A 53,070-nucleotide genomic window follows, 5' to 3' on the forward strand; every position below is an offset into this window, starting at 1 on the left:
AGACGCCGTTCATGACCGGCCTCAACTCGCCGTCGGGCATGGTGCTGTTCGAGGGTCAGCTCTACGTCGCGAACACCGACTCGCTGGTGCGCGTGCCCTACACCAACGGTGCGACGAAGATCGACGCCAAGCCCGAGCTGGTGGTGCGCTACCCCGGTGGCGGCAACCACTGGGCGCGCAACGTCATCGCGTCGGAGGACGGACGGACGCTCTATCTGTCGGTCGGGTCGTCGTCGAACATCGCCGAGAACGGCCTGGACAAGGAGCGTAACCGCGCGGCGATCCTGCAGGTCTACCCGAAGGAGAAGACGTTCCGCGTCTACGCCGCGGGCCTGCGCAACGCGAACGGCATGGTGCTCCATCCCGACACGCGCGCGTTGTGGACCGTCGTCAACGAGCGCGACATGCTCGGCTCCGACCTCGCGCCCGATTACCTGACCGCGGTCGAGTTCGGCGACCATTTCGGGTGGCCGTGGTATTACTGGGGCGGCTACCCCGACCCGCGCGTCGAGCCGAAGAACCCGGAATTGCAGCAATATTCCAAGCGTCCCGACTACGCGCTCGGGCCGCACGTCGCCGCGCTCGGCCTGTCGTTCGCGAACGAGACGCGGTTGGGCGACCGCTTCGCGCGTGGCGCGTTCGTCGGCGAGCACGGGTCGTGGAACCGCAAGCCGCTGTCGGGCTACAAGGTCGTGTTCGTGCCGTTCACGCCGCAGGGCTGGCCGGTAAAGGGTGCCAAGCCGATCGACGTGGTGACCGGCTTCGTCAACGCCGACGGCGAGGCGCACGGCCGTCCGGTCGACGTCAAGCCCGACGGCCGCGGCGCGCTGCTGGTGGCGGACGATGTCGGCAACACGATCTGGCGGGTGAGCGCGGCACAGCCGGCCGCGCCGGTGCGCTGACGCGCGCGGGGTGCCGGCCCGCTCGGCTGGCCTGGCACGTCGCGCGCTCGGTGCACTCTCCTTCAACGTAGCGACTGTCGCGCTGGCCAAGGCTACTCAGTATGCAGCGATGGGCTGGCTCGGATCGGGCATCGGGTACGATGCCGCGTCCCTCATCGGAGTGGCGCCGGTGGTGATCGGCACGGCGTTACTGCAACGACGGCGACGATCCCGCCGCGTCCCGTACGATCAGGCGATCAGGTAGCGATCGAGCGCCGCGGCGAGTTCGTGGCAGCAGGCGCAGCTGGGATGCGCACTGCTCGCGATCGTCAGCCGCATCGTCTCGAGCACCTCGCGATGCAGCGCCAGCGTAGACGCCGCGCCAGCTCGCTCCGCCGGATCAGCGAGGGTCGGCGCCGGGGTATCCAGCACCGGAATTATCATGTCACGCATACAACAAAGGTCCTTTGCATCGTCGAGCGAACGGACCTCGGCATGGTTGCGGGTACCTCCGAAGTGGAGGTAATTCGCTACTCGAGCAGCTTGGGGCCTTCCTTCTGCAGCTTGGCGCGGAGCTGGTCGCCGAACATCGCGAGGAAGCCGGGCAGTTCGAACGACGCGTGGACGTTGCTCTCCGCAACGTCGAGCCGCACCGCGACGCGCTGCCCCATGCCCTCGGCGACGAAGTTGAGCGTGTCGCCGCTCCAGTGATGCTCTGCGACGTGCCCGCCGGGGATGAAGCCCGCGAGCTTGCCGAAGCCGCCCTCGATCCGCTGCTTGGCGGCTGCCTTGCCGAGGCGGTGCGGCAGATCGACTTCGATCGGCTGGCTCATGCCGGTGTCTCCTGTGTGGCGAACAACATCGCGTCGTCGGCGAACGCCTTGAACTCGAGCGCGTTGCCTGAAGGATCGCGGAAGAACATCGTCGCCTGCTCGCCGACCTGACCCTTGAAGCGGACGTGCGGCTCGATGCCGAAGGGCACGCCCGCGCTTCGGACGCGCTCGGCCAGCGTCTGCCAGTCGGCCATCGTCAGCACGACGCCGAAATGCGGCACCGGCACGTGATGGCCGTCGACCTCGTTCGCGACCGCGACCGGCTTCGCCGCGGGGTCGAGGTGCGCGACGATCTGATGACCCATCAGGTCGAAGTCGAGCCACTCGTCGCTCGATCGCCCTTCCGGGCAGCCCAGCACGCCGGCGTAGAAGGCGCGCGCGGCGGCGAGATCGTGGACCGGGAAGGCGAGGTGAAAGGGGCGCAGCATGGCCGCATCCTAGTAGCTCCCCAGCGCGGCGTCACCCTCGCGTTCGCGGGTGATCGGCGGCGCTCGGGCCCGCCCGTGGGTCGCAGCGCTTGTACCCTGCCCTCGCCTCGCGCAAACAGCGCGGCGAGACCCGCCGCGCGCTGCGGCATCGAAGGAAGATCGTGCTGCAGACGTTTGCCCGCCGCTATCCCGCGTTCGCCGCGCTGCTGCTCGGCGCGGCGGCGGCGTGCGGTTTCGCCCCCTTGCAGTTGTTTGTGCTGACGCTCGCGTGTTTCGCCGCGTGGATGTGGCTGGTGCACGACGCGCCGACGTGGAAGACGGCTTTGTGGCGCGGGTGGGTGTTCGGCGTCGGGCACTTCACGATCAACGACAATTGGTTTCAGCACGCGTTCGATTTCCAGGACAAGATGCCGCCGGTGCTCGGCTACGTCGCGCCGCTGGCGCTGGCGCTCTACCTGGCGGTGTACCCGGCGCTGACCGCCGCGATCGCGTGGCGCCTCCGCGCGCGGCGCGTCGATCTCGCCTGGGTGATGCTGTTCGCGGCGGCGTGGATCGCGACCGAGTGGGTACGCAGCTGGATGTTCACCGGCTACGCCTGGGACCCGCTCGGCGTCATCTGGGTGCCGGTGCAGCCGGTGGCGCTGCTGGCGCGATGGGTGGGCACGTACGGGCTGTCGGGGCTGACGGTTGTGCTGGCGGGCGCGGTGCTGGTGATGCCGCGCCGATCAACGATGTTGGCTTGCGGTGGTGCGATCGCTGCCCTGCTGATTTCACAGGCGCTCAGCTACCGCGCCACGGCACCAGCACTCACCCAAACCACACCGCGCCTGGTCGTCGTCCAGCCCAACGTCGCGCAGGACGAGCGCGGCGAGAGCGACGGCGAGATGATGCTGCAACGCCTATCCGCGCTCTCCGGTCGCCCCGGCGCAGCGCCCCGGCTGCTGCTGTGGCCCGAAGGTGTAGTGCGAGACTTCATCGAGGACGGCTACCCGACCTGGGTCTACGGCGATCGTAGCCCGTCGCTGATCCGCGAGCGCATGGCCGCGCTGCTCGGCCCGCGCGACCTGCTGCTGACCGGCGGAACGGGGCTGACCTTCGATCGCACCGGTGACATCACGGCGGGCTACAATTCGGTGTTCGCGATCACGCCCGAGGCGCGCATCGCCGCGCGCTACGACAAGGCGCATCTCGTGCCCTACGGCGAGTATCTGCCGATGCCGTGGCTGTTGAAGCCGCTCGGCCTCGCGCGGCTGGTGCCGGGCGATTTCGACTTCATCGCCGGACCGGGGCCGCGCACGCTCGACACGCCCGGCTTCGGCGCGATCGGCGTGCAGCTCTGCTACGAGATCATCTTCTCCGGACGGGTGGTCGACCCAACGCATCGACCGCGGTTGCTGTTCAACCCGTCGAACGACGCGTGGTTCGGCCGCTGGGGCCCGCCGCAGCACCTCGCGCAGGCGCGGATGCGCGCGATCGAGGAAGGGCTGCCGGTGGTGCGCGCGACACCCACCGGCATCTCGGCGGTGATCGCGGCGGACGGCACGCTGCTCGCCACCGTACCGCACATGGAAGCGGGTGCGATCGAGGCGGCGCTGCCCCCGCCTGCCCCGCCGACCCTGTTCGCGCGGGCCGGCAATCTGATGGCCGCGATCGTCGCGGCGGCGCTGGTCGCCGCCGCTCTTGTCCTGCGTCGCCGCACGCGATAGGAGGTCACATAAAGCTATCTTTATATCGTTATCTGTTGCGGAGCCCTCATGCGCCAGTCGTTCCTGTTCACCTCTGAGTCCGTTTCCGAGGGCCATCCCGACAAGGTCGCCGACCAGATTTCCGACGCGATCGTCGACCTGTTCCTGTCCAAGGACCCGCAGGCGCGCGTCGCGTGCGAGACGCTGACCACCACCAACAAGGTCGTGCTGGCGGGCGAAATCCGCGGCAAGGGCGTGTACGAGAACGGCGGCTGGGCGCCGGGCATTGAGGAAGAGATTGAGCAGGCCGTGCGCGAGACGGTCAAGCGTATCGGCTACGAGCAGGACGGCTTCCACTGGGAGACGTTCGACTTCTCGAACAACCTGCACGGCCAGTCGGCCGAGATCGCGATGGGCGTCGACGAGGCCGGCAACAAGGACGAGGGCGCGGGCGACCAGGGCATCATGTTCGGTTACGCGACCGACGAGACCCCGGGGCTGATGCCGGCGACGCTATATTACAGTCATCAGATCCTCGAGCGCATGGCCGCCGACCGCCACTCCGGCGCGGCGCCGTTTCTGGAACCCGACGCCAAGAGCCAGGTGACGCTGCACTACGAGAACGGCACGCCGACCAAGGCGACTGCGCTGGTTGTCTCGACCCAGCACAAGAAAGGCTTCTGTGAGAAGGGCGACAACGCCGACGCCGCCAAATACGCGCAGTTGAAGGATTACGTCACCGGGGTGCTGCGCGACGTGCTGCCCGACGGTTTCGTGGGTGACGATACCGCGATCTACATCAATCCGACCGGCGCGTTCGAGATCGGCGGGCCGGACGGTGACGCGGGGCTGACCGGGCGCAAGATCATCGTCGACACCTACGGCGGCGCCGCCCCGCACGGCGGCGGCGCGTTCAGCGGCAAGGACCCGACCAAGGTCGACCGCTCGGCCGCCTACGTCGCGCGCTACCTCGCCAAGAACGTCGTCGCGGCGGGGCTCGCCAAGCGCTGCACGATCCAGCTGTCCTACGCGATCGGCATCGCCGAGCCGCTGAGCGTCTACGTCGACCTGCACGGCACCGGCACGGTGGACGAGGCGGCGCTGGAGCAGGCGCTGCCCAAGCTCGTCCGGCTGACGCCCAAGGGCATCCGCGAGCATCTGAAGCTCAACGCGCCGATCTACTCCAAGACCGCCGCCTACGGCCACTTCGGCCGCGAGCCGCAGGGTGATACCTTCACCTGGGAGCGGACCGACCTGGTCGACCAACTCAAGGCGGCGGTCGCCTGACCTGAGCGTCCACGCCGACGAGCCCGCCCTTTGGTTCGTTTAGCGATCGGAGGGCGCGCTCGCGGCGACCATCCGATCGCGTATGACGCGCTCGGTCAGGGCGAGCGCGTGACCGGCGATCCGTTCCGCCAGCCAGCCGATCGCCGCGCCGCTCACCACGTCGCTCAGGTAATGCGCGCCGCGCGGGACCTGCGTCGCCCCCGCGAGTGTCGCGACCACGCGCGCGGCCGTCGCGTTGTGCGGACACTCGTGCGCGACCGCCTGCGCCACCGCGAGCGCGCCGGCGGTGTGGCCGGATGGAAAGGCATTCGCGGCCTTGTCGTCGGTGCCGCTACCGGGCCTGATCTCGGGCGCGTCCTCGACCGCGTTGGGGCGCAGGCGATCGACGCTTCCTTTCAGCACCGTCTTGGCCGCGTTGGCGATCAGGTGCGCCGCGAGCATGCGCACGCCCAGACGTGCCACGCGGGGCCGGTGCAGCATCACGCCCGTCAGCAGCGTCGCACCGCTCGCCAGCATCAGCGGCGTCTCGTCGGCCAGCTTGCACAAGGGCGTGAGCGCTCGAACCAGCGCGCTGTCCTGCAACGCCAGCACGGGTTCGAGCAGGTGATGCTCGGTCGCGGCGGCCTGCTCGACCGCTCGGCTGAGGCTCACTGGTCCGACCCGCCGTCGGGCATCTCTGGCCGCACCTGCCCGTGTGCCAAGACAGCAAACAGCCCCGCCCCGCCGATCAGATTGCCGATCACCGCCGGCGCGATCAGCGAGAACAGCGCGCCCGCCACGTCGACGTGCCCGGTCCACATGAGCGTGAACGCCTCGGCCGAGCCGACCACCGAGTGGCTGAGCCCGGTGACGCCCACCGCGTAGGTGATCGCGAAGATGACGAGGAACGATTGCTCACGCGCGTTGGGCAGCATCCAGGCGATCGAGGCGATCATGAAGCCCGCGGGAATTGCGGTCCAGAAGGTGGCCGCCGCGTCGTGGCGCAGGATCGCCTCCGACACGCTGACCATGCCGTCGCGCAGCGACGCGTCGATCATCGGAAGCTGCGTCAGCGCCAAGGTGGTCAGCGCGGTACCCGCGAGGTTCGCCAGAATGACCAGCAGCCACAGCCGCAATGTCCGCTTGAGCGTCCACCACGACGGACTCGTCACCAGCGGCAGCATCGCGGTGATGGTCGACTCGGTAAAGAATTGCATTCGCCCCAGGATGACGATCACGAATCCCAGCGGATAGCCGAGCGACACCACCAGGGTCCGCCAGCTGCTCTCTTCGATGTGCGCCTCGAGCGCGCCCTCGGCGAGCAGCGACGCGTTGATCGCGAAGCCGGCGGCCAGACCCGACCACAGGAGCGACGCGGCGGGTCGGTTAACCTCCTCCTCGCCCTCCTCGCGAACGGCGCGGTGGACCTCCTTGGCGTCGGCCGCCTTCAAGTCATCGACTTCTTTCCGATCGCTGTTGAGCGCGGATTTGCTAGGGTCTGGCATTGTTCCTGAACAAGCGAGCGGGATCAGGGTTGCAGGACCGCCGAACGGGTGTGCGATCGCCTTCCGCCAGCGCTGCCGCATGTTCTGTCCGTTCCGTTTTGCCGCAACACCGGTTAGGCGCGCGCAGATGAACGATCCCACCACGATCCGCCGGCTCTACGGACGCCGGCAAGGCCATGTGCTGCGCGCCGGACAGGCGGCTCTGGTCGACGACATGCTGCCGCGCGTCGCGGTGCCGAGCGAGGGTCCGTTGACTGCCGAACGCCTGTTCGGCGATGCGCGCGCGCTGCAGGTCGAGATCGGCTTCGGCGCGGGCGAGCATCTCGCCGAGCAGGCTAAGGCCGCGCCGGATACCGGCTTCATCGGCTGCGAGCCGTTCCTGAACGGCGTCGTCGGTGCGCTGGGCCACGTACGCGACGCGGGTCTCGACAACGTCCGCGTCCACATGGGCGACGCGCTGGAGGTGATCGAGCGCCTGCCCGACGCCAGCCTGGAGCGCGTCTACCTGCTCCATCCCGATCCCTGGCCCAAGGCGCGGCATGCCAAGCGCCGCTTGGTCAACCACGGGCCGATGAACCTGATCGCGGCCAAGCTGAAGCCGGGGGGCGAGTTCCGACTCGGCACCGACGACGAGATCTACTGCCGCTGGGCGATGATGATCATGAACCAGCGCCGCGATTTCGCGTGGCAGGCGCAGGGCCCGCACGACTTCCTCGATCGCCCCGACGATTGGCCGGAAACGCGCTACGAGCGCAAGGCGCGCCGCTACGGGCACGAAGTCTGGTATTTCCGCTACATAAGGCAGTGATTGCGGCTGCCGGCGCGTCTCGCCGGGGTACTCCGGGTGAGCGGCCGGTACGCCGCTCACCCCCCCTCGCAACGCCGGTCCGACCGGCGACATCCTCCTGCGCGCATTATTATGGGTTGCGGCTACGTTGATCGCGTAAACCAGCGCGAAACCAAAAAAAAGGCCGGGAAGACCCGGCCTGTAAAAGTTTTTAGGAGAGGATGCCTGAAAGGCACGCCCTTTGTGCATCGCAGCAGCAACCGACGCAAGTGCAATGTGATCGTTATCAGCATGCAAAATATGCAACTGCAATTGTCTTGTTGCTACCGCTTCGCAGCCGCATTGCGTCGGCAGCGGTCGGAGCAGTAGATCACGTTGTCCCAGTCGCGCTCCCACTTCTTGCGCCACGCAAACGGGCGCTCGCACACCGGGCAGGTCTTGGTCGGCAGATTGAGCTTCTTGTGCACCATCGTGGACCGCCAACGCGCGAGCGTCAGTCGAGGTTCGGGCGCAGCAGCCGTGTCGCGCGCTCGCGATCGACGCCGAGACGCTGCGCGTAATCCTCCAGCTGGTCCTCTCCGATCCGCGCGACGCCGAAATACTCCGCCTGCGCGTGCCCGAAGTAGAAGCCGCTGACCGCCGCGGTGGGCAGCATCGCAAAACTCTCGGTCAACTCCAGCCCTACATTCGCCTCGGCCTCCAGCAGGTCGAACAAGGTGCGCTTGAGCGAGTGTTCCGGGCACGCCGGATAGCCGGGCGCCGGACGGATGCCGCGATATTGCTCGCGGATCAGCGCCTCGTTGGTCATCTGCTCGCCGCTGGCATAGCCCCACAGGTCGGTGCGGACGTGCTGGTGCAGTCGTTCGGCGAACGCCTCCGCCAGACGGTCCGCCAATGCCTTGAGCAAAATGTCGTTATAGTCGTCGTGCGCCGCCTTGTACGCCGCCAGATGCGGCTCGATGCCGTGGATGCCGACCGCGAAGCCGCCGATCCAGTCGCCCGCGGGGTCGATGAAATCGGCGAGGCACATGTTGGCGCGGCCCTCGCGCTTGGCAATCTGCTGGCGCAGGAAGGGCAGTCGGGTCGAATGCTCGTTGCGGCGATCCAGGTCGGGGACGCTGAACCCTTCGGGAATGGTCGCGCCGTCGGGGCTGCGGCGATCGTTGCTGTGGCGGTCGTGCACCCACACGTCGTCGTCGTGGCGATGGCACGGCCATAGTCCCGCGACGCCGCGCGCGGTGAGCCACTTCTCCGCGACGATCCGGTCGAGCATCGTGCGCGCGTCCTCGTAGAGGCCGGTCGCACTCTCCCCGACGACCGCGTCCGACAGGATCGCGGGATAGGTGCCGGCGAGTTCCCACGCGCGGAAGAACGGCGTCCAGTCGATGTACCCGACCAGATCGGCCAGGTCCCAGTTGTCGAACACGTGGACGCCCGGCTGCCGCACCGCGGGTGCCTTCAGCGCCGGGTCAGTCCTGAACCCGCGCCGGCGCGCTTCGGCGAGCGGCAGCAGCGCGTTCTGCCCTTTCCCCTCGCGCGCGTCGCGCACCGCCTGATAATCAGCCGCGACCTGCGCGACGTACGGGTCGCGTTGCGTGTCGGAGACGAGCGTCGTCGCCACGCCGACCGCGCGGCTGGCGTCGAGCACGTGGACGACCGGCCCCTTGTACGCGGGCGAGATGCGCAGCGCGGTGTGTACCTTCGACGTGGTCGCGCCGCCGATCAGCAGCGGCATGGTCATCGCCGCTCGCTGCATTTCCTCGGCCACCGTTACCATCTCGTCGAGCGAGGGGGTTATGAGGCCCGACAGCCCGATCATGTCGGCGTCATTCTCGTTTGCGGCTTCCAGGATCTTCGACCACGGCACCATCACGCCAAGGTCAACGACCTCGAAACCGTTGCACTGGAGCACGACGCCGACGATGTTCTTGCCGATGTCGTGGACGTCTCCCTTGACGGTCGCCATGACGACGCGGCCCTTACCCTTGGCGCCGGGCTCCTTCGCCGCCTCGATGAACGGCAGCAGGTGCGCGACCGCCTTCTTCATCACGCGCGCCGACTTGACGACCTGCGGCAGGAACATCTTGCCCGACCCGAACAGGTCGCCGACGACGTTCATGCCATCCATCAGCGGACCCTCGATCACCTCAATCGGGCGCGCGAACGCTTGCCGGCATTCCTCGGTGTCGTCGACGACGTGCGCGTCGATGCCCTTGACCAGCGCGTATTCCAGCCGCTTCGTCACGGGCAGCCCGCGCCACTCCGCCGCCTGCTTCTCCGCCACTGCGTCGGTGCCGCGGTAGCGTTCGGCGAGCGCGACCAGCCGGTCGCCGGCCTCAGGATCGCGATTGAGCACCACGTCCTCGCACGCGGTGCGCAGTTCCGGGTCGATCGTGTCGTAGACGTCGAGCTGCCCCGCGTTGACGATCGCCATGTCCATGCCCGCGGGGATCGCGTGGTACAGGAACACCGAGTGCATCGCACGACGCACCGGCTCGTTGCCGCGAAAGGAGAAGCTCAGATTCGACAGCCCGCCCGAGATATGGACGTGCGGGCAGCGCGCCTTGATCTCGCGAGTCGCCTCGATAAAGTCGACGCCGTAATTGTTGTGTTCTTCGATGCCCGTCGCGACCGCGAACACGTTGGGGTCGAAGATGATGTCCTCGGGCGGGAAGCCGATACCGGTCAGCAAGCGGTAGGCGCGCTCGCAAATCTCGACCTTGCGCGCCTGCGTGTCCGCCTGCCCCGTCTCGTCGAACGCCATCACGACCGCGGCAGCGCCGTAGTTCATGCACAGCCGCGCGTGGTGGAGGAACGCGTCCTCGCCCTCCTTCATGCTGATCGAATTGACGATCGGCTTGCCCGACACGCATTTCAGCCCGGCCTCGATCACTTCCCATTTCGACGAATCGATCATGATCGGCACGCGCGCGATGTCGGGCTCGGCGGCGATCAGCTTCAGGAACGTGGTCATCGCCTCGACCGCGTCGAGCAGGCCCTCGTCCATGTTGACGTCGACGACCTGCGCGCCGTTCTCGACCTGGCTGCGCGCGACCTCGACCGCGCGCGTATAGTCGCCCGCCATGATCATCTTCTTGAACGCCGCCGATCCGGTGACGTTGGTGCGCTCGCCGACGTTGACGAAATTGGCGGAGGTGTTGGTCATCTGTGGTCTTCGTATAGCCCTCTCCCCTCCGGGGAGAGGATTAGGTGAGGGAATAGTGTTTCACGGAGGGCTGCGCTTCCGGGCATCCCCTCTCCCAACCCTCTCCCCGGAGGGAAGAGGGCCAGGCGCGTCACGCGGCCATGAAGAACGGCTCCAGCCCGGCGAGCCGGGTGCGCACCGCCGGCACCGGCACCATGCGCGGCGCGAGCCCCCGCACACCATCTGCGATCGCCGCGATGTGCGCGGGCGTCGAGCCACAGCAGCCGCCCAGCACGTTGACCTGTCCGGCCTCAGCCCACTGCCCGACCAGCCCCGCGGTCGTCGCGGGCGCCTCGTCGTACGCGCCCAGTTCATTGGGCAGTCCGGCGTTGGGGTAGACCATGATCAGCGTGTCGCAGATCTCGCTCAGCGTCTTGACGTGGGGACGGAGCTGCTCGGCGCCGAACGAGCAGTTGAGCCCGATCGTCAGCGGCCGCGCATGGCGCACCGCGTGCCAGAACGCCTCCACCGTATGCCCGGACAGGTTGCGCCCCGACAGATCGGTCAGCGTCATCGACAGCATAATCGGCAAGTCGCGCCCGAGCGCCGCACCCGCCTCGATCGCCGCCATCACGCCGGCCTTGGCATTCAAGGTATCGAACACCGTCTCGATCAGCACGAAGTCGGCGCCGCCCTCGACCAGCGCGTCGATCTGCTCGCGGTACACGTCTTTCAGGTAATCGAAGTCGATCTCGCGGTAACCCGGATCGTTTACGTCCGGGCTGAGCGATAGCGTCTTATTGGTCGGCCCGACCGCGCCGGCGACGAAGCGCGGCCGGCCGTCGCGCGCCTGAAACTCGTCGGCGAGCGTGCGGGCGAGCCGCGCGCTCTGGACGTTGATCTCGCGTACCAGACCTTCCGCACCGTAATCGGCCTGGCTGATGCGATTGGCGGAGAAGGTGTTAGTCTCCGCGATGTCCGCCCCCGCCTCGAAATAGGCGCGGTGGATCGCGGCGGGGACCTCGGGCTTGGTCAGCGCGAGGATGTCGTTGTTGCCCTTCTGATCGTGGCCGAGCGTCAACGTGCCGGCGTAATCGGCCTCCGACAGCTTCCAGTTCTGAATCTCGGTCCCGAACGCGCCGTCGGTGATCAGGATGCGCTTGGCGGCCTCGGCGTTGAATGTGTCGCGAACACTCATGCCGCCGCCCTCGCCTCTCGGCCATCGCTCGCGCGGACGCCGAGCAGGTGGCAGATCGCGAAGCTCAGCTCGGCCTTGTTCATGGTGTAGAAGTGGAATTGCTTGACCCCGCCGGCGTAGAGCTTGCGGCACAGTTCCGCCGCCACGGTCGCGGCGACGAGCTGGCGCGCGGCGGGACGGTCGTCGAGCCCCTCGAACAACCGGGTCAACCACGCGGGCATGTCGGTGTTGCACAGCGCCGCCATCTTCATCACGCCCGCGACACTCGCGATCGGCATGATGCCGGGCACGATCTCCGCCGTGATCCCCGCCGCCGCCGCCGCGTCGCGGTAGCGGAAGAAGGTGTCGGGCTCGAAGAAGAACTGCGTGATCGCGCGGTTCGCGCCGGCGTCGATCTTGCGCTTCAAATTGTCGAGGTCGGCCGCGGCGTCGAGCGAGTCCGGGTGGCACTCGGGATAGGCCGCGACCGAGATCTCGAACGGGTGGAGCCGGCGCAGGCCAGCGACCAGCGCCGCCGCATTCTCGTAACCGCCCGGATGCGGCGCGTAGCCGTCCGCGCCCGCGGGGGCGTCGCCGCGCAGCGCCACGATGTGGCGCACGCCCGCGGCCCAATATTCCTGCGCGATCGCGTCCAGCTCCTCGCGCGTCGCCTCGACGCAGGTGAGGTGCGCGGCGGCGGGCACGTCGGTCTCGCGCGCGATCCGCGCCACCGTCGCGTGGGTGCGGTCGCGCGTCGACCCGCCCGCACCGTAGGTCACCGAGAGGAAACGCGGGGACAGCGGCTGGAGCGTCGCGATCGACTGCCAGAGATTTTCCTCCGCCTTGTCGGTCTTGGGCGGCGAGAACTCGAAGCTGACGTCGATATCGCCGCCGACGTCGGCGTAGAGCGGGCCGTCGTGCGCCAGCACCGCTTCGTTCACCTGCTTGGTCATGCCGCCTTCACCTCGCCTGCGCGCCCCGCCGTCTTGCGACCGAGCCACAATTTTACCGTCAGTTCGCCACCCTCGAGCGTCTCGATCCGCGCGGGCATCAGCCCGGCGGCGGCAAACCAGCCCTCGATCTGCGCGTCGGAGAAGCCGAGCCGCGTGTGCGCGTCCTGCGTGCGCAACTCCTCGCGGTCGTGCGGCGCGAAATCGGCGATCAGCAACCGTCCCCCGGGCGACAGCACCCGCGCCGCCTCCGCAATCGCCGCGCCCGGCTGCTGCGCGAAGTGGAGCACGTGGTGCAGGATCGCGACGTCCGCGCCGCCGTCGCCCAGCGGCAATGCGTAGAGATCAGCCTGGCGCAGCTCGGCATTGCCCAGCCCCTGCTCGCCCAGCTTCGCGCGCGCGAGACGCAGCATCTCGGAGCTACGATCGATGCCGAGCGCGGTGGTCGCGGCGCGCGCGAACAGCTCGATCATCCGGCCGGTACCGGTGCCGATGTCGATCAACCGCCCGATCGGCTCGCCCGCCAGCACGCGGACCATCGCGGCCTCGACCTGCTCCTCCGCGACGTGGAGCGAGCGGATCGCGTCCCACTCGCGCGCGTGGCTCTCGAACCAGCCCGCCGCCGCCGCCGCGCGGTCGGCGCGCACCGCCGCCAGCCGCGCCGCGTCCGCGCTCGCCTGCCGGTCGGACGTGCCCGCCTCCCACGCGTCGAGCGCGGCGAGCACGGGCGCGACGCGCGCCTCGTCACCCAGCGCGACGAAGACCCAGCTGCCTTCCTTGCGCCGCTCGGCAAGCCCCGCATCGGTCAGGATCTTGACGTGCCGGCTGACGCGCGGCTGGCTCTGCCCGAGCACCTGCGCCAGCTCGCCGACCGACAGCTCCATCGTGCGCAACAGGCAGACGATCCGCAGCCGCGAGCTGTCGGCAAGAGCACGAAAGATGTCCAGCGCGGCGTCCATGAGATCGAGATATAAAGATATCTTTATATGCGGTCAACGAAGTCGTGCGTCGGAGCCAAGCGCGGCGTCGCTGCGTTGGAACCCCTAATCATCGAAGGGGACATTGCATGAAACACGCCATCGCACTCGCCGCCGCGACGCTCTCGCTCGCCGCGTGCAGCCAGAACGCGCAGAACGAGAGCGCGGAGGCGGCCAACGCGGTCGCCGCCGACACCAGCGCGACGACCGCCAATGCAGTGAACGACGTGCAAGCGGCGAGCGACGCCGCGCTGGACCGCGCCGCCAACTCGATGGACCGGGCGGGCAACGCCGCCGCCAACACGGCGGATGCCGCCACCGACGCGACTGGCGAGGCACTGACCGACACCGGCAACGCGATGCGGCGCTGATGCGGCGGGTCGTCGCCGCGGCGGTGCTGGCGGCGCTCGCCGCCTGCTCGTCACCCGATCAGCCGGGGCAGCTGACCGCGGACGAGGACGCCCGCCTCAACCGCGCCGCCGAGATGCTCGACGCCAACAGCGTCGCCTTCAAGGACGCGGGCGACAACGTGACCGCGTCTGTGGAGAACGAACAATGACCGACCTGCGACGCCTCGGCGCCTCCGACCTGAAGATCGCGCCGCTGGTGCTCGGCGGCAACGTGTTCGGCTGGACCGCCGACCGCGCGGCGAGCTTCGCTGTGCTCGACGCCTTCGTCGACGGCGGTGGCACCATGATCGACACCGCCGACGTCTACTCGGCCTGGGTCGACGGGCACGAAGGCGGCGAGTCGGAGACGATGATCGGTGAGTGGCTGCGCGACGGTGGCAAGCGTGACCGCGTGCAGATCGCGACCAAGGTCGGGATGCTGCCGGGCGAGGACGGCGAGAAGCTGGCACCCGCGCGCATCGTCGCGGCGTGCGAGGCGTCGCTCCGGCGGCTCGGCACCAATTACATTGACTTGTATTTCGCCCACCAGGACGATCAGGACACTCCGCAGGACGCGGTGGCGGAGGCGTTCGCCAGATTGGTCGACGCGGGCAAGGTGCGCGTGCTCGGCGCGTCCAACTTCCACGCCGCGCGGCTGAAATCCGGGATCGAGTGTGCGCGTGAGGCTGGCCTGCCGCACTACCAGGTGCTCCAGCCCGAATATAATCTGGTCAGCCGCACCAAGTTCGAGGGCGAGCTGCAGAGCTACTGCGTCGAGTATAACATCGGCGTCGTGCCCTATTCCGGTCTCGCCTCGGGCTTTCTGACGGGCAAGTACCGCTCGGCGGACGACCTCAACAAGAGCGTGCGTGGGCGACGCATGACCGATCTGCTGGAGGGCAAGGGTCAGGCGATGCTCGCCGCGATGGACCGCGTCGCGGAGGAGACCGGCGCCACCCACGCGCAGATCGCGCTCGCCTGGTTGATCGCGCAGCCCGGTGTCACCGCACCGATCGCCAGCGCCACCAGCGCGGCGCAGGTCGGGGATCTCCTGCCCGCGATGGACCTGCGGCTAAGCGACGATCAGCTCGCGCGCCTGACCGACGCGGGCGTTTGATCGCGCGTCGCGTCGCGGCGACCGGCGGCCTGCTGCTCGCCGCGCTCGCCGCCGCGCCGGCCACCGCGCGCGGCGTACAGGGCTGGTCGCAGCTTCAGCTGTCCGGTCGCGTGGCGCCGGGGTGGACGCTCGCCAGCGACATTTCCGGACGGAGCGCCACGGACAATCGGAACCGGCAATTGCTCCTGCGCTTCCAGGCCGGACGCGCGCTGTCGGACGACGTCACTGTGTGGGTCGGCTACGTTCGCGCGGAAACCTTCAACGACGATCGCCGCAACGGCCTAGAACAGCGCGCGACCGGGCAGCTCGACTGGAGCGCCGGCTCGATCGGTCCGCTCGACCTGAAACTGCGTACCCGCGCGGAGGCGCGCTTCTTTCGCAACAGCGGCAACATGGCGTGGCGGCTGCGCCAGCAGGTGCGCCTCGTCCTGCCGGTCAGCGACTCGGTCGACCTCTCCGGCTCCGCCGAGCCGTTCGTGACGCTAAACCGCAGCAGCGACGCGCCGCGCACGCTCGACCAGCTGCGCCTGACCGCGACACTGTCCACCAAGCTGACCGACCGGGCAACGCTTGACGTGGCCTATTACAACGAGCACGTGTTCCGGCCGGGGCGCACGTATGTGAACAACATCATTCCCGTGACGCTCGCCTGGCGCTTCTGATCCTCAGGGCACCGAGTTGACCGGAGCCGGGGTGAGTTGCGCCGCCGCAGCTTCGTCGACGATCGGCAGCAGCACCGCACTCGCCTGCGCCCCGCCCCACGTCACGCGCTGCGTCGCCGCCTTGTAGTTGCCGGCACGCGCGTTGAAGATGTTGGGCACGAACGTCTGCGGATTGCGATCGTAGAGCGGGAACAGGCTCGACTGCACCTGAACCATGATGCGGTGGCCCGGCAGGAACACGTGATCGACGTTGGGCAGCACGAAACGATAGTTCTCGACCCTGCCCGGCGTCAGCTTGGCCGGCGTCGCGCGTCCGTGGACGTAGCGGCCGCGGTAGATTTCGATCCCGACCGGCAGCTGGTACCCGGTCATCGCGGGCTTCGATCCCTGACTCGCGGGTTCCGGCAGGGTGTCGGGATAGACGTCGATCACCTTGACCACCCAGTCGCTGTCGCTGCCGCTGGTGGCGGCGAACAGATTGACCAGCGGCGCGCCCATGATGTGGAGGGGCTTGTTGAGCGCGCCCGTCTGCCAGCTGACCACGTCGGGGCGCCCGGCGACGAAGCGCTGGTCGCGCACCAGCCACGTCTTCCACTGGTCGCCGTCGCCGATATCGATCGGGCGCGGCAGGAACGGCACCGGGCTGGCGGGATCGGAGACGTAGCTGGTGCTGCCCGCGCCTGACGGCTTCGCGAACGACGCGGTGCCGTTCGCGCCCAGGTACAGCGGCGTCGCCGAGCCCATCGGCCACTTGGGCGACACCTCCCACCGGTTCGCCCCTGTGGCGTAGGTCAGCACCGGTGGGATCGTCGCGGGCGTGCCGCGCAGGTAGTGGTCGAAGAACGGCTTCATGTAGCGCTGGCGGAACTGCAGCGCGGTGTCGCCGTCGAACGTCAGCGCGCCCAGTTCGTAGCCGTAGTGGTTGACGCCCGAGTGCCGCCACGGCCCGATCACCAGCGACACCATGTTGTTGGCCGTGTCCTTCGGCTCCAACGCTTCGTACACCGCGGGCGCGCCGTAGCTGTCCTCCTGGTCCCACTGCCCGACCACCAGCATCGTCGGCACGGTCAGCGGGCGAGCCGCCATCCACTTGTCGACCGCCTGGAGCGACCAGAAATCGGTATAGGCCGGGTTCTCCATCACCTTGCGCACGGTGGGGTAGTTCTCGATCCCCCATGCCCGCGCATAGTTGCCGATCGACCCCGCGTTCAGGTAGGTGGTATAATCGTCCCCTGCCCCGCGCGCGATCTTCGCGCCCGCGTCGCCGTGACCGGTGCTCATCTCCACCGCGTAATCGAGCGTGCCGACGCGGAACGCGCCGTTGTGGAAATCGTCGTCGCCGATCCAGGTGTCGACCATCGGGCTCTGCGGCATCGCCGCCTTGAGTGCTGGATGCGGGTTGATCTCCGCCATCAATGTCGTGAAACCGAGATAGCTGCTGCCGATTACGCCGACTTTGCCGTTCCCCTCCGGCACGTTCTTCACCAGCCAGTCGATTGTGTCGTAGGCGTCGGTCGACTCGTCGATCCCGGTCGCGTTGAGCGGCCCCGACAGCGGTCGCGTCATCACGAACTCGCCTTCCGAATGGTGCATGCCGCGAATGTCTTGATAGACGCGGACGTAGCCGTCGTCGACGAACTCCGCATCCATCACCGGCAGGATGTCGACCAGCCGCTGGCTCGCGGTCCGCGCGGTAGACCCCGCCGCGTCATAGGGCGTGCGCGACAGCAGGATCGGGCCGTTACGCGTGCCCTTCTTCATCAGGATTACGGTGTACAGCTTCGTGCCGTCGCGCATCGGCACCATGGCCACGCGTTTGATGTAATCCGCCTGCGCGCGCACCTGCTCGTAGGACGCGACCACGTCGGGGGTCATCGGCGTCACGCGGTCCTGCGCGTGGGCGAGCGGCCCGAGCGCGAAGGGGGCGGCGGAGAGCGCGAGTGCGGCGAGCGTGGGGCGAAGCGTCATGGCGCAGGCGTATCGCGCCGCAGCCGCGCCCGCAACGCGGGCGTTGAACGACTTGGCGACACAATTGTTTACACGCCCGAACTGATCCGGGAACCCAGACGCTGTCAGACCTCACCGCGCGCATCCGCGAGAACATCGTCCTGCTCGGCGCGCTCGCCGCCAATCTCGGCATCGCAGTGGCGAAGTTCGTCGCGGCCGGGATCACCGGCTCGTCCTCGATGCTGACTGAGGGCGTCCACTCGGTGGTCGACAGCGGAAACCAGATCCTGCTGCTCTACGGACAAAAACGCGCCAAGCGCCCCGCGGACGCGGCGCACCCGTTCGGCTACGGGCGCGAGCTGTATTTCTGGGCGTTCGTGGTTGCGATCCTGATCTTCGCGGTCGGCGCGGGCGTGTCGGTGTACGAGGGATACCTCCACATTATCGAGCCCGAGCCGCTGTCCGACCCGACGATCAACTACGTCGTGATTGCGGTGTCGTTCCTGCTCGAAGGGTCGTCGTGGTGGATCGCGCGGCGCGAGTTCAAGGCGTCGAAGGGCGACCTCGGCTGGTGGGAGGCGATCCATCAGTCGAAGGATCCGGCGGGCTTCATTGTCTTGTTCGAGGATTCGGCCGCGCTCGCCGGCTTGCTGATCGCGGGGGCCGGCGTGTGGGTCAGCCACGCGCTGGGCGACCCGCGGATTGACGGCTACGCCTCGATCGCGATCGGCGGCGTGCTCGGCATCGTCGCGGTGCTGCTCGCGCGCGAGGCGAAGGGACTGCTGATCGGCGAGCGCGCCGAGCCGCGCGTGGTCGCGCGCGTGCGCGAGGCGGTGTCGGCGCACCCGGCGATTACCGCGGTCAACCATGTCCGCACGATCCACACCGCGCCCGACAGCATCTTCGTTGCGATCAGCGCCGATTTCGACGACAATCTGACCATGGGCGAAGGCGAAACGATTATCGAGCAGATCGAGCAGGCGTTAAAGAAGGAGGAGCCGCGGCTCTCCTCCATCTACATCCGCCCGGAAAAGGCGAGCGACGCGGCGCCGGACCGGACGACCGGCCAGTGATGATGGTCCACCGGCTGTTCGGCACCCTCTCGGCGCTGCTGCTGCTCGTGTCCGCGCTGCCCGCGCAGGCGGCGGTGACGATTACCTTCTGGAATCGCGATTTCGGCAACTACTTTCCGCACGCCTTCTTCACGCTGCGCGGCACGCCCGATCGCGGCGGGCAGGCGGTCGACGCGAGCTACGGCTTCACCGCGCAGTCGGTCACGCCCGCGCTGCTGTTCGGCAACGTCAAGGGACGGGTCGAGACGCCCAAGCTCAGCTACATGAACGGTAGCCACGCGCGCTTCGCGGTGACGCTGACCGACCAGCAGTATGACGCGGTGCTCCGCCTGATCGCCGGGTGGAGCGAGAAGACCGGCGACAGCACCTACAATCTCGGCAAGCGCAACTGCGTCCACTTCGTGCAGGAGGCCGCGCGCGCGAGCGGGCTGACCGGGCTCGAACACCGCAAGCTGATGAAGAAGCCGACCAGCTTTCTGTCCGCCGTGGAGCAGGCCAACGCCGGGCACGTCACGGTGATCGACAAGGTGGGCAAGGATTACCTTGCCTCGCTGCCGCCGATCGACGGCGTGCGCCCGATCGACGCGCCCGTGTCCGACCCCGGCACGATGAAGGGCAAGCCGGACAGCACCGATTGATCCCCGCTCAGGCGGGCACGAGGTCGAGCAGGTCGAGCGTCGATTCGAACGCCGGATCGGGCAGCGCCACGCGCCACCGCGCGGGCCCGATCCGCTCGACCCAGCCCGCCATGTCGCGCGCCGCGTCGCGGCCGTAGCGTACGGCGCCGCGCTCGTCGCCCAGCGCCATCGTGCCCAGGAACACCGCGCGCGACTGGTCGTGCGGGTAAATAATGCCATTGCCGCGCTGCGATCCCGTCAATTTCTCTAGCGACACGATCCCACCCTGCACGCTGACGCGACAGCGGAAGAACGGGTAAGCGACGAAGCGCAGCCCGCCCGTCCCCTTCGCGCCGAGCTTGATCGTGCGGCAGCGATACGCGCCCGCGGGCGGTACGGGATCGGGGAGCGCCGTGTCGAAGGCGAAGAGCGCCGGATCGGCGGCTAGCATCGCCCCCGCCCCGCCCGATCGCGCCTCGGCGAGCGCGGAAGTCCACGCCGTGCGCCACTCGCGCAGACGCTTCCGGTCGGCCTCGGTCGCCAACCCGCGCCAACTGGGCATGGCCGTCGCGATCGGTGGCGCGACGGGCGCGTCGGCCACCGATCGGACGGCCTCCTTGCGTCCACCGCCGCAACCGCCCACCGCCGCCAGCGCCAAGCCTGCGCCGGCGGCGTGCCGCCACCTCACGCCGCGGTCCAGCCGCCGTCCGCCGACAGGTTCGCGCCGGTGATCGCCTTCGCCTCCTCGCGGCACAGGAACAGCGCGAAGGCGGCGACCTGCTCGGGCGTCACGAACTCCTTGGTCGGTTGCGCGGCGAGCAGCACGTCGTTCATCACCTGCTCGCGCGTCAGCCCGCGCGCCTTCATCGTGTCGGGGATCTGGCTCTCGACCAGCGGGGTCCAGACGTAGCCGGGCGAGATGCAGTTAACGGTGATGCCGTGGGTCGCATTCTCCAGCGCGACCGTCTTGGTCAGCCCGGCGACGCCGTGCTTGGCCGCGACATAGGCGGCCTTGTTGGGGCTGGCGACCAGGCTGTGCGCGCTGGCGGTGGTGATGATTCGGCCCCAACCGCGCTCGCGCATCAGCGGCACCGCGGCGCGCATCGCGTGAAACGCGCTCGACAGGTTGATCGCGATGATCGCGTCCCATTTCTCGACCGGGAAGTCGTGGACCGGTGCTACGTACTGGATGCCGGCATTGTTGACGAGGATGTCGGGCCCGCCGAACTCGTCGTGGGCCCGCGCGACCATCGCCGCGATCTCGTCGGGCCTGGTCATGTCGGCACCGTCGTGGAGCGCGCGCGCGCCGCTCGTCGCCTCGATCTCGGCGCGCGCCTGCTCGATCGCGTCCGCCTCGCCGAAGCCGTTGAGCATCACGCTCGCGCCCTCCGCCGCCAGCGCGCGCGCGATCGCCAGCCCGATGCCCGAGGTCGACCCCGTGACGATCGCGCTTCTGCCCTTCAGGAACATGCTCTCTCCTCTTCCTAACCTGCATCGGCCAGACACGTGCCCGTTGCAACCCGGAGCCGCTCCCCGGGTTTCATGTCGCAACGACAACAAGTTTCAGGGGCATCCATGCGGCTCGACGATTACGACAACGACATCGACGTCGGAGACGCGACCTCGCGCGGCGGCTTCGGTGGTGGCGGTGGCGGGCTGATCTTCGGGCTGCTGCCGCTGATCGGCAGCCGGTTCGGCTGCGGCGGTATCGTCGTCGTGCTGATCCTGCTTGCGGTGTTCGGCGGCGGACTGGGTGGTCTGGGCGGCATGCTCGGCGGCGGCGGCACGCCCTCGACACAGGTCGGGCAGCAGTCGGGCGGCGGCAGCGTGCAGCAGATCTGCGACGCCAGCCCGGAGCGGCGCGCGACCTGCAACGCGTTCAGCAACGCGGAGAACACCTGGGAGCAGATCTTCGCGGCATCGGGCCAGCGCTTCCGCGCGCCAGGCCTGCGCTTCTTCAGCGGTCAGGGGCAGTCGGGCTGCGGCGCGGCGCAGAGCGCGATGGGTCCGTTCTACTGCCCGACCGACGGCGACATCTACCTCGACACCAGCTTCTTCGACGAGCTGAGCAACCGCTTCAAGGCGCCGGGCGACTTCGCGCAATATTACGTCGTCGCGCACGAATTCGGTCACCACATCCAGAATTTGCTCGGCACGTCCGACCAGGTGCAGCAGGTCCAGCGCAGCAGCAGCGAGGCCGAGGGCAATGCCGCCTCAGTCCGGCTCGAGTTGCAGGCGGACTGCTACGCCGGTGTCTGGGCGGCGAAGAACCGCGATCGGCTGGAGCCCGGCGACGTCGAGGAAGGCATGCGCGCGGCGCAGGCGATCGGCGACGACACGCTCCAGCGCGAGGCGCAGGGTCGCGTGGTGCCCGACAGCTTCACGCACGGCACCTCGGCACAGCGCCAGTTCTGGCTGCGGCGCGGCATGGAGAGCGGCGACCCGGCGGCGTGCGACACCTTCTCGGGCGCGATCTGACATGACGACGGGCGAGACGCCGCGGCGTCTCGCCCAACCCTGATCGCTGTGAGCGATCGGCCCGGCGCGTTGTTTGCGCCGGACCAGACGTGATCAGATGCGGCGATCGCCGACGTAGGCGAACAGCAGGTCGGCGTCGTTCGACGCGTGCATCTTCTCTGCGCCGGTGACGGTGACGCACTCGCCCGCCTTCCACGCGACGCCGGCGACCACGCCCTCACCCTTGATCGGCACCAGCCAGCCGGTCTTGCCCTCCGGCAGGTCGATCTGCCGCTCGCCGCCGGTCCAGCGCTCCAGCACGAACTTCGGCCCTTCGACCAGGATCGTGCGTCCGGACTCGATCTTGCCGGGCGCGCTCGGCGGCGTCCACGGCGTCAGCTCGGCCACCGCGACCCCGTCGTCCAGGTGCAGTTCGCGCGGGCGGCCGTAATCGTACAGTCGGTAGGTGGTGTCGGAGTTCTGCTGCACCTCGATCAGCGTCAGCCCCGCGCCGATCGCGTGGATCACGCCCGAATGCGAGTAGAAGAAGTCGTCCTTCTTCACCTTCTTCCAGTCGAGCTTGTGCTCGATTGAACCGTCGAGCGCGCTCTCGCGAAGCTCGTCCGCGGTCATCGGCGCGAGCGGGCCGATCGCGATCGTCGAGTCGGGCTCGGCATCCAGGATCGTCCAGCACTCGTCCTTGCCGCGTGGCAGGCCGCGCTTCTGCGCTTCCTCATCGGACGGGTGGTCCTGCACCGACAATTTCTCGCTGGTGAACAGGTATTTGATCAGCAGCTCCGATTCTTCCGGGTGCGGCGACTGGAACCACACCTCGCCGATCGGCTCCGCGTCGGGCGCCGGGTCGGGGAAGCCGGGATAGAGCGTGTGCCGGCCCCACGGCTTCTCGACGCGCTTGGTGGCAAGCAGGGTGGCGGGCATGGCAACTCCTCGTATGGGCGGTGTCGGTGTCAACGCGCCCATATCACGCGCGTTGCGTCGCGCGAGCGCGAAGACGCGCCGTACGGGTGCTGTGCGAAAGCCGTTGTTCGCGCACGGCAGCATGCGCTAAGGCCACCGCCGATGCGTATCCTTCCCGTTCGTGGCCTCCCGGCTCGTGGTCTGCCAATCGCGCTGATCGCCGCGCTCGCGCTCCCCATCGCCGGCTGCGCGCGTAGCCGCGCCGGCACCGACCTGCCCTATGTCGCGCGCGACGTCGGCACCTTGTACACCTCGGCCAAGAACCGGCTCGACCAGGGCCGCTACAAGGAAGCCGCCGCGCTGTTCGACGAGGTCGAGCGCCAGCATCCCTATTCCGTCTGGGCACGTCGCGCGCAGTTGATGGGTGCGTTCTCCTATTATCTCGCGCGCGATTACACCGCCGCGATCCAGGGTGCGCAGCGCTTCCTGTCGGTCCACCCCGGCAACCGCGACGCGCCCTACGCTTACTACCTCGTCGCGCTCAGCTATTACGAGCAGATCAGCGACGTGACGCGCGACCAGAAGATCACGACCCAGGCGCAGGATGCGCTGGGCGAGCTGGTGCGCCGTTATCCCAACACGCGCTACGCCGCCGACGCGCGGTTGAAGCTCGACCTCGTGCGCGACCACCTCGCGGGCAAGGAGATGGAGGTCGGCCGCTTCTACGAGCGTCGCCGTCAGTGGCTGGCGGCCACGCTGCGCTTCCGCAAGGTCATCGACGAGTATCAGACGACGACGCACGCGCCCGAGGCGCTGATGCGGCTGACCGAGACGTACCTCGCGCTCGGCGTTCGCAACGAGGCGGAGAAGGCAGCGGCGGTGCTCGGCGCCAACTATCCCGGTTCGGACTGGTACGAGCGCGCGTTCAAGCTGATGCGCGACTATCCCGCGACCCCGATCGCGCCGCTGCCGCCCGGCGCGCAGGTGGTTCCGCCCGGTACGCGCACCACCGCGGTCGCGGGCGAGGCGACCGCCGCCCCGCCCAAGGCCGACGCGCCCAATGCGGTCACCCCGGCAACGACCGGCGGCGATCCGGCGGGCACGCTGCCGCCCGACACCACATCTCCCGCGAACACGCCCAATCCGACGTCGAGCACCCCGACGCCGTAAACCAGCCGGCGACGATGCCGGGCGGAACAAAAGGGGTAACGTGGCGCCCGATCTGCGCTAAAGGCATTGGCGACTTATGCTGACCGCCCTTTCCATCCGCGACGTGGTGTTGATCGAAGCGCTCGACCTGGAGTTCGGCGACGGGCTCGGCGTGCTGACCGGCGAGACGGGCGCGGGCAAGTCGATCCTGCTCGACTCGCTCGGCCTCGCACTCGGCCGGCGCGGCGACAGCGGTCTGGTACGCCACGGCGCGCAGCAGGCGAGCGTCACCGCGACCTTCGACGCGCCGGCCGGGGTCGATGCGGTGCTGGAGGAGAACGGCATCGACGCCGAGCCTGGCGAGCCGTTGATCGTGCGCCGCATCGTCAAGGCCGACGGCGGCAGCCGCGCGTTCGTCAACAACCAGCCCGCCTCCGCCGCTCTGCTGCGCGAAATCGGGCAGATGCTGGTCGAGATCCACGGCCAGCACGACGACCGCGGCATGCTCGCCCCCGCCGGTCACCGCGCGCTGCTCGACGCCTTCGCGCGCGCCGACGTGGCGAAGGTCACTGCCGCGCACGCCGCGTGGCGCACCGCCGCCGCCGCGCTCGACGACGCGCAGGCCGAGATCGCGACCGCGCAGCGCGACCGCGAGTGGCTGGAGCACGCGGTCGCCGAACTCGACAAGCTCGCGCCCGAGCCGGGCGAGGAGGAAACGCTGGCCGAGCGGCGCCGCGGCATGCAGCGCGCGGAGAAGATCGCCGACGACCTGAACGACGTCACGGGTCACGTCGACGGGCGCGACGGCGCGATGACGCAGCTGCGCCAAGCGGCGCGGGTGCTGGAACGCATTGCGGAAGATCATCCTGCACTTGCCGAGGCGCTGGCCGCGATCGACCGCGCGGTGATCGAGGGCGCGGTCGCCGAGGAGAAGCTGCGCGACGCCGCCGCCGCGCTGATGCACGATCCGCGGCAACTGGAGGAGGACGAGGCGCGGCTGTTCGAGCTGCGCGCGATGGCGCGCAAGCACCGCGTCCAGCCCGACGAGCTCGCCGCACTTGCCGATCGCCAGCGCGCGCAACTCGAACGCCTGAACGCGGGCGAGGAAGGTCTGGCGGGGCTGGAGGCGCGGGTCGAGAAGGCGCGCGCCGCCTACGTCGCCGCCGCCGACGCGCTGACGAAACAGCGCACCGCCGCGGCGAAGCGGCTCGACACCGCGGTCGCGGGCGAGCTCGCGCCCTTGAAGCTAGACGCCGCGCGGTTCCGCACGATTGTCGCCGCGCTCGGCGAGAGCGAGTGGTCGCCCGCCGGGCGCGACCGCGTCGAGTTCGAGATCTCGACCAATCCCGGCGCGCCGTTCGCGCCGCTGGCAAAGATCGCGAGCGGCGGCGAACTGTCGCGTTTTATCCTCGCATTGAAGGTCGCGCTCGCGCAACAGGGCAGTGCCGCGACGATGATCTTCGACGAGATCGACCGCGGCGTCGGCGGCGCGGTGGCGAGCGCCATCGGTGACCGGCTCGCGCGGCTGGCGACGCGCGCGCAATTGCTCGTCGTCACCCACTCGCCGCAGGTCGCGGCGCGTGGTGCTGCGCACCTGCTGATCGCCAAGAGAAACGACGGCAAGGTCACGCGCACCGGCGTCCGCCCGCTCTCCGCGTCCGAGCGCCGCGAGGAGATCGCGCGCATGCTGTCGGGCGCGACCGTCACCGACGAGGCGCGCGCGCAGGCGGAACGGTTGCTCGAACCCGCCTGAGCGACGCGCCGGCCGCGGGCTTACCGCTCGCTCAGATAGTAGCGATCGGTCGCGTTCAGGTCCGTGTCGAGTTCGTAGACGATCGGCTGACCGGTCGGGATCTCCAGCCCGGTGATCTCGTCGTCGGGAATGTCGCTCAGATGCTTGACCAGCGCGCGCAGCGAGTTGCCGTGCGCGGAGATCAGCACGCGCTGACCATTTTTGAGCGCGGGCGCGATCCGCTCGTTCCAGTAGGGCAGGACGCGCGCGATCGTGTCCTTCAGGCTCTCGGTCGCGGGCACGTCAATACCGGCGTAGCGGCGGTCGCCCGACAGGTCGTACTCGCTACCTGGCTCCATCGGGGGCGGCGGCACGTCGAAGCTGCGGCGCCAGACGTGAACCTGCTCGTCGCCGTGCTTCGCCGCGGTCTCCGCCTTGTCGAGCCCGGTCAGCCCGCCGTAGTGCCGCTCGTTCAACCGCCAGTGCTTCTCGACCGGCAGCCACAGCCGCCCCATCGCCTCCAGCGCGAGGTCGAGCGTCTTGATCGCGCGCGTCTGCAGGCTGGTGAACGTCTGGTCGAAGTCGAGCCCCTTGGCAGCCATCAACGCGCCCGCCGCGCGCGCCTCGGCAGCGCCCTTCTCGGTCACGTCGACGTCCCACCATCCGGTGAAGCGGTTCTCCAGGTTCCAGGCCGACTGGCCGTGGCGGATGAGGACGAGCGTTGGCATGGTGGGAACCTCTCTCAGTGGCCGCGGCGGCGGCGATCACCGCCTCGCTACGGGAAAGCGGGCGCGCCGGGCAAGCCGCGACGCTTACAGCGCCAGGCGGAAGAAACGATTGTGCGGACTGGGACGGAAATCGGCGAAGGCGTCGCACGGCACGAAGGCGGCGCGCGTGTAGAGCCGGACCGCCGCGTCGTAAGCGGGCGTGGTGCCGGTCTCCAGGTACAATACGCGCAGACCCTCCCCGCGCGCCTCGGCCATGATCGCGCAGAGAATCGCGTGGCCCGCGCCGCGCCCGCGCGCCTCGGGCGTGGTGCGCATCGACTTGACCTCGCCTGCCGCGTCGTCGAGCCGCTTCAACGCGCCCATCCCGGCGAGCGTCGCGCCGTCCCACGCGGTGAAGAACGTCACGTCTGGGGTCGACAGCGCCGCACCGTCGAGCGCGAAGGAGAAGCCGGCCGGCGTGCCCGCGCGCTGCTCGGCGACGTGCGCGGCGAGCAGCGGCGCCACCGCGGGGTTGGTCGGGGTGTCGCGTTGGACCTGCACTTGCGCGCTCCGCTGCCGGGGTGTTTGTACGTGTCTAGCGCGCCGCGGCGGGCGGACAAGCAGGGAGAGCGTAGATGACGGTCGAGCGCAGGACATTGATCCACGACGGTCCGGGCGGCCAGTTCGAGGGCGTGTTCGCCTGGGATAGCGCGGTGGCAGGCCCCCGGCCGGGCGTGCTCGTGATCCCCAACATCCTGGGCCAGAAGGAAGAGGACAACCTCAAGGCCGAGGCGCTCGCCGCGCTCGGCTACGCCGCCTTCGCCTGCGACGTCTACGGTCAGGGCAAGCGCACGCAGCGCGGCCCCGACGCGTCGCGCTACATGGACGAGATGAACGCCGACCGCGCGCTGCTGCGCGACCGGCTCGACGCGAGCCTGTCGGCGCTGAAGGCGCAAGCGGAAGTCGACGCCGACAAGACCGCCGCGATCGGCTTCTGCTTCGGCGGCAAGTGCGTGCTCGACATGGCGCGCAGCGGGTTGGACGTGCTCGGCGGCGTCAGCTTCCACGGCGTCTACGATCGCCCCGATTACGACAATGTGTCACCGATCGCGGCCAAGCTGCTGATCTGCCACGGCTGGGACGATCCGCTCGGCAAGCCGGAGACGGTGGTGGCTTTGGGGCAGGAGCTGACCGAGAGCGGCGCCGATTGGCAGATCCACGCCTACGGCAACGCCGGGCATGCCTTCACCGATCGCAGCATGAAGGGCTCCACGACGCCCGGTGTCGCCTACGAGGAGCGCGCCGATCGGCGCAGCTGGCGGGCGATGACCGATTTCCTGCGTGAAGTGTTCGCGTGAGGTCAGTCGCCGCGCGACGGTGACGCCAGGCGCTAGGATATGGTCGCCAGTATGTCCTCGAACTCGGCTCGAATGTCGGCCGGCGCGCTGCGTAGCAGAACCTGCAACCGCTCGCGGATGGCATCCGCCTGCCGCTTGTCGGACATGCTGGCCATCGTCCAGCCGCTGAAGATGCGGCGCGTGTCGAGTTCGTCGTAGAGCGTCTTGACGTCGCCGTGACGCGGATCGGCAGCGATCCGCGCGAACACGTGGTCGATCGCCTCTGGCGTGCCTTCCAGCACCTGGAGGAAGCGACGGCCATCCGATAGCAGGATGCCGGAGATGCCGTTCAGCCCGTTGTTGGCGCGCGACTGCCGCAGGATGTCGATCTGCGTGTCGTCGTCGGCGGGGGCGGTCGCAATGCTGGAATAAACGATGCGGCGGAAACGCGCATCCTGCTGGTCGGTCATCACCGTGCCCTAGCTAATGCATGTTACCAAGTCGAGGCGCTCAGCCGACGGCGACCGCGCGGTGGTGGCGGATCACCTCGTCGATGATGAAGCGCAGGAACTTCTCCGAGAATTCGGGGTCGAGCTCCGCCTCGGCGGCGAGCCGGCGCAACCGCGCGATCTGCTGCTCCTCGCGCCCCGGATCGGCGGCGGGCAGTCCGCTGGTCGCCTTGTAGCGGCCGACCGCCTGCGTGATCTTGAACCGCTCGGCGAGCAGGCACACGAGCGCCGCATCGATGTTGTCGATGCTCTTGCGATACCCTCTCAGCACGTCGTCGCTCATGCGGTCCTCCGTGCGCATGCTCTCGCGCAAGCGCGCCCGCGCTGCAAGGACGATCGCGACCGCGCGATGCACCCTGCGCGTCATCGCGGCTTGCCTTGCCCCGTTCTCCGCTCGTACACGCGCGGCGAGATGAGTGCATCGATCCACCGGCTCTCGGGCCGCACCCCTTCGCTCGATCCGATGATCGATCTGGTCGCCGCCGACATGAACGCCGTCAACGCGGTCATCCTCGATCACATGCAATCGCAGATTCCGCTGATCCCCGAACTCGCCGGCCACCTGATCGCGGGCGGGGGCAAGCGGATGCGGCCGATGCTGACGCTCGCGAGCGCGAAGCTGATCGGTTACACCGGGTCGCGCCACCACCGGCTCGCCGCGGCGGTGGAGTTCATCCACACCGCGACCTTGCTCCACGACGACGTGGTCGACGGCTCCGACCTGCGCCGCGGGAAGCGCACCGCCAACATCATCTGGGGCAATCCGGCGAGCGTGCTGGTCGGCGACTTCCTGTTCAGCCGCAGCTTCGAGTTGATGGTGGAGGCCGACAGCCTGAAATCGCTCAAGATCCTGAGCCAGGCGTCGGCGGTGATCGCCGAGGGCGAGGTCAACCAGCTGACCGCAGTGCGGCGCGTCGACCTGGGCGAGGATCGCTATCTCGACATCATCGGCGCGAAGACCGCGGCATTGTTCGCCGCCGCGTGCCGCGTCGCCGCGGTCGTCGCCGACCGGCCCGAGGGCGAGGAGGAAGCGCTCGACGCCTATGGCCGCTATCTCGGCATCGCGTTCCAGCTGGTTGACGACGCGATCGACTATACCTCGGACGCGGGCACGATGGGGAAGGACGCGGGCGACGACTTCCGCGAGGGCAAGGTGACGCTGCCCGTCATCCTCGCCTACGCGCGTGGCTCGGCGGCGCATCGTACCTTCTGGAAGGACGCGATCGAGGGGCGGCGGTCGAGCGACGCCGATTTCGCGCACGCGATCGAACTGGTGCGCTCGACTCGCGCGGTCGACGACACGCTGGCGCGCGCGCGCCATTACGGGCAGCGCGCGATCGACGCGCTGGGGCCGTTCGCCAACGGCAAGGCGAAGGACGCGATGGTCGAGGCGGTCGAGTTCGCGGTCGCGCGCGCCTACTGACCCACCCTACACGCGACGCTCATCCGCCAGTTCACAGGGCCGCGCGCCGGTTTCGACCTGGATCGTCGCGTGCCCGATCGCGAAGCGGTGATGGAGCATTTCCTGTACCTCGTGCAGGAACGCGTCGCCGGGATGGCCGGCCGGCACGCACAGGTGCGCGGTCAGGCCCGGCTCGGTCGTCGACATCGGCCAGATGTGCAGATCGTGCACCTCGGTCACGCCGGGTAGCTCGGCGAGCGCCGCGCTGACGCCGTCATAGTCGATCCCGCGCGGCACCGCGGCCAGCGACATCTCCACCGTCTCGCGCAGCAATCCCCACGTCTGCCAGAAGATCACGCCTGCGATGACGAGGCTGACGACCGGGTCGATCCACCCCGCGCCGGTCAGCCAGATGACGACGCCCGCGACCACCACGCCCGCCGAAACCATTGCGTCGGCCAGCATGTGCAGGAATGCGCCGCGAATGTTGACGTCGCCGTGACGCCCGCGCGCGAACAGCCACGCGGTCACCGCGTTGATCGCGATCCCCACCGCCGCCACCACCGCCACCGACAGCCCGGGCACGATCGGCGGCGCGGCGAAGCGCTGCACCGCCTCGGTCGCGATCGCGCCGAGCGCGACGAGCAGCAGGAGCGCGTTGGCGAGCGCGGCGAGGATCGTCGATCCCTTCAACCCGTAGGTGAAACGCTTCGACGGCGCCGCCCGCGCCAGCGCCGCGCCACCCCAGGCGATCGCGAGGCCGAGCACGTCCGACAGATTGTGTCCCGCGTCTGCCAGCAGCGCGACTGAGCCGGAGAGAAATCCTGCGCCCGCCTCTGCGATCAGATAGGCGAGGTTAAGCGCGATCCCGAGCGCGAAGGCACGGTCCCAGCGCTCGGGCGGTGCCGCATGGACGTGACCACGCGAGTGGCCATGGTGCGAATGGCCGTGACCGTGATGATGCGAGTGCGCCATGTCGCGCCGTTAGCGTAGCGCCGCCGCGTTATACTAGAACAAGCGGCGGTCTGTGGCGTGAGGCGATCAGCCTTCGATCGTGGACGCCGCAGGCAAACGCAGCCTGACGAGCAATCCGCCCAGATCCTCGCTCTCCTCCAGCGTCACGGTGCCGTCGTATATCTCGGCCACGTCGCGCACGATCGCGAGCCCGAGGCCCGTACCGGGCTTGCCCGAATCGAGCCGCACGCCGCGATCGAAGATGCGGACGCGGTCCGCCTCCGGAATGCCGATCCCGTCGTCCTCGACCTGGATCTCGACGAAGCCCGAGTGCGCGCCAACGGTCACGAAGACGCTGCCGCCGCCGTATTTGGCGGCATTCTCGACCAGATTGCCCATGATCTCATCCAGGTCCTGCCGCTCGATATGCGCGACGAGGTCCTTGGGTCCGTCCATGTCGACGCGGACGTGCGGGTAGAGCCGGCGCACCGCGCGCTCGACCGACTCGACGCTCGGCCACACTTCGGCGCGGCTGTGCGCCGAGCCGCGCCGCCCGACTGCGCGCGCGCGCGCGAGATGGTGATCGACCTGCCGCCGCATCGTGCGCGCCTCGCGGATCACCGTCTCCGACAGGTCGTCCGAGTCGGCGGTGGCGGCGTTCATGATGACGGTCAGCGGTGTCTTGAGCGCGTGCGCCAGGTTGCCGGCGTGGCGCCGCGCTTCCTCGGCCTGCCGCTCGTTGTGCTCGACCAAGGCGTTCAGCTCGTCCACCATCGGCAGCACTTCGACCGGCATATCGCCCTCGACCCGGTTGGCCTTGCCCGCGCGCATGCGCGCGATCGCCAGCCGCACCCGTCGCAGCGGGAGCAGCCCGTAGAAGGTCTGGAGCGCCGCCAGTGCCACCAACCCGACGCCCAGCAGCAGGAAACTGCGGATCAGCGTTCGGCGCAGGATGGTGATCTGCGCGTCAAGCGCCTCGCGGCTGGAGGCCACCTGGAAGCGCCAGCGGACGGGCGATCCGGGCAGCTTCACGTCCTGCTCCACGACGCGCAGCTTCTCGTCCTTGAACTGCCGGCTGTCGTAGCTGTGGACCGCGCGGTCGTTGTGCGCGGGGCCGTAGGCAAGCTGGCGATCCCACAACGAGCGCGACGGCCAGGTTTCGTGCCCGGGCGCGGACACCTGCCAGTAGAGCCCGGAATAAGGCTCGAGGAAGCGCTGATCGGCGGGTTCGCGATTGAACGTCACCTCGCCCGCGGTGTCGATCTCGGCCGACACGAGCAGCGACCGCAGCACGTAGCCGAGCTGGTCGTCGGCGTTGCGCGTGACGGCGGCGACCAGCACGCGGTCGAGCGCGAACCCACCGCCCGCGAGCAGGATCGAGATCCACGCCGCCGCGATCAGGATCATGCGCTGCGACAGCGACCCGCGCGTGCGCAACGCAGGCTTCACGCCGCCACCTCCAGGAGCCTCACGCGCCGCGACTCGATCGATGCTGCCGAAATTGACTCACATCGCTGCGGCGACAGCCTCACCTGCGTACTGTTGCTGACACACCGTGAACGGCGCAGGTCGAGCCGACGCATGCGGCTGCCGAGCAATAGTGACGCCGTACGCACGCGTCAGGCGTCCGGGTCCTCCAGGCTGTACCCCAGCCCGCGGATCGTGGTGATGACGTCCTGCCCCAGCTTCTTGCGGATGCGCGTCACGAACACCTCGATCGTGTTCGAGTCGCGGTCGAAATCCTGATCGTATATATGCTCGATCAGCTCGGTGCGGCTGACCACCTTGCCCTTGTGATGGAGCAGGTAGCTGAGCAGCTTATACTCCTGCGCGGTCAGCTTCACCGGCTCGCCCGCGCGCGTCACCTTGCCCGAACGAGTGTCGAGCCGAACGTCGCCCGCGGTCAGCTCGGACGAGGCGTTGCCGGACGCGCGGCGGATCAGCGCGCGCAGCCGCGCGATCAGCTCCTCGGTCTGGAACGGCTTGGCGACGTAATCGTCCGCGCCCGCATCCAGGCCGGCAACCTTGTCCGACCAGCTGTCGCGCGCGGTCAGCACCAGCACCGGCGTGACCTTGCCCTCCTTGCGCCAACGGTCGAGCACGGTCAGCCCGTCGATCTCGGGCAGGCCGAGATCGAGCACGATCGCGTCGTAATTTTCCGTCGAGCCGAGGAAATGACCTTCCTCCCCGTCGGTCGCCAGGTCGATCGCGTAGCCCGCGCCCTCTAGGGTCGACTTCAACTGCTGGCCGAGGTTCGGCTCGTCCTCGACGATCAGAACACGCATCATTGTCTCCCTGCGGCACGTGGACGCCCTCGCTTATCGGCGAGCGCCCGGCCAAATCAATTGTTGCTTGTATCTTTCTAGCGGCCCGTGCGCCCGAGCACCTGCCCCGAACGCCCGTCGACGTCGACCCAGATCACCTCGCCGTTGCGCAGGAACTTGAGCGTGTAGACGGCGGATTCGGTGTCGAGATTGAACCCGATATATTGGGCGTCCTTCATGGTCGGGATAACGCGCCGCTCAATCTCCTTGATCGGCAGCAGCTTGCCCGCGCGCGTCGCGCGCCACGCGAAGGCGCGTTCGCTCTCCTGCTCGGCGGGGGCTGCGACGGCGGGAACGGCTGCGAACAGCAGGATGGGGACGAGCATTCTCACGCGAGCTTACATAGCCACAACGGATTGAACACCTTGTGAATAACGCCGTAAGCCGTCGGTAACTTGCCCGCCGCCGGTCGGTTCCCTAGGTGCGCGGGCATGGCAGCACCCGTTCTAGCATATGAAGACCTCGGCGTCGTACAGGGTGCGGGGTGGTTGTTCCGCTATCTCGACGTGTACATCGGCGAGCGCGACCGGCTGGCGCTGATCGGGCGCAACGGGGCGGGCAAGTCGACCCTGCTGAAACTGATCGCGGGCGCGATCGACAGCGATGAGGGCCGCCGCACGATCAAGCCGGGCACCAACGTCGTCATGCTGGAGCAGGAGCCGAACCTGGCGGGATTCGAGACGCTGGCCGATTACGTCCTGTCGGGCGACCGCGCGCCCGAAGCCTATGAGGCGGATGCGATCGCGGGGCAGCTCGGCATCGACCTGACCCGCGCCTGCGCGTCCGCGTCGGGCGGCGAGCGGCGGCGCGCCGCGATCGTGCGCGCGCTGGCGCTCGACCCCGACGTGCTGCTGCTCGACGAGCCGACCAACCACCTCGATCTCGGCGCGATCGAGTGGCTGGAGGAGTGGCTCAACCGCTTCACCGGCGCGTTCGTCGTCATCAGCCACGACCGCACCTTCCTGACGCGACTGACGCGCCAGACGCTGTGGCTGGAGCGCGGCGCGCTGCGGCGCAACGAGGTCGGCTTCGGCGGGTTCGACGCCTGGACGGAAGCCGTCTACGCCGAGGAGGAGCGCGCGGCGCAGAAGCTCGACGCCAAGCTGAAGCTGGAGGAGCATTGGCTCCAGCGCGGCGTCACCGGCCGCCGCCGCCGCAACCAGGGGCGGCTGACCAAGCTGAAGGAGATGCGTGCCGAGCGCGCCGCGATGATCGGGCCGCAGGGCGCCGCCGCGCTGTCGGTCGGCAGCGACGACGTCAAGACCAAGGTGGTGATCGACGCCGAGCACGTGTCCAAGTCGTTCGGCGAGCGCGCGATCATCCGCGACCTAACCTTGCGCGTCACGCGCGGCGACCGGATCGGCATTGTCGGCAGCAATGGAGCGGGCAAGTCGACGCTGCTCAAGCTGCTGACCGGCGAGCTCCAGCCCGATGCCGGCACGGTCAAGCTCGCCCGAACGCTCGACGGTATCGTCATCGACCAGCAGCGCAGCCTGATGGCGCCGGAGAAGAAGGTGCGCGACGTGCTGGCCGACGGCGGCGAGTGGATCGACGTGCTCGGCACGCGCAAGCACATCCACGGCTACCTGAAGGAGTTCCTGTTCGATCCCAACATGGTCGACGCGCGCGTCGGGACGCTGTCGGGTGGTGAGCGCTCGCGCCTGCTGCTCGCGCGCGAGTTCGCGCGGCCCTCTAACCTCCTGGTGATGGACGAGCCGACCAACGACCTCGACCTCGAGACGCTCGACCTGTTGCAGGAGGTGATCGCGGATTACGACGGCACCGTGCTGATCGTCAGCCACGACCGCGACTTTCTCGACCGCACGGTGACGGTGACGCTCGGGCTCGACGGCACCGGTCACGTCGACGTGGTCGCGGGCGGGTACGAGGATTGGGTGGCCAAGCGCCGCCCGCGCGCCGAGGCGAAGCGCGCCGCGGCGAAGTCGACGGCCGAACCCCCTGCCCCGCCGCCGACGCGCGTCAAGCTGAGCTACAAGGACCAGCGCGATTACGAGCTGCTGCCGCGCCGGATCGAGGAGATCGACACGCAGATCGCGGGCAAGGAGGATCTGCTCGCGGACACCGGCCTGTACGCGCGCGATCCCGCGCAGTTCGACCGGCTAATGCGCGAGATCGGCAGCCTGCGCGAAGAGAAGGACGTGGCCGAGCTGCGCTGGCTCGACCTCGCCGAGCAGGTGGAAGCGCTGGGGTAGGCTCCGGCGCCTAGAGCGCCCTGCCCGCGCGTCCGGCGAGGTCGACGACGTACTGCCAAGCGACGCGGCCGGAGCGGGCACCGCGCCGCGTCGCCCATAGCACCGCGTCCGCAGGCTCGAACGGCAGCGCGTACGCCTCGGCGTAGCCGCGCACGATCTGGAGGTAATGCTCCTGATCGACGACGTGGAACCCCAGGCTCAGCCCGAAGCGGTCGGCGAGCGCGAGCTGGTCGTCGGCGACGTCGCGTGCGTTCACCGCGCGTTCCTGCGCGCCCATGTCGCGCGGCAGCAGGTGGCGCTGGTTGGAGGTGACCACCAGCCGCGCGTTCGCCGGCCGCGCCTCCGCCCCGCCTTCCAGCAGCGAGCGCAGCGTGCGCGCGTCGGCGGCGGCGTCGAAGCCGAGATCGTCGAGGAACAGCACGAACGCGCGGCGCACGCCCGCGATCGCGTCGAACAAGCGCGGCAGCGTGTCGAGCCGGTCCGCCGAGACCTCGACCAGCGCGAGCGCGCCGCCGGCCGCCTGCACCGCGCCCACGCTCGCCTTGACCAGCGCCGACTTGCCCGTCCCGCGCGCGCCCCACAGCAGCACGTCCTGCGCGGCGTGGCCGGCGGCGAGCCGTTCGAGGTTGCCGAGCAGCGCATCCTTCTGCGCGTCGACGCCGCGCAGCATGTCGAGTGGCAGCGGGCGAAAGTCGCGCGCCGCGACCAGCACGCCGCCCCGCCACACGTAGGCGGGATGCGCCAGCGGGTCGGCCGGGGCGGGCGGCGGCGGGCTCAACCGCTCCAGCGCGGCGGCGATCCGGGTCAGGGCGTCGTCCATGCGCCCCGCTATACGCGCGGCGACCGCGCGCTCAATCGTTTCGCGTTGGCGCGTGGAGGTATCGGAGCGTCACTTGGTAAGCATGGCGAGCAGCTGGGTCGCCGCCGCGCGCTCGCCGAACCGCACGTCCCTGAGCGCGATGCCGATCGCCGCGCGCGCCGCCGCCACCTGTCCGGCGTCGGCCAGCGCCTGCGCGTTATGCCAGCGGATGCCCGCATTCTCGGGCGCCAGCCGCACCGCCTTAGACAGCAATTGCAGCGCCGCGAGCGTGTCGCCGCTCGCGAACAGCGCCGCGCCGTAGGCGTCGCTCGCCGCCGAGCTCATCGGCGACAGGCGGTAGGCCGCGCGCGCGAACGGCAGCGCCGCGCGCGGATCGCCCGCCTGCGTATAGGCATAGCCGAGCTGCGCGAGCACCAGCGTGTCGCGGTCGCCGATCTCGCCGCGCAGCTGCTCCAGCGTCCTGACCGCGCCGGTGAAATCGCCCGACACGAGTTGCACATTGGCGAGCAGCCGACGCGCGATCACCGACTGCGGGTTCTGCGCGAGGTAGAGCGCGAGCGCCTCGGCCGCCTGCTGGCGCTTGTTCGTCTGGACCCACGCCTCGACCAACCTGAGCAACACCGGCGCGTCGAAGCGGAGGTCGGCCGCGCGCGCATAAGCGGGCGCGGCGGCGGCGAAGCGCCCCGCCGCCGCCTGCACGTCGCCCAGCAGCAGCTGTGCCGACGGCGCGCCCGGCGACGCGCGCGCCAGCCGCTCGCTCGCGCCGATCGCCTCGACGAAACGGCCCTGCTCCACCAGCCCGCGGATGAAGGCGACCGCCGCCGCGGGATCGTCCGGCGCGTCGTTGACCGCGTTGGCGAGCACGCCCGTGTCGTCGTCCTGCCCGAACGGCGCGGCGCGGGGCGCGGCGGGCTTCGCCGCACGGTCGAGGAAGCGCGCGGCCCAATCGCGCAGGCCACGCGCCTCGAACGCGCGCGCGACCAGCGTCAGCGTGTAGCTGTCGGCGTCGTCGCGCAGCGCGGCGGGACGCAGCACGTCGAGCGCGCCCTTCGCGTCGCCCGAGCGCAGCAGCGCCGCGCCGAGCAGGCGCCGCGCCGCCAGGTTCATCGGCTGCGCACCGAGCAGTGCGCGCCATTTCACTGCCGCCTGCTCGAATCGGCCGTTCGCGTAATCGACGCCGCCCGACAGCAGCAATCCGCCCGGCAGTCCGTCCAGCCCGCCGCTCGACCGGTCGAGCAGCGCCCCCGCCAGCGCCATGTCGCCCGCGCGGACCGCGACGACCGCCATCAGGTACAATGCCTGCGGATCGCCGGGGCGCGCCGCCAGCGCGCGCCGCGCAGCGGCCACGCTGTCGACGCTGCGCCCGGCGTCGCCCAGCGTCCCGGCGTATTCGATCAGCGCGCGATGATAGTAAGCGTCGCGCGACAAGGCCGCCTCGAACCACGGCAGCGACGCGACGAGCCCGTACTGGCTGCGGACCAGCTCGCCGCGCAGCACCAGCGCCGCCAGGTTGTTTGGGTCGAGCGCCAGCGCGCGCTGCGCCGCCAGCGTGGCCCCGCCGACGTCGCCGATGTCGAGCCGGACGCGGCCGAGATCGCCCCACGCGCCCGCGTCTCTCGGGTCGCGCGCGAGCAGTTGTTCAAGCAGCGCGGCGCCCGCCGCACGGTCACCCTGCGCCGCCAGCGCGCGCGCCTTGGCACGCTGCGCGAAGGGCACGAAGCGGCCGCTTGCGCGGTCAGCCTCCGCGATCGCGCCATCCTCGTCGCCCTGTAGCAACAGCGCGGCGGAGCGCAGGTGGTGGAGCTCGGACGCTGGCACACCCGCGCTGCGCGCGCGGTCGATCGCGCCCTGCGCTGCGACACCGTTCTCGAGCAGCAGATAGGTCTCGGCGAGCGCGCGCTGCGCCGCGGCGTTGGCCGGCTCCGCCCTGACCGCGGCGATAAACTCGTTGCGCGCGGCCGAGTAATTGGCGCGGGCGAGTGCCTCTGCGCCCCGCCGCATCGACATCGTGGCATCGGGCACGTCGGCGCGGCGCGCGAGCGTCAGCAGCGCCAGCACCAGTGCCGCGAACAGAAACACGACCAGCGCCGCACGCGCACCGCGGCGCCGCAGCAACGCCGCGGTGCCCGGCCAGCTCGCACGCCGCCGCCTGCGCCGGCCGCGGAGCAATGGATAGGTCGCACCCATGTCAGCCATGCAGGTCGTAGCTCTTGAGCAGGTCGTATAGGGTCGGCCGGCTGATCCCGAGCAACCGCGCGGTGCCCGATATGTTGCCGTCCGCCTGCGCCAGCGCGCGCGTGATCGCGCGGCGATCGGCCCGCTCGCGCGCGGCGCGCAGGTTGATCGGCAGCGCGTCGTCGCTGGTGGCGAGATCGAGGTCGGCGGCGGTGACGTACTTGCCCTCCGCCATGATGACCGCGCGCTTGACCCGATTCTCGAGCTCGCGGACGTTGCCGGGCCAGCTCCACGCGTCGATCGCCGCGGTCGCGTCGGGGCTGAGCCCGTGGACGGCCGGGTTGAGCATTTTCTTGTGCTGCTGGACGAAGTGGCGCGCGAGCAGAGCCGCGTCGCCGCTGCGCTCCGCGAGCGCGGGGATGCGCACGACGATCTCCGCCAGCCGGTAGTAGAGGTCCTCGCGGAAGCGACCGTCGGCGACCATCGCGTCGACGTCCTGGTGCGTCGCACAGACGATCCGCACGTCGACCGGGATCGCGCGCCGCCCGCCGAGCCGCTCGATCACGCGTTCCTGCAGGAAGCGCAGCAGCTTGACCTGCAACGCGAGCGGCACGTCGCCGATCTCGTCGAGGAACAATGTGCCGCCGCCCGCCGACTCGATCTTGCCCGCGGTGGTCTTGATCGCGCCGGTGAACGCACCCTTCTCGTGCCCGAACAACTCGCTTTCCAGCAGTGTCTCGGGGATCGCGGCACAGTTGATGGCGACGAACGGCTGGTCGCGGCGTGGGCTGGCGTCGTGCAGCCCGCGCGCGAGCAGTTCCTTGCCGGTGCCGCTCGCGCCCAGCAGCATGACCGACACGTCGGCGGGCGCGACGCGCTCGATTGTGCGGGTGACGCGCAGCATCTCGGGCGCGGCGGTGATGAGGCCGCCCAATCCTGCCGCCCCCCCGCGCGCGGCGAGCCGGCGGTTCTCCGCCTCCAGCGCGTGGACGTGGAACGCGCGCGACACGATCAGGCCGAGCGCGTCGATGTCGATCGGCTTGCTGTAGAAATCCCACGCGCCGCCCGCAATCGCGGTCAGTGCCGCCTCGCGCGCGCCGTTGCCCGACGCGACGATCACCTTGGTATCGGGCTTGAGCGCCAGGATCTCGGACAATGCGCGCAGGCCCTCGGACGCGCCGTCGGGATCGGGCGGCAGGCCGAGGTCGAGTGTCACGACCTGCGGCTCGGAGGCGCGCACCGCGTCGAGCGCGCTCGCGCGGTCGCCGGCGACGACCACCTCGTAACCCTCGTACGCCCAGCGCAACTGGCGTTGCAGCCCGGCGTCGTCCTCGACGATCAGCAGCGTGCGCTTGGCGCCATCGGACGCGTCGCTCACGCGACCTGCTCCAGCGCGGGGGCGATCGGCAGCGCGACGCGGCAGCAGGTGCCCTCGCCCTCTCGGCTCGTCACGGTCATGCTGCCACCCATCTGCTCCGCTATCTGCCGCGCTTCGAACGCGCCGAGCCCGAACCCGCCCGGCTTCGCGGACGCGAACGGGCGGAACAGCTGATCGCGCAGGAAATCCGCCGCCATGCCGCAGCCGCGATCGCGTACCTCGACGATCGCCCGGTCATCGACGGCGACGACGTGAAGGTGGACGGGCGCGTCGGCGGCGCTCGCCTCGACGGCATTCTGCACCAGGTGTCCGATCATCGTCTCCACCGCCGCCGCGTCGGCGAGTGCGACCGCGCCGGCGCCGCTCACCTCGACCGAATGCTGCGCGCGTCGCCCGTCGGCGATCCGCCGCGCCAGCTGCAACAGGTCGATCGGGCCGGGTGCCAGGTGCGCGGGTGCGGTGTGCTGCCCCAGCCGCGCGAGCAGCGCGGTCATGCGCTGCGACGTGTCCTGCAGCGTCGCGACCATGTCGGCGCGGAACGCCGGATTGTCGGCGTGGCGCTCCGCATTGCGTGCGACCAGCGCGGTCTGGCTGACGAGGTTCTTCAGATCGTGCATGATGAAGGCGAAGCGGCGATTGAATTCGTCGAACCGCTGCGCGTCGGCGAGCGCGGCCTGCGCGCGCTCCTCTGCCAGGTAGCTCGCCGCCTGCCGGCCCGCGGCGCCGAGCAGGTCGAAATCCTCCCAGTCGAGCGCGCGCGTCGCCGGGGGCCGCGCCAGCACGATCGCGCCGATCAGCGCGTCGGCGCGCAGCAGCGGCACGATCGCCCACGCCTCCGCGCGCGCGCGCAGCCACTCGGGTAAGGCGGCGATCTCCTCCGGCGGCGCCTCGCCGATGCGGCACGAATCGAGGTCGATGATGCGACCGGTGCGACGCAGGTACGCCTCTAGCGCCAACGGTGCGGCAGCGGCCGGCGCCTCGTCCCAGCGCCACGCCGGCCCCGCGACCATCCCGTCGCGCGTCGCGTAGAGCAGCAGCCCGGCGGGCGATGCGGTCAGGTCGGCGACCGCCTGGACGATGCGCAGCGGCAGCGGGGCCGCGTCCTCGCCCGACACGCCCAGCGTGTCGGTGAAGCGCATCCACTCCGCGCGGTAATCGTAGCGGTGGCTGAACAGGTGCTTGGCGACCATCACCTTTGACCAGGCGCGCAGCCACGGCGTCGTCACGATCGTCAGCACCGCGGCGCCGGTGCCGAACACGAATACGGCCTGCACGACGCGCGCGTGCTCGCCGCCGACCCGCCCCAGCAGACCGGTCGCGGCGGTCGCGGCAACGACGTACAGCGCGCCCGCGCCCAGCAGCATCGCCTGCGCCGCGGCGCCGCGCGACACGCGCAGCGATCGGTCGGCGCGCCGACTGATCGCGATCAGCGCCATCACCGCCACCAGAACCGTCGCGCACCCGCGCAGGATCGTTAGGTCCTCCGTCCACGCGCCCGTCGCATGCGCCAGCGCGAGCACGAGCAGGTCGACCGCCCACATCACGCCCATCGTGGCGATCAGCATCTGCTGCGCACCGCCGATCCGGTCGCGTGTCTCGGCGGCATGTCGGTGCAGCAACACCAGCGCGGCGATTGTCGACAACAGCCGCAACACCCGCCACGTCGCCTCGGCGGCGCTGGGGTTCGCGCCCGATGCGAACGCCGGCTGCGCCACCGCGACCGCGCCCGCCAGCACGAGGCACAGCGCCGTCGCGAGATAGGCGCCGCTGCGATAGCCGACTCGACGTGCCCGCGGGGCCGTCATGGTGAAAAGCACGGCGACCCAGGCGAGATTGCGCGCCACCTGCGTCACGCGCACCGGCACCTCGGCTTCGCCGATCCCTGCGACGCCGAGCGCCCACAATGCGCTGAGCCCCAGCGCCAGCAGCAGCGACCAGCGCGGCACAAAGCCGACCGGCCGCCGCACCTCCATCAGCGCCGCGCCGCAGAACAGGAGCGCCGCGAGCCCGTGCAGCCAAATGACGAACGCCGCGCCCGTCACCTCAGCGCGCGCCCTCGGGCCACAGCACGACGCGCAGCGTCTGCAGCAGGATCAGCAGGTCGAGGAAGGGCGTGTAGTTCTTGGCGTAATAGAGGTCGTATTCCAGCTTGTGCCGTGCGTCCTCGATCGACGCGCCGTAGGGATAGTTGATCTGCGCCCAGCCGGTGATCCCCGGCTTCACCATGTGACGCTCGGCGTAGAAGGGCAGCTCGCGTTCCAGGTCGGCGACGAACTGCGGGCGTTCGGGACGCGGACCGACGAAGCTCATCTCGCCCTTCAGCACGCTCCAGCATTGCGGCAGCTCGTCGACGCGGACCTTGCGGATGAACTTGCCGATGCGCGTGATGCGAGGGTCGTCCTCCGCCGCCCAGACGGCGGTGCCGGCGACCTCGGCATCCTGCCGCATCGAGCGCAGCTTCAGGATGTCGAACGACTGGTTGTAGAGCCCGACGCGGCGCTGGCGGTAGAAGGCGGGGCCGGCGCTCTCCAGCTTGATCGCGACCGCGGTGACCAGGATGACCGGAAGCGCGAAGGCGAGCAGCAGCAGGCTGGCTGCAATGTCGAACGCGCGCTTCGAGACGCTCGACAGCATGCGCCCGGACGAGAAGCCGTCGGAGAAGATCAGCCACGACGGGTTGACGCTGTCCAGGTCGATCCGGCCGGTTTCCCGCTCCAGAAACGTCGAATAGTCGATCACCCCGACGCCGGTCGTCTTGACCCGCAGCAGGTCGCGCAGGGGCAGCGCGTTGCGCCGCTCCTCGATTGCGAGCACCACCTCGGTCGCGTCGAGCGCGAGCACGTGATCGGATAGATTGTCGATCGCGTCGCGTCCGACCGCGCCTGGGACGATCGTGCTCGGCTCGCCCATCGCGACGTAGCCCGCGACCACGAAGCTCGCGCGCGGTCGCGCGGCGAGCTCGCCCAGCCTGGCCGCGCGACGTCCCGCACCCAGCACCAGCACCCGCCGCCTGAGCGCATCGCCGCGGATGAAGCTGCCGATGGCGAAGCGTACCGCGACCATCCCGGCCACGGCGAAGACCATGCCGAACAGCAGGTTGGAGCGCCAGAAGGTGATCGCCGGCACCAGGAAGAAGATGACCGACAGGAAGATGATGCCGAGCGACACCGCGACCAGCAACCGCGCGGTCGCGAACCGCCACGATTCGAACGCGTGGACGCCGTAGGCGCCGACCGCGATCATCGAAACCTCCAGCGGCAGCGCGAAGGACAGCAGTTGCGGTACCCGCGTGACGATCGAGTCGACATCCATGCCGATCTGCCACGCGCGCAGCTGCCACCCGGCCTCCGCCGCCAGCAGCAGCAGCACGAAGTCGAGCAACCCCAGCAGCAGCGCCGCATTGGGTACGTAATGTTTGAACACCCGCGTCATCGAGGCGCCGACCCTGCCGTTGTAAGCTCTGCCGACACGCTGTCGCGCAAATTGGCAAAGATTCCCTGAACGCCGGAGCTTTGTAGCACTAAGGTCGTTACGCAGGCGGTGCCGGAATCGGCAACCGGGGGGTAAGGAGACCAATCAGTGTCAGCAATTGTGCCGGTGATCTTGTCCGGCGGATCGGGAACGCGTCTGTGGCCGATGTCCAGGCCCGAGCGGCCCAAGCAATTCCTGGCGCTGACCGCGACCGAGACGATGCTGCAACTGACCGCGGCGCGCGCGCACGGCGATGCCTTCGCTGCGCCGATCGTGGTCGCGAATGCGGCGCACGCCGAGCAGGTCGAGGCGCAACTCGCGCTGCTGCAACCGACGCCGCACGCCATCATTCTGGAGCCCGCGGGGCGCAACACCGCTCCGGCGATCGCGCTGGCGGCGCTCGAAGCGGCCGGCGACGCGCCGATGCTGGTGATGCCGTCCGACCACGTCATCTTGGATCGCGAAGCGTTCCACGCCGCGATCCACGCCGCGTTGCCACTGGTGGAGGACGGCTGGCTGATCACCTTTGGCATCACGCCCGACGCGCCGGAAACGGGATACGGCTACATTAAGGTCGGCGAGGAGGTCGCCGCGGGCGTCCACCGCGTCGCGCGCTTCGTCGAGAAGCCGCAGCGCGCTGCGGCCGAGTCGATGATCGCGAGCGGCGATCATGCGTGGAACGGCGGCATCTTCCTGTTCCGCGCCGATGCCTATCTACGTGCGCTCAATGAGTTCCGGCCCGACATCCTCGCCGCCGCGAAGGCGTCGATGGAGCGCGCGAGGCGCGACGGCACGCGCGTCTACCCCGAGGTCGCAGCGTTCGAGGCCTCGCCGTCCGACTCGATCGACTATGCCGTGATGGAGAAGGCGGAGCGCGTCGCGGTGGTGCCGGTCGCGATGGGGTGGAGCGACGTCGGCAGCTGGGACGCACTGCACGCGATCGCCGACAATGACGAGCACGGCAATGTCGTGAACGGCGACGCGGTCGTGCTCGACAGCCGCAACTGCCTGGTGCGCAGCGACGGCGCGCGGATCGCGATGGTCGGCGTCGAGGATTTGATCGTGGTCGCGAGCGGCAACGACATCCTGATTCTGCCGCGCGGCCGCAGCCAGGACGTCAAGCTGCTGCAGGAAGAGATGAAGCGGCGCTGACCTGAGCGGGCTTGGCGGATGCTCAGCGCATCAGCCACGCCCAGCAGGCGGCGAGCCCGGCGCAACCGAGCAGGAACTGCGGCCCGCGAAGTTTCGCGAAATAGGCTGGAGCATTGCCCCGCCGGCCGGCACGGCGATCGAGCAGCGCGACGAACGCGTAGCCCGCGGCGAGCAGCGCGAGCGAGATGGTGGTGAACGGCACGATCAGCGACAGGACGGCGATCGAGAAATAGGCCATCGCCGCCGCGATGTCCGCCGGCTTCGACGCCGACGGATTGCCGAAGCCGTAGCCGCGCCGGACGCCAGCAACGAAGGCGAGGATCAGCGCGGCCCAGATCACCGCGCATTGGATTGCGTAGAATGGCCAGCTTCCCGGCAGCGTCCACGCGCCGATGCCCGCCGCGACGAGCGGAAGCATGGGGCCGAAACCGAGGATCTTGCCGTCGAGGGGTATGCGGTTGCTCATGCGCCGCCGAACGCACGAGCGCGCATTCAGTCGCGCGCGAAGATCTCGTCGTGCGGGATCGACAGGTCGAGCGCGGGCAGGTCGACGTCGGCACGGGCGAACAACGTCTCGACCCAGGCTCCTTCCAGCCGTCGACTGATCGATGACGTCTCGGCATGCGGGTCGATGAACACGATCGCGGCCACGCCCGGCAAGTCACGGTACTCGGCGCGTTTTACCCGTAGGTCGATGTCACGCGTCGACGGCGAGAGTATCTCGACGATGACGCGGGGATCACGAAGCAGTTTATCCGAGTCGGCGTCGGTACCGGTGCCGCAATCAACGGTCACATCCGGGTAGCGAACGCCGCGTTCATGCGTCTGCACGGCCATATCGGAGCCGTACGGACGACAGCCCGATCCTCGAAGCGCGCCACGCAGATAGGCGAGCACGTTGGCCTGGACACGCGCATGCTCGCGCGTGCCGCCCGCCATCATGCGGATGCTGCCATCGTCGAGTTCCGCCTTCAGATCGGCACCGAAGTCGATCTGCAGGAACTCCTGCGCGGTCAGCAGACGCTCAGATGGTTCGGTGGCCATTTGCGGCAAGATACACGCGGCGACCCAACAAAAGAAGGGCCGGCGGATCGCTCCGCTCGGCCCTCTTTCTCGTGCTGGCAGCGGCAAACCCGCTGCTGGGCGTCGGACGGGTTCGGCTGAGCCGACCCGCCGGCCGTTCCGATTTCGTGTCGGGGGCAGCGCGCTGCCCCCGACCGAAATCAGAAGTCCATGCCGCCCATGCCGCCCATGCCGCCGCCCGGCATCGCCGGCGCTGCCTTGTCCTCGGGCACCTCGGAGACGGTCGCCTCGGTCGTGATGAGGAGGCCGGCGACCGAGGCCGCGTTCTGCAGCGCGGTGCGCACGACCTTGGTCGGGTCGATCACGCCGGCCTGCACCAGGTTCTCGTAGGTGTCGGTCGCGGCGTTGAAGCCGAGCGAGGTGTCGTTGCCGTCGAGCAGCTTGCCCGAGACCACCGCACCGTCGTGGCCGGCGTTCATCGCGATCTGGCGGACCAGCGCGGTGAGCGAGCGGCGGACGATGTCGATGCCGCGGGTCTGGTCGTCGTTCGCACCCGTCAGGCCGTCGAGCGCCTTCGACGCGTAGAGCAGCGCCGTGCCGCCACCGGGGACGATGCCTTCCTCGACTGCGGCGCGGGTCGCGTGCAGCGCGTCGTCGACGCGGTCCTTGCGCTCCTTCACCTCGACCTCGGTCGCACCGCCGACCTTGATCACCGCCACGCCGCCGGCGAGCTTCGCCAGGCGCTCCTGGAGCTTCTCACGGTCATAGTCGCTGGTGGTGTTCTCGATCTGCTGGCGGATCGCCTCGGTGCGGCCCTTGATCGCGTCGGCTTCACCCGCACCGTCGACGATGGTGGTGTTGTCCTTGTCGATCGAGACGCGCTTGGCGGTGCCGAGCATGCCCAGCGTGACGCTCTCGAGCTTGATGCCGAGATCCTCCGAGATCACCTCGCCCTTGGTCAGGATCGCGATGTCCTCGAGCATCGCCTTGCGACGATCGCCGAAGCCCGGTGCCTTGACCGCCGCGACCTTGAGGCCGCCGCGCAGCTTGTTGACGACCAGCGTGGCCAGCGCCTCGCCCTCGATGTCCTCGGCGATGATGAGGAGCGGACGACCCGACTGCACGACAGCTTCCAGGATCGGGAGCATCGCCTGCAGGTTCGACAGCTTCTTCTCGTGGATCAGGATGTACGGGTCGTTCAGCTCGACCGTCATCTTGTCCGGGTTGGTGATGAAGTAGGGCGACAGGTAGCCGCGGTCGAACTGCATGCCCTCGACGACGTCGAGCTCGAAGTCGAGACCCTTGGCCTCTTCCACGGTGATGACGCCTTCCTTGCCGACCTTCTCCATCGCCTCGGCGATCTTCTCGCCGACTTCGCGGTCGCCGTTGGCGGAGATGATGCCGACCTGCGCGACTTCCTGGCTACCCGAGACGGGCTTGGAGCGCGACTTCACGTCCTCGATCACCTTGACCACGGCGAGGTCGATGCCGCGCTTCAGGTCCATCGGGTTCATGCCGGCGGCGACCGACTTCATGCCCTCGCGCACGATCGCCTGGGCGAGCACGGTCGCGGTGGTGGTGCCGTCACCGGCGGTGTCGTTGGTCTTCGAGGCCACTTCGCGCACCATCTGCGCGCCCATGTTCTCGAACTTGTCCTTGAGCTCGATTTCCTTGGCGACCGACACACCGTCCTTGGTGATGCGGGGCGCGCCGAAGCTCTTGTCGATCACGACGTTGCGGCCCTTCGGCCCCAGCGTGACCTTCACCGCGTCGGCGAGGATGTCGACGCCGCGCAGGATGCGCTCACGCGCGTCGCGGCCGAATTTCACGTCCTTGGCTGCCATGTTGGCTACCCTTTCAAAATGCGAAGTGGAGGAAGTGGAGGTTCAGAAACGCTCAGCCAACGATGCCGAGGATGTCCGATTCCTTCATGATGAGCAGGTCTTCGCCGTCGACCTTGACCTCGGTGCCCGACCACTTGCCGAACAGGATGCGGTCGCCGGCCTTGACGTCGAGCGGGGTGACCTTGCCGTCCTCGGCCTTGGTGCCGGTGCCGGCGGCGACGACCTCGCCCTCCTGCGGCTTCTCCTTGGCAGTGTCGGGGATGATGATCCCACCGGCCGTCTTCTCCTCCGCCTCAACGCGGCGAACGAGAACGCGGTCGTGCAACGGACGAAAGTTCATTGCTGTAACCCTTTTCGATTGATGACACTTATTTGGCACTCGACGTGAGCGAGTGCCAGCGAGACGGCATATGTGTGGCGCGCTCCGGACCGTCAATGGGGACGCGAGCGGTTTTCGGAACCTTTTTTCAGCCCGGTCGTGGCACCAGCAGGCCGAGCCGCACCCGCGCCGACCAGCGCCACAGCAGCAGCACCGACACGACCAGCAACCCCGCGGCGAGCCCGATCCAGATGCCCGTCCCCGCCAGCGTCGTGGCGAAGCCGAGCACCGCCGCGGTGCCGAAGCCGACCACCCAGTAGCCGAACAACGCCACCAGCATCGGCACGCGCGTATCCTGCACCCCGCGCAGTACGCCGGCCGCCACCGCCTGCGCGCCGTCGACGAGCTGGAACACCGCCGCGACCGCGAGATACTGCATCGCGAGCGGCACCACCGCCGCATTCTGCGCGGCGTCGACGTCGATATAGGCCGAGATGAACAGGCGGGGCGCGAGCCACATCGCGACCGCGCTCACCCCCATGAAGCCGATGCCGAGCACCAGCGCGGTGCGCCCGGCGCGCGCCACCCAGGCGTGGTCGCCCGCGCCGAACGCCAGCCCGACGCGGATCGTCGCGGCCTGCGCGACGCCGAACGGCACCTGGAACGCGACGGCGGCGACGTTGAGCGCGACCGCGTGCGCGGCGACCTCGGTCACGCCGATCAACCCCATCAGGATTGCGGCCCCGCCGAACAGCGCGCCCTCGAACAGCCAGGTTAGCATGATCGGCACGCCCAGCCGGACGATCTCGCGCGCGCGGCTCCATTCGGGCCGCCACCAGCGCCCGAACAGGCGGTAGCGACGCAGCCGGCGATCGGCGAAGAAGATCAGGACGTAGGCGAGCACCATGCCGGTCGTGCTGACCACGCTCGCGATCGCCGATCCTTCGAGCCCGAGCCGGGGGAAGCCGGCGTTGCCGAACACGAGCAGCCAGTTGACGAGGATGCTGAGCGCGAGCGCCAGCGCGGTCACGATCAACGCCCATCCCGCGCGTCCGAGCGCGGCCGCCACCGTGCGCAGTACGCCCGCCGCCACGCCGGGCAGCACCGCCCACAAAAGAATGTCGAGGAAGTGCCCCGCGCGTTCGGCGACGCGCGGGTCCTGGTCGGCGAGCAGCAGCAACCGCTCGCCGTTCGCCAGGATCGTCATGACCAGCAGCGAGGCCGCGGCGCCGACCCACAGGGCCATGCGCGCGCTGCGCCGCACCTCGCGCACCGCGTGCGCGCGCTGACCCAGCTCGGCCGCGATCAACGGCGCCGCCGCGCTGGTCAGGCCGATGACCCCGTAGAGCGGCAGCGTGAACAGGAACACGCCCATCGTCGCCGCGGCGAGTTCCAGCGTGCCGAGCCGCCCGACGAAGATCACGTCGACCGCCGACACCGCCATTTGCAGCAGGTTGGCCGCGACCAGCGGCCCCGCGAGGCGAGAGAGCGCGACCAGCTCGTCGCGCCAGCCGGCGGGGCGCGGCTCGACGAGCGGCGCGGGCGTGACGGGACCGGCGTGCATCGCGCCGCCGTTAGGCGGTTCGATACGGCTTGGCCATAGAAGCGCGTCCCGAGAAGCGGGGCGGCACGGTAGAAGCGTATTGCTCCAACCATACACGACCGGCTAACACCGGTTACGAGGGGCCCGATGCTCCGTGAGGATCACGACAATGAAGCTGGTGCGCGCATGAGACTGGTGAAGGGCGCCTGGAAACTGCTGGTCGGCATCAAGGACGCGCTGGTGCTCGTCGCGATGCTGCTGTTCTTCGGCGCGCTGTTCGCCGCACTGAACGCGCGCAGCCGCGCGCCCGCGATTCGGGACGGCGCGCTGGTGCTCGACCTCGATGGTCCGATCGTCGAGCAGCCGGAAGAGGTCACCTTCACCCAGCTGCTCAGCGGGCAGCAGGTCGGGCGCGAGTACCGGCTGCGCGACATCGTCCGCGCGCTCGACGCCGCCAGGACCGACGACCGCGTCAAGGCGGTGGTGGTCGACCTCGAACGCTTCGGCGGCGCCTATCCGGCGGCGCTGCGCGAGGTGGCGGCGAAGCTCGCCGAGGTGAAGCGCGCGGGCAAGCCGGTGCTCGCCTGGGGCATCGCTTATACCGACGGCGGCTACCGCCTCGCCGCATCGGCGAGCGAGATCTGGATGGACCCGCAGGGCGGCACGTTGTTCTCCGGGCCGGGCGGCTCGCAGCTGTACTACAAGGGGCTGATCGACAAATTGGGCGTCAACGCGCACGTCTACCGCGTCGGCAAGTTCAAGTCGGCGGTCGAGCCGTACATCCGCGCCGACCAGAGCCCCGAGGCACGCGCCGCGTCCGAGGCGCTGTACGGCGGGCTGTTCGAGCAGTGGCGGAACGCGGTGCAGCAGGCGCGACCCAAGGCGCAGGTCGCGGCCCTGCTCGCCAACCCCGCGCAGGTGGTGCAGGCGGCGGGCGGCGACGTCGCGCAGGCTAACCTGCGCGGCGGGATCGTCGACCGTCTGGGCGACAAGGTCGCGTTCGGCCGCCGCGTCGCGCAGATCGTCGGCGGCGACGACGGCAAGGCGGCAGGCTTCTACAACAAGATCGACTACGACGCCTTCGTCGATGCCAAGCCGCTGCCCAAGACCGGCAAGATCGGCATCGTCACGGTCGCGGGCACGATCGTCGATGGCAAGGCGAGCGGCGGCAGCGCGGGCGGCGACACCGTGTCCGACCAGATCTACAAGGGGCTGGCGAAGAACGACCTGAAGGCGATCGTGCTGCGCGTCGACTCGCCCGGCGGCTCGGTGCTGGCGTCGGAGAAGATCCGGCTCGCACTGGTCGAGGCCAAGCGGCGCGGTCTGCCGATCGTGGTGTCGATGGGCGGGCTCGCCGCGTCGGGCGGTTACTGGGTGTCGACGCCCGGCGACGTGATCTTCGCCGAACCCGACACGATCACTGGATCGATCGGAATCTTCGGCGTGATCCCGACGTTCGAGAACACGCTGGTGAAGGTCGGCATCACCACCGACGGCGTGCGCACCACGCCCTTGTCCGGGCAGCCCGACATCCTGGCGGGCACGAACCCGGTGATCGACGCGGTGATCCAGTCGACGATCGAGCACGGCTACATGCAGTTCCTGACCCGCGTGTCGCAGTCGCGCCGCCTGCCGGTCGCGCGCGTCAACGAGATCGGCCAGGGCCGCGTGTGGCTGGGCGGACCTGCGCGCCAGCTCGGCCTGGTCGACCGCTTCGGCTCGCTGTCGGACGCGGTCGCTGAGGCCGCGCGCCGCGCCAAGGTCAAGCCGGAGGAGATCGTCTACCTGGAGAAGCAGCCCGGCTTCACCGCGCAGATCGCGCGGCAGTTCAACCGCGACAGCGACGACGACGATGCCGGCATGGGGTCGGGCGACCTGATGTCGCGGATGGCGTGGCAGCAGCGTCAGCTCGCCGCGCTGGCGATCGGCGACGCGCGCCGGATGCTGTCGGGTGCGGCGGTGCGCGCGCAGTGCCTGGAATGCGCGGGCGCCGGCCCGGTCGTCGCGCGCGGCGGCGACCTGCGACTCCTCGACCTGCTGCTCGCCAAGGTCGGGCTCTGACGCGAGCCGCTCCGCTTGCCAGACGCGGGCGAGCGGAGCCGGACGCGTCAGCGCGCGTTCACGGAGCCTCTGATAAGAGGTGGAACATGCGCACGTTCCTGTATTCGCTCACCGCCGCGGCGATCGCGCTCGCGGCGACGTCCTCGACCGCCGCACCGCGCCCCGACGCGAATGCCGAGCTGCGCCAGCTGCTTGCCGGGCGGGTCGCGGGCAAGCCGATCGACTGCCTGCCGCTCACCACCATCACCGGCAACACGATCGTGACCGGGCGCGCGATCGTCTACCGCGTCGGCGCGCGCCTATACGTCAACGAACCGCGCGGCGACGGGGCGCGATGGCTGCACCGCGACGACGTGCTCGTCACGCGCACGGTCGGCAGCAATCTCTGCCGGCTCGACATCGTCCGCCTGCTCGACCGCACTTCGCGCATCCCGGGCCCGTTCGTCTCGCTCGGGCAGTTCGTGCCTTATACCAAGCCGCGGGGCGGCTGACGCTAGCGGCGCCCGCGATAGGCCGGCAGCGCCAGGTGCCAGCGGATCGCGGCGGCACGCAGGCCGAACCCCATCAGCGCCGCCGCCACCGCCGCGGTGCGCGGATCGACGCCCGACACGCGCAGCCCGACGAACAGCCCCGACGCCAGCGCCGCGGCAGTCACGTACAATTCCGGCCGCATCAGGATCGACGGCTCGCCCGCCAGCACGTCGCGGATGATCCCGCCGACGCAGCCCGTCACCACCCCCATTAGCGCGGCGGGCAGCGGCGGCACGCCGTAGCCGATCGCCTTGGCCGCGCCGTACACCGCGTAGGCGGCGAGCCCGACCGCGTCCAACCAGTCGAGCGCCGCGCCGCGCCACCAGCGCTCGGGCGTCACCCACACCAGTATCGCGGCGGCCAGGCACACCGCCGACACGCGCGCGTCGTGCACCCAGAACACCGGCGCGCCGATCAGCAGGTCGCGCACCGTGCCGCCGCCCGCACCGGTGATCAGCGCGAAGAACGCGAGCGTGACGAACGTCTGCCCGCGCCGCGCCGCCGCGAGCGCGCCCGATGCTGCGAACAGCGCCAGCCCGGCGATGTCGAACCAGGGCGCGAAGACGGGCAGGAGAACCTCGGGCGGCATGGCTGACGCGGGTAGCGGATGCGCCGCGCCGTGCAAGCGTCGCAGCGCGTGTGATCGGTCCGGAGTTCCGACGCTGCTGGTTGCGGATCCAATTACGCAATCCGCTCGTCACCCCGGACTTGATCCGAGGTCCCGCTTCTCTCCGAATGTTGCGGAAAAGCGGAATTTCGGATCAAGTCCGGGACGATGCCGGGTTGGCTCCGGCCGTGGGTCCCTCCTACGATTTTTCCCACAGGCGCTGTCGCTCGTGTCACATCGCTGTGGCATAGCGCGCGGCATGACAGCGCTACCCTGCCCGCCCCTCCTCCTGCTCCAACCCGCGGGTGCGCGATGATCTCGATCGGTATCTACGGCAGCAACGGCCGCATGGGTCGCGCGATTGCGACCATCGTCGGCGACGAGGGCGCGACCGTCGCCGGGGGCGTCGACGCGGGCGGCGACCCGGCACCGCTCGCCCAGTCGTCGGACGTGCTGGTCGACTTCTCTACCCCTGCCGCGCTCGAGCCGCACCTCGCCGCCGCGGTCGCCGCGGGCACGCCGATCGTGATCGGCACCACCGGGCTGTCGGCGGCGCACCACGCGCTGATCGACGCCGCGGCTGAGCGGATCGCGGTGCTCCAGACCGGCAACACCTCGCTCGGCGTCACGCTGCTGGGCGTGCTGGTGCGCGAGGCGGCGGCGCGGCTCGGCACCGACTGGGACATCGAGATCGTCGAGATGCACCACCGCCACAAGGTCGACGCGCCGTCGGGCACCGCGATCCTGCTGGGCGAGGCGGCGGCGGCGGGGCGCGACACGCCTTTGTCGGAGGTGCGCGTCGACGGGCGCGCGGGGCTGGTCGGTGCGCGGACGGAGGAGACGATCGGCTTCTCCTCGCTGCGCGGCGGCAGCGTGGTGGGCGACCATCAGGTGATCTTCGCGGGCGAAGGCGAGCGGATCGAGCTCGGCCACCGCGGCGAGGACCGCTCGATCTTCGCGCGCGGCGCGGTCAAGGCGGCGCTGTGGCTCGCCGGCCGCGCACCC

Annotated in this window: 53 protein-coding genes; 20 read left to right on the forward strand and 33 right to left on the reverse strand. The window is 69.5% G+C overall.

From position 1 onward, the window contains the following. The coding region (locus ACFDS6_RS09085) for a PQQ-dependent sugar dehydrogenase (protein ID WP_375271836.1) at positions 1-902 on the forward strand (902 nt) is incomplete at its 5' end. Positions 903-1,130: 228 nt separating this feature from the next. Here ACFDS6_RS09085 and ACFDS6_RS09090 read toward each other — a convergent pair. From ACFDS6_RS09090 to ACFDS6_RS09100, 3 genes are all read right to left on the reverse strand, one after another. Continuing rightward, complete coding sequence (locus ACFDS6_RS09090) at positions 1,131-1,334, reverse strand: hypothetical protein (RefSeq protein WP_375271837.1); 204 nt, start codon at positions 1,332-1,334, stop codon at positions 1,131-1,133. 77 nt (positions 1,335-1,411) lie between these two features. After that, positions 1,412-1,714 (reverse strand): polyhydroxyalkanoic acid system family protein, encoded by a 303-nt coding sequence (locus tag ACFDS6_RS09095; protein ID WP_375271838.1) that lies wholly within the window; start codon positions 1,712-1,714, stop codon positions 1,412-1,414. After that, entirely contained in the window at positions 1,711-2,142 is a 432-nt protein-coding gene (locus ACFDS6_RS09100; RefSeq protein ID WP_375271839.1) for a VOC family protein, read from the reverse strand. Before ACFDS6_RS09100 ends, ACFDS6_RS09095 begins: the two co-directional genes overlap by 4 nt. A gap of 161 nt (positions 2,143-2,303) precedes the next feature. Here ACFDS6_RS09100 and lnt point away from each other — a divergent pair, with 161 nt between their 5' ends. Both lnt and metK read left to right on the forward strand, forming a co-directional pair. Further along, positions 2,304-3,848: an apolipoprotein N-acyltransferase gene (gene lnt, locus ACFDS6_RS09105; RefSeq protein WP_375271840.1), complete on the forward strand. Its 1,545-nt coding sequence runs from the start codon at positions 2,304-2,306 to the stop codon at positions 3,846-3,848. A 48-nt stretch (positions 3,849-3,896) separates the two neighbouring features. Next, entirely contained in the window at positions 3,897-5,114 is a 1,218-nt protein-coding gene (metK, locus tag ACFDS6_RS09110) for a methionine adenosyltransferase (protein WP_375271841.1), read from the forward strand. A gap of 39 nt (positions 5,115-5,153) precedes the next feature. On the opposite strand, the gene ACFDS6_RS09115 is transcribed toward metK, so the two are convergent. Together ACFDS6_RS09115 and ACFDS6_RS09120 are read right to left on the reverse strand one after the other, a co-directional pair. Continuing rightward, entirely contained in the window at positions 5,154-5,765 is a 612-nt protein-coding gene (locus ACFDS6_RS09115; protein ID WP_375271842.1) for a phosphatase PAP2 family protein, read from the reverse strand. Next, positions 5,762-6,544: a formate/nitrite transporter family protein gene (locus ACFDS6_RS09120; RefSeq protein ID WP_375271843.1), complete on the reverse strand. Its 783-nt coding sequence runs from the start codon at positions 6,542-6,544 to the stop codon at positions 5,762-5,764. The genes ACFDS6_RS09115 and ACFDS6_RS09120 overlap by 4 nt, the downstream gene beginning before the upstream one ends. A gap of 181 nt (positions 6,545-6,725) precedes the next feature. Between ACFDS6_RS09120 and trmB the strand changes: the two genes are divergently transcribed. After that, entirely contained in the window at positions 6,726-7,406 is a 681-nt protein-coding gene (gene trmB / locus ACFDS6_RS09125) for a tRNA (guanosine(46)-N7)-methyltransferase TrmB (protein ID WP_375271844.1), read from the forward strand. A gap of 302 nt (positions 7,407-7,708) precedes the next feature. Here trmB and ACFDS6_RS09130 read toward each other — a convergent pair whose 3' ends face one another. The 5 genes from ACFDS6_RS09130 to ACFDS6_RS09150 form a co-directional block, all read right to left on the reverse strand. Beyond that, entirely contained in the window at positions 7,709-7,855 is a 147-nt protein-coding gene (locus ACFDS6_RS09130; RefSeq protein WP_375271845.1) for a DUF2256 domain-containing protein, read from the reverse strand. 23 nt (positions 7,856-7,878) lie between these two features. Then, positions 7,879-10,551, reverse strand: a complete 2,673-nt coding sequence (gene metH, locus ACFDS6_RS09135; protein WP_375271846.1) for a methionine synthase — start codon at positions 10,549-10,551, stop codon at positions 7,879-7,881. Between the two features lie 130 nt (positions 10,552-10,681). Then, positions 10,682-11,728 carry a homocysteine S-methyltransferase family protein gene (locus ACFDS6_RS09140; RefSeq protein WP_375271847.1) on the reverse strand — a complete coding sequence of 349 codons (1,047 nt, stop codon included), beginning with the start codon at positions 11,726-11,728 and terminating at the stop codon, positions 10,682-10,684. Next, entirely contained in the window at positions 11,725-12,660 is a 936-nt protein-coding gene (gene metF / locus ACFDS6_RS09145) for a methylenetetrahydrofolate reductase [NAD(P)H] (RefSeq protein ID WP_375271848.1), read from the reverse strand. Before metF ends, ACFDS6_RS09140 begins: the two co-directional genes overlap by 4 nt. Further along, positions 12,657-13,616: an ArsR/SmtB family transcription factor gene (locus ACFDS6_RS09150; RefSeq protein ID WP_375271849.1), complete on the reverse strand. Its 960-nt coding sequence runs from the start codon at positions 13,614-13,616 to the stop codon at positions 12,657-12,659. Before ACFDS6_RS09150 ends, metF begins: the two co-directional genes overlap by 4 nt. A 107-nt stretch (positions 13,617-13,723) precedes the next feature. On the opposite strand from ACFDS6_RS09150, the gene ACFDS6_RS09155 reads away from it, so the two are divergent. The 4 genes from ACFDS6_RS09155 to ACFDS6_RS09170 are packed head-to-tail and all read left to right on the forward strand — an operon-like array spanning position 13,724 to position 15,802. Next, complete coding sequence (locus tag ACFDS6_RS09155) at positions 13,724-14,005, forward strand: entericidin EcnAB (protein ID WP_375271850.1); 282 nt, start codon at positions 13,724-13,726, stop codon at positions 14,003-14,005. Further along, positions 14,005-14,193 (forward strand): hypothetical protein, encoded by a 189-nt coding sequence (locus ACFDS6_RS09160; RefSeq protein ID WP_375271851.1) that lies wholly within the window; start codon positions 14,005-14,007, stop codon positions 14,191-14,193. The genes ACFDS6_RS09155 and ACFDS6_RS09160 overlap by 1 nt, the downstream gene beginning before the upstream one ends. Next, on the forward strand, positions 14,190-15,140 hold the full coding sequence (locus tag ACFDS6_RS09165; protein ID WP_375271852.1) for an aldo/keto reductase: 951 nt from the start codon (positions 14,190-14,192) through the stop codon (positions 15,138-15,140). Before ACFDS6_RS09160 ends, ACFDS6_RS09165 begins: the two co-directional genes overlap by 4 nt. Then, entirely contained in the window at positions 15,137-15,802 is a 666-nt protein-coding gene (locus ACFDS6_RS09170) for a DUF2490 domain-containing protein (RefSeq protein WP_375271853.1), read from the forward strand. Before ACFDS6_RS09165 ends, ACFDS6_RS09170 begins: the two co-directional genes overlap by 4 nt. 3 nt (positions 15,803-15,805) lie before the next feature. Here the strand turns inward: ACFDS6_RS09170 and ACFDS6_RS09175 are convergent, their stop codons facing one another. Next, positions 15,806-17,770 carry a CocE/NonD family hydrolase gene (locus tag ACFDS6_RS09175; RefSeq protein WP_375271854.1) on the reverse strand — a complete coding sequence of 655 codons (1,965 nt, stop codon included), beginning with the start codon at positions 17,768-17,770 and terminating at the stop codon, positions 15,806-15,808. A 101-nt stretch (positions 17,771-17,871) separates the two neighbouring features. Between ACFDS6_RS09175 and ACFDS6_RS09180 the strand changes: the two genes are divergently transcribed. Further along, on the forward strand, positions 17,872-18,822 hold the full coding sequence (locus tag ACFDS6_RS09180; protein ID WP_375271885.1) for a cation diffusion facilitator family transporter: 951 nt from the start codon (positions 17,872-17,874) through the stop codon (positions 18,820-18,822). Continuing rightward, on the forward strand, positions 18,822-19,460 hold the full coding sequence (locus ACFDS6_RS09185; RefSeq protein ID WP_375271886.1) for a hypothetical protein: 639 nt from the start codon (positions 18,822-18,824) through the stop codon (positions 19,458-19,460). Before ACFDS6_RS09180 ends, ACFDS6_RS09185 begins: the two co-directional genes overlap by 1 nt. 7 nt (positions 19,461-19,467) lie before the next feature. Here the strand turns inward: ACFDS6_RS09185 and ACFDS6_RS09190 are convergent, their stop codons facing one another. After that, complete coding sequence (locus tag ACFDS6_RS09190) at positions 19,468-20,040, reverse strand: DUF4893 domain-containing protein (RefSeq protein WP_375271855.1); 573 nt, start codon at positions 20,038-20,040, stop codon at positions 19,468-19,470. A gap of 83 nt (positions 20,041-20,123) precedes the next feature. Next, positions 20,124-20,909 carry a 3-hydroxybutyrate dehydrogenase gene (locus ACFDS6_RS09195; RefSeq protein ID WP_375271856.1) on the reverse strand — a complete coding sequence of 262 codons (786 nt, stop codon included), beginning with the start codon at positions 20,907-20,909 and terminating at the stop codon, positions 20,124-20,126. Between the two features lie 105 nt (positions 20,910-21,014). Between ACFDS6_RS09195 and ACFDS6_RS09200 the strand changes: the two genes are divergently transcribed. Next, positions 21,015-21,917, forward strand: coding sequence for a neutral zinc metallopeptidase (locus ACFDS6_RS09200; RefSeq protein ID WP_375271857.1), 903 nt, complete (start codon positions 21,015-21,017; stop codon positions 21,915-21,917). 93 nt (positions 21,918-22,010) lie between these two features. Here the strand turns inward: ACFDS6_RS09200 and ACFDS6_RS09205 are convergent, their stop codons facing one another. After that, entirely contained in the window at positions 22,011-22,835 is an 825-nt protein-coding gene (locus ACFDS6_RS09205) for a class I mannose-6-phosphate isomerase (RefSeq protein ID WP_375271858.1), read from the reverse strand. A 141-nt stretch (positions 22,836-22,976) separates the two neighbouring features. Here ACFDS6_RS09205 and bamD point away from each other — a divergent pair, with 141 nt between their 5' ends. Continuing rightward, complete coding sequence (gene bamD, locus ACFDS6_RS09210) at positions 22,977-23,984, forward strand: outer membrane protein assembly factor BamD (protein ID WP_375271859.1); 1,008 nt, start codon at positions 22,977-22,979, stop codon at positions 23,982-23,984. A 76-nt stretch (positions 23,985-24,060) separates the two neighbouring features. Then, positions 24,061-25,716, forward strand: coding sequence for a DNA repair protein RecN (recN, locus tag ACFDS6_RS09215; RefSeq protein WP_375271860.1), 1,656 nt, complete (start codon positions 24,061-24,063; stop codon positions 25,714-25,716). Between the two features lie 20 nt (positions 25,717-25,736). Here recN and gpmA read toward each other — a convergent pair whose 3' ends face one another. Beyond that, positions 25,737-26,423 (reverse strand): 2,3-diphosphoglycerate-dependent phosphoglycerate mutase, encoded by a 687-nt coding sequence (gpmA, locus tag ACFDS6_RS09220; protein WP_375271861.1) that lies wholly within the window; start codon positions 26,421-26,423, stop codon positions 25,737-25,739. Between the two features lie 84 nt (positions 26,424-26,507). After that, positions 26,508-26,963, reverse strand: a complete 456-nt coding sequence (locus ACFDS6_RS09225; protein WP_375271862.1) for a GNAT family N-acetyltransferase — start codon at positions 26,961-26,963, stop codon at positions 26,508-26,510. Positions 26,964-27,037: 74 nt separating this feature from the next. On the opposite strand from ACFDS6_RS09225, the gene ACFDS6_RS09230 reads away from it, so the two are divergent. Beyond that, entirely contained in the window at positions 27,038-27,760 is a 723-nt protein-coding gene (locus ACFDS6_RS09230; RefSeq protein WP_375271863.1) for a dienelactone hydrolase family protein, read from the forward strand. Between the two features lie 32 nt (positions 27,761-27,792). On the opposite strand, the gene ACFDS6_RS09235 is transcribed toward ACFDS6_RS09230, so the two are convergent. Further along, entirely contained in the window at positions 27,793-28,209 is a 417-nt protein-coding gene (locus tag ACFDS6_RS09235; RefSeq protein ID WP_375271864.1) for a BLUF domain-containing protein, read from the reverse strand. A 40-nt stretch (positions 28,210-28,249) separates the two neighbouring features. After that, the gene (locus ACFDS6_RS09240; RefSeq protein ID WP_375271865.1) at positions 28,250-28,531 is read right to left on the reverse strand and encodes a chorismate mutase; all 282 of its coding nucleotides are present in this window, start codon (positions 28,529-28,531) and stop codon (positions 28,250-28,252) included. A gap of 129 nt (positions 28,532-28,660) precedes the next feature. Here ACFDS6_RS09240 and ACFDS6_RS09245 point away from each other — a divergent pair, with 129 nt between their 5' ends. Then, entirely contained in the window at positions 28,661-29,671 is a 1,011-nt protein-coding gene (locus ACFDS6_RS09245; RefSeq protein ID WP_375271866.1) for a polyprenyl synthetase family protein, read from the forward strand. A gap of 6 nt (positions 29,672-29,677) precedes the next feature. On the opposite strand, the gene ACFDS6_RS09250 is transcribed toward ACFDS6_RS09245, so the two are convergent. From ACFDS6_RS09250 to ACFDS6_RS09265, 4 genes are all read right to left on the reverse strand, one after another. Continuing rightward, the gene (locus tag ACFDS6_RS09250; protein WP_375271867.1) at positions 29,678-30,625 is read right to left on the reverse strand and encodes a cation diffusion facilitator family transporter; all 948 of its coding nucleotides are present in this window, start codon (positions 30,623-30,625) and stop codon (positions 29,678-29,680) included. A 66-nt stretch (positions 30,626-30,691) separates the two neighbouring features. Further along, positions 30,692-32,011: a sensor histidine kinase gene (locus ACFDS6_RS09255; protein ID WP_375271887.1), complete on the reverse strand. Its 1,320-nt coding sequence runs from the start codon at positions 32,009-32,011 to the stop codon at positions 30,692-30,694. A 212-nt stretch (positions 32,012-32,223) separates the two neighbouring features. Further along, entirely contained in the window at positions 32,224-32,889 is a 666-nt protein-coding gene (locus ACFDS6_RS09260) for a response regulator transcription factor (protein ID WP_066709293.1), read from the reverse strand. A gap of 77 nt (positions 32,890-32,966) precedes the next feature. Then, a complete protein-coding gene (locus ACFDS6_RS09265) occupies positions 32,967-33,254 on the reverse strand; it encodes a hypothetical protein (protein WP_375271868.1) in 288 nt (95 codons plus the stop codon). Positions 33,255-33,359: 105 nt separating this feature from the next. Between ACFDS6_RS09265 and ACFDS6_RS09270 the strand changes: the two genes are divergently transcribed. Then, on the forward strand, positions 33,360-35,141 hold the full coding sequence (locus ACFDS6_RS09270) for an ABC-F family ATP-binding cassette domain-containing protein (protein WP_375271869.1): 1,782 nt from the start codon (positions 33,360-33,362) through the stop codon (positions 35,139-35,141). 10 nt (positions 35,142-35,151) lie between these two features. Here ACFDS6_RS09270 and ACFDS6_RS09275 read toward each other — a convergent pair whose 3' ends face one another. The 5 genes from ACFDS6_RS09275 to ACFDS6_RS09295 all read right to left on the reverse strand — a co-directional run bounded on the left by ACFDS6_RS09275 (position 35,152) and on the right by ACFDS6_RS09295 (position 42,946). Continuing rightward, the gene (locus tag ACFDS6_RS09275) at positions 35,152-35,961 is read right to left on the reverse strand and encodes an ATP-binding protein (RefSeq protein WP_375271870.1); all 810 of its coding nucleotides are present in this window, start codon (positions 35,959-35,961) and stop codon (positions 35,152-35,154) included. 69 nt (positions 35,962-36,030) lie between these two features. Next, positions 36,031-38,157, reverse strand: a complete 2,127-nt coding sequence (locus tag ACFDS6_RS09280) for a tetratricopeptide repeat protein (protein ID WP_375271871.1) — start codon at positions 38,155-38,157, stop codon at positions 36,031-36,033. Beyond that, positions 38,150-39,514 carry a PEP-CTERM-box response regulator transcription factor gene (prsR, locus tag ACFDS6_RS09285; protein WP_375271872.1) on the reverse strand — a complete coding sequence of 455 codons (1,365 nt, stop codon included), beginning with the start codon at positions 39,512-39,514 and terminating at the stop codon, positions 38,150-38,152. The genes ACFDS6_RS09280 and prsR overlap by 8 nt, the downstream gene beginning before the upstream one ends. Continuing rightward, entirely contained in the window at positions 39,511-41,556 is a 2,046-nt protein-coding gene (gene prsK, locus ACFDS6_RS09290) for an XrtA/PEP-CTERM system histidine kinase PrsK (RefSeq protein ID WP_375271873.1), read from the reverse strand. Before prsK ends, prsR begins: the two co-directional genes overlap by 4 nt. 1 nt (position 41,557) lies before the next feature. After that, on the reverse strand, positions 41,558-42,946 hold the full coding sequence (locus ACFDS6_RS09295; RefSeq protein WP_375271874.1) for a TIGR03013 family XrtA/PEP-CTERM system glycosyltransferase: 1,389 nt from the start codon (positions 42,944-42,946) through the stop codon (positions 41,558-41,560). 147 nt (positions 42,947-43,093) lie between these two features. Between ACFDS6_RS09295 and ACFDS6_RS09300 the strand changes: the two genes are divergently transcribed. Beyond that, positions 43,094-44,137 carry a mannose-1-phosphate guanylyltransferase/mannose-6-phosphate isomerase gene (locus tag ACFDS6_RS09300; RefSeq protein ID WP_375271875.1) on the forward strand — a complete coding sequence of 348 codons (1,044 nt, stop codon included), beginning with the start codon at positions 43,094-43,096 and terminating at the stop codon, positions 44,135-44,137. 22 nt (positions 44,138-44,159) lie between these two features. Here ACFDS6_RS09300 and ACFDS6_RS09305 read toward each other — a convergent pair whose 3' ends face one another. The 5 genes from ACFDS6_RS09305 to ACFDS6_RS09325 all read right to left on the reverse strand — a co-directional run bounded on the left by ACFDS6_RS09305 (position 44,160) and on the right by ACFDS6_RS09325 (position 48,887). Then, positions 44,160-44,603 carry a DUF3429 domain-containing protein gene (locus tag ACFDS6_RS09305; RefSeq protein ID WP_375271876.1) on the reverse strand — a complete coding sequence of 148 codons (444 nt, stop codon included), beginning with the start codon at positions 44,601-44,603 and terminating at the stop codon, positions 44,160-44,162. 26 nt (positions 44,604-44,629) lie between these two features. Next, entirely contained in the window at positions 44,630-45,181 is a 552-nt protein-coding gene (locus ACFDS6_RS09310) for a Uma2 family endonuclease (protein WP_375271877.1), read from the reverse strand. A 179-nt stretch (positions 45,182-45,360) separates the two neighbouring features. Beyond that, complete coding sequence (gene groL, locus ACFDS6_RS09315) at positions 45,361-47,004, reverse strand: chaperonin GroEL (RefSeq protein ID WP_375271878.1); 1,644 nt, start codon at positions 47,002-47,004, stop codon at positions 45,361-45,363. Between the two features lie 52 nt (positions 47,005-47,056). Then, a complete protein-coding gene (gene groES / locus ACFDS6_RS09320; protein WP_294190699.1) occupies positions 47,057-47,344 on the reverse strand; it encodes a co-chaperone GroES in 288 nt (95 codons plus the stop codon). Between the two features lie 127 nt (positions 47,345-47,471). Continuing rightward, positions 47,472-48,887 carry an MATE family efflux transporter gene (locus ACFDS6_RS09325; RefSeq protein WP_375271879.1) on the reverse strand — a complete coding sequence of 472 codons (1,416 nt, stop codon included), beginning with the start codon at positions 48,885-48,887 and terminating at the stop codon, positions 47,472-47,474. A 165-nt stretch (positions 48,888-49,052) separates the two neighbouring features. Between ACFDS6_RS09325 and sppA the strand changes: the two genes are divergently transcribed. Together sppA and ACFDS6_RS09335 are read left to right on the forward strand one after the other, a co-directional pair. Further along, positions 49,053-50,927 (forward strand): signal peptide peptidase SppA, encoded by a 1,875-nt coding sequence (sppA, locus tag ACFDS6_RS09330; protein WP_375271880.1) that lies wholly within the window; start codon positions 49,053-49,055, stop codon positions 50,925-50,927. Between the two features lie 86 nt (positions 50,928-51,013). Continuing rightward, the gene (locus ACFDS6_RS09335) at positions 51,014-51,418 is read left to right on the forward strand and encodes a hypothetical protein (protein WP_375271882.1); all 405 of its coding nucleotides are present in this window, start codon (positions 51,014-51,016) and stop codon (positions 51,416-51,418) included. 2 nt (positions 51,419-51,420) lie between these two features. On the opposite strand, the gene ACFDS6_RS09340 is transcribed toward ACFDS6_RS09335, so the two are convergent. After that, positions 51,421-52,047, reverse strand: coding sequence for a trimeric intracellular cation channel family protein (locus ACFDS6_RS09340; RefSeq protein WP_375271883.1), 627 nt, complete (start codon positions 52,045-52,047; stop codon positions 51,421-51,423). A 330-nt stretch (positions 52,048-52,377) separates the two neighbouring features. Here ACFDS6_RS09340 and dapB point away from each other — a divergent pair. After that, the coding region (gene dapB / locus ACFDS6_RS09345; protein ID WP_375271884.1) for a 4-hydroxy-tetrahydrodipicolinate reductase at positions 52,378-53,070 on the forward strand (693 nt) is incomplete at its 3' end.

The sequence above is a fragment of the Sphingomonas sp. genome (assembly GCF_042095875.1).
Lineage (GTDB): Bacteria > Pseudomonadota > Alphaproteobacteria > Sphingomonadales > Sphingomonadaceae > Sphingomonas.

Bases quoted from the DNA above. Each gene is read 5' to 3' on its own strand.
- ACFDS6_RS09090 (WP_375271837.1), bottom strand. From the start codon at position 1,334: ATGCGTGACATGATAATTCCGGTGCTGGATACCCCGGCGCCGACCCTC.
- ACFDS6_RS09095 (WP_375271838.1), bottom strand. From the start codon at position 1,714: ATGAGCCAGCCGATCGAAGTCGATCTGCCGCACCGCCTCGGCAAGGCA.
- ACFDS6_RS09100 (WP_375271839.1), bottom strand. From the start codon at position 2,142: ATGCTGCGCCCCTTTCACCTCGCCTTCCCGGTCCACGATCTCGCCGCC.
- metK (WP_375271841.1), top strand. From the start codon at position 3,897: ATGCGCCAGTCGTTCCTGTTCACCTCTGAGTCCGTTTCCGAGGGCCAT.
- trmB (WP_375271844.1), top strand. From the start codon at position 6,726: ATGAACGATCCCACCACGATCCGCCGGCTCTACGGACGCCGGCAAGGC.
- ACFDS6_RS09130 (WP_375271845.1), bottom strand. From the start codon at position 7,855: ATGGTGCACAAGAAGCTCAATCTGCCGACCAAGACCTGCCCGGTGTGC.
- metH (WP_375271846.1), bottom strand. From the start codon at position 10,551: ATGACCAACACCTCCGCCAATTTCGTCAACGTCGGCGAGCGCACCAAC.
- ACFDS6_RS09140 (WP_375271847.1), bottom strand. From the start codon at position 11,728: ATGAGTGTTCGCGACACATTCAACGCCGAGGCCGCCAAGCGCATCCTG.
- metF (WP_375271848.1), bottom strand. From the start codon at position 12,660: ATGACCAAGCAGGTGAACGAAGCGGTGCTGGCGCACGACGGCCCGCTC.
- ACFDS6_RS09150 (WP_375271849.1), bottom strand. From the start codon at position 13,616: ATGGACGCCGCGCTGGACATCTTTCGTGCTCTTGCCGACAGCTCGCGG.
- ACFDS6_RS09155 (WP_375271850.1), top strand. From the start codon at position 13,724: ATGAAACACGCCATCGCACTCGCCGCCGCGACGCTCTCGCTCGCCGCG.
- ACFDS6_RS09160 (WP_375271851.1), top strand. From the start codon at position 14,005: ATGCGGCGGGTCGTCGCCGCGGCGGTGCTGGCGGCGCTCGCCGCCTGC.
- ACFDS6_RS09165 (WP_375271852.1), top strand. From the start codon at position 14,190: ATGACCGACCTGCGACGCCTCGGCGCCTCCGACCTGAAGATCGCGCCG.
- ACFDS6_RS09175 (WP_375271854.1), bottom strand. From the start codon at position 17,770: ATGACGCTTCGCCCCACGCTCGCCGCACTCGCGCTCTCCGCCGCCCCC.
- ACFDS6_RS09185 (WP_375271886.1), top strand. From the start codon at position 18,822: ATGATGGTCCACCGGCTGTTCGGCACCCTCTCGGCGCTGCTGCTGCTC.
- ACFDS6_RS09195 (WP_375271856.1), bottom strand. From the start codon at position 20,909: ATGTTCCTGAAGGGCAGAAGCGCGATCGTCACGGGGTCGACCTCGGGC.
- ACFDS6_RS09200 (WP_375271857.1), top strand. From the start codon at position 21,015: ATGCGGCTCGACGATTACGACAACGACATCGACGTCGGAGACGCGACC.
- ACFDS6_RS09205 (WP_375271858.1), bottom strand. From the start codon at position 22,835: ATGCCCGCCACCCTGCTTGCCACCAAGCGCGTCGAGAAGCCGTGGGGC.
- bamD (WP_375271859.1), top strand. From the start codon at position 22,977: ATGCGTATCCTTCCCGTTCGTGGCCTCCCGGCTCGTGGTCTGCCAATC.
- recN (WP_375271860.1), top strand. From the start codon at position 24,061: ATGCTGACCGCCCTTTCCATCCGCGACGTGGTGTTGATCGAAGCGCTC.
- gpmA (WP_375271861.1), bottom strand. From the start codon at position 26,423: ATGCCAACGCTCGTCCTCATCCGCCACGGCCAGTCGGCCTGGAACCTG.
- ACFDS6_RS09230 (WP_375271863.1), top strand. From the start codon at position 27,038: ATGACGGTCGAGCGCAGGACATTGATCCACGACGGTCCGGGCGGCCAG.
- ACFDS6_RS09235 (WP_375271864.1), bottom strand. From the start codon at position 28,209: ATGACCGACCAGCAGGATGCGCGTTTCCGCCGCATCGTTTATTCCAGC.
- ACFDS6_RS09240 (WP_375271865.1), bottom strand. From the start codon at position 28,531: ATGAGCGACGACGTGCTGAGAGGGTATCGCAAGAGCATCGACAACATC.
- ACFDS6_RS09245 (WP_375271866.1), top strand. From the start codon at position 28,661: ATGAGTGCATCGATCCACCGGCTCTCGGGCCGCACCCCTTCGCTCGAT.
- ACFDS6_RS09250 (WP_375271867.1), bottom strand. From the start codon at position 30,625: ATGGCGCACTCGCATCATCACGGTCACGGCCATTCGCACCATGGCCAC.
- ACFDS6_RS09255 (WP_375271887.1), bottom strand. From the start codon at position 32,011: ATGATCCTGATCGCGGCGGCGTGGATCTCGATCCTGCTCGCGGGCGGT.
- ACFDS6_RS09260 (WP_066709293.1), bottom strand. From the start codon at position 32,889: ATGCGTGTTCTGATCGTCGAGGACGAGCCGAACCTCGGCCAGCAGTTG.
- ACFDS6_RS09265 (WP_375271868.1), bottom strand. From the start codon at position 33,254: ATGCTCGTCCCCATCCTGCTGTTCGCAGCCGTTCCCGCCGTCGCAGCC.
- ACFDS6_RS09270 (WP_375271869.1), top strand. From the start codon at position 33,360: ATGGCAGCACCCGTTCTAGCATATGAAGACCTCGGCGTCGTACAGGGT.
- ACFDS6_RS09275 (WP_375271870.1), bottom strand. From the start codon at position 35,961: ATGGACGACGCCCTGACCCGGATCGCCGCCGCGCTGGAGCGGTTGAGC.
- ACFDS6_RS09280 (WP_375271871.1), bottom strand. From the start codon at position 38,157: ATGGCTGACATGGGTGCGACCTATCCATTGCTCCGCGGCCGGCGCAGG.
- ACFDS6_RS09295 (WP_375271874.1), bottom strand. From the start codon at position 42,946: ATGACGCGGGTGTTCAAACATTACGTACCCAATGCGGCGCTGCTGCTG.
- ACFDS6_RS09305 (WP_375271876.1), bottom strand. From the start codon at position 44,603: ATGAGCAACCGCATACCCCTCGACGGCAAGATCCTCGGTTTCGGCCCC.
- ACFDS6_RS09310 (WP_375271877.1), bottom strand. From the start codon at position 45,181: ATGGCCACCGAACCATCTGAGCGTCTGCTGACCGCGCAGGAGTTCCTG.
- groL (WP_375271878.1), bottom strand. From the start codon at position 47,004: ATGGCAGCCAAGGACGTGAAATTCGGCCGCGACGCGCGTGAGCGCATC.
- groES (WP_294190699.1), bottom strand. From the start codon at position 47,344: ATGAACTTTCGTCCGTTGCACGACCGCGTTCTCGTTCGCCGCGTTGAG.
- ACFDS6_RS09325 (WP_375271879.1), bottom strand. From the start codon at position 48,887: ATGCACGCCGGTCCCGTCACGCCCGCGCCGCTCGTCGAGCCGCGCCCC.
- sppA (WP_375271880.1), top strand. From the start codon at position 49,053: ATGAGACTGGTGAAGGGCGCCTGGAAACTGCTGGTCGGCATCAAGGAC.
- ACFDS6_RS09335 (WP_375271882.1), top strand. From the start codon at position 51,014: ATGCGCACGTTCCTGTATTCGCTCACCGCCGCGGCGATCGCGCTCGCG.
- ACFDS6_RS09340 (WP_375271883.1), bottom strand. From the start codon at position 52,047: ATGCCGCCCGAGGTTCTCCTGCCCGTCTTCGCGCCCTGGTTCGACATC.